The 55410-nt window shown below is 56.6% G+C and carries 62 protein-coding genes, 5 tRNA genes and 1 rRNA gene (1 of these 68 only partly in view); 1 reads left to right on the top strand and 67 read right to left on the bottom strand.

Annotated features, from left to right (window positions below; all coding sequences use genetic code 11):
• The 13 genes from KEHDKFFH_RS13585 to KEHDKFFH_RS13525 form a co-directional block, all read right to left on the bottom strand.
• A protein-coding gene (locus tag KEHDKFFH_RS13585) for a type II secretion system protein (RefSeq protein WP_104322394.1) crosses the window boundary here: on the bottom strand, positions 1-23 show its start. 490 nt of this gene lie to the left of the window's left edge; 23 of the gene's 513 nt are visible here — the first part of the coding sequence; the start codon lies at positions 21-23; the stop codon falls past the left edge of the window.
• Positions 24-59: 36 nt separating this feature from the next.
• Positions 60-641 carry a hypothetical protein gene (locus KEHDKFFH_RS13580; protein ID WP_104322393.1) on the bottom strand — a complete coding sequence of 194 codons (582 nt, stop codon included), beginning with the start codon at positions 639-641 and terminating at the stop codon, positions 60-62.
• Complete coding sequence (locus KEHDKFFH_RS13575; RefSeq protein WP_104322392.1) at positions 642-1871, bottom strand: type II secretion system F family protein; 1230 nt, start codon at positions 1869-1871, stop codon at positions 642-644. It lies immediately after the preceding gene.
• On the bottom strand, positions 1871-3640 hold the full coding sequence (locus KEHDKFFH_RS13570) for a GspE/PulE family protein (protein WP_104322391.1): 1770 nt from the start codon (positions 3638-3640) through the stop codon (positions 1871-1873). Before KEHDKFFH_RS13570 ends, KEHDKFFH_RS13575 begins: the two co-directional genes overlap by 1 nt.
• On the bottom strand, positions 3640-4791 hold the full coding sequence (locus KEHDKFFH_RS13565; protein WP_104322390.1) for an MSHA biogenesis protein MshN: 1152 nt from the start codon (positions 4789-4791) through the stop codon (positions 3640-3642). Before KEHDKFFH_RS13565 ends, KEHDKFFH_RS13570 begins: the two co-directional genes overlap by 1 nt.
• Positions 4788-5627 (bottom strand): ExeA family protein, encoded by an 840-nt coding sequence (locus KEHDKFFH_RS13560; RefSeq protein WP_104322389.1) that lies wholly within the window; start codon positions 5625-5627, stop codon positions 4788-4790. Before KEHDKFFH_RS13560 ends, KEHDKFFH_RS13565 begins: the two co-directional genes overlap by 4 nt.
• Before the next feature lies 1 nt (position 5628).
• Positions 5629-7335, bottom strand: a complete 1707-nt coding sequence (mshL, locus tag KEHDKFFH_RS13555; RefSeq protein ID WP_104322443.1) for a pilus (MSHA type) biogenesis protein MshL — start codon at positions 7333-7335, stop codon at positions 5629-5631.
• 17 nt (positions 7336-7352) lie between these two features.
• Complete coding sequence (locus KEHDKFFH_RS13550) at positions 7353-7658, bottom strand: hypothetical protein (RefSeq protein WP_241956505.1); 306 nt, start codon at positions 7656-7658, stop codon at positions 7353-7355.
• A gap of 43 nt (positions 7659-7701) precedes the next feature.
• The gene (gene gspM / locus KEHDKFFH_RS13545; protein WP_104322387.1) at positions 7702-8391 is read right to left on the bottom strand and encodes a type II secretion system protein GspM; all 690 of its coding nucleotides are present in this window, start codon (positions 8389-8391) and stop codon (positions 7702-7704) included.
• The gene (locus tag KEHDKFFH_RS13540) at positions 8391-8996 is read right to left on the bottom strand and encodes a PilN domain-containing protein (RefSeq protein ID WP_104322386.1); all 606 of its coding nucleotides are present in this window, start codon (positions 8994-8996) and stop codon (positions 8391-8393) included. The genes gspM and KEHDKFFH_RS13540 overlap by 1 nt, the downstream gene beginning before the upstream one ends.
• Positions 8993-9910, bottom strand: a complete 918-nt coding sequence (locus tag KEHDKFFH_RS13535) for a type IV pilus biogenesis protein PilM (RefSeq protein ID WP_104322385.1) — start codon at positions 9908-9910, stop codon at positions 8993-8995. The genes KEHDKFFH_RS13540 and KEHDKFFH_RS13535 overlap by 4 nt, the downstream gene beginning before the upstream one ends.
• A gap of 230 nt (positions 9911-10140) precedes the next feature.
• Complete coding sequence (ssb, locus tag KEHDKFFH_RS13530) at positions 10141-10665, bottom strand: single-stranded DNA-binding protein (protein WP_092034262.1); 525 nt, start codon at positions 10663-10665, stop codon at positions 10141-10143.
• 57 nt (positions 10666-10722) lie between these two features.
• Entirely contained in the window at positions 10723-12093 is a 1371-nt protein-coding gene (locus tag KEHDKFFH_RS13525; protein ID WP_104322384.1) for an MFS transporter, read from the bottom strand.
• 185 nt (positions 12094-12278) lie between these two features.
• Between KEHDKFFH_RS13525 and uvrA the strand changes: the two genes are divergently transcribed.
• Positions 12279-15101: an excinuclease ABC subunit UvrA gene (uvrA, locus tag KEHDKFFH_RS13520; protein ID WP_104322383.1), complete on the top strand. Its 2823-nt coding sequence runs from the start codon at positions 12279-12281 to the stop codon at positions 15099-15101.
• 222 nt (positions 15102-15323) lie between these two features.
• On the opposite strand, the gene rplQ is transcribed toward uvrA, so the two are convergent.
• The 54 genes from rplQ to rrf all read right to left on the bottom strand — a co-directional run.
• Entirely contained in the window at positions 15324-15722 is a 399-nt protein-coding gene (gene rplQ / locus KEHDKFFH_RS13515) for a 50S ribosomal protein L17 (protein WP_064230334.1), read from the bottom strand.
• Between the two features lie 33 nt (positions 15723-15755).
• Positions 15756-16760, bottom strand: a complete 1005-nt coding sequence (locus KEHDKFFH_RS13510; protein WP_008174911.1) for a DNA-directed RNA polymerase subunit alpha — start codon at positions 16758-16760, stop codon at positions 15756-15758.
• A 35-nt stretch (positions 16761-16795) separates the two neighbouring features.
• Entirely contained in the window at positions 16796-17416 is a 621-nt protein-coding gene (gene rpsD, locus KEHDKFFH_RS13505; protein WP_008174909.1) for a 30S ribosomal protein S4, read from the bottom strand.
• An 18-nt stretch (positions 17417-17434) separates the two neighbouring features.
• Positions 17435-17824, bottom strand: a complete 390-nt coding sequence (gene rpsK, locus KEHDKFFH_RS13500) for a 30S ribosomal protein S11 (RefSeq protein WP_007153992.1) — start codon at positions 17822-17824, stop codon at positions 17435-17437.
• A 13-nt stretch (positions 17825-17837) separates the two neighbouring features.
• Positions 17838-18194, bottom strand: a complete 357-nt coding sequence (rpsM, locus tag KEHDKFFH_RS13495) for a 30S ribosomal protein S13 (protein ID WP_008174904.1) — start codon at positions 18192-18194, stop codon at positions 17838-17840.
• A 142-nt stretch (positions 18195-18336) separates the two neighbouring features.
• Complete coding sequence (gene rpmJ, locus KEHDKFFH_RS13490) at positions 18337-18450, bottom strand: 50S ribosomal protein L36 (protein ID WP_008174902.1); 114 nt, start codon at positions 18448-18450, stop codon at positions 18337-18339.
• 30 nt (positions 18451-18480) lie between these two features.
• Complete coding sequence (gene secY / locus KEHDKFFH_RS13485; protein WP_064230335.1) at positions 18481-19803, bottom strand: preprotein translocase subunit SecY; 1323 nt, start codon at positions 19801-19803, stop codon at positions 18481-18483.
• Positions 19804-19820: 17 nt separating this feature from the next.
• A complete protein-coding gene (rplO, locus tag KEHDKFFH_RS13480) occupies positions 19821-20255 on the bottom strand; it encodes a 50S ribosomal protein L15 (RefSeq protein ID WP_088829375.1) in 435 nt (144 codons plus the stop codon).
• 1 nt (position 20256) lies between these two features.
• Positions 20257-20445, bottom strand: coding sequence for a 50S ribosomal protein L30 (rpmD, locus tag KEHDKFFH_RS13475; RefSeq protein ID WP_008174894.1), 189 nt, complete (start codon positions 20443-20445; stop codon positions 20257-20259).
• Positions 20446-20449: 4 nt separating this feature from the next.
• The gene (gene rpsE, locus KEHDKFFH_RS13470) at positions 20450-20950 is read right to left on the bottom strand and encodes a 30S ribosomal protein S5 (protein ID WP_008174892.1); all 501 of its coding nucleotides are present in this window, start codon (positions 20948-20950) and stop codon (positions 20450-20452) included.
• A 12-nt stretch (positions 20951-20962) separates the two neighbouring features.
• Complete coding sequence (rplR, locus tag KEHDKFFH_RS13465) at positions 20963-21310, bottom strand: 50S ribosomal protein L18 (protein WP_008174890.1); 348 nt, start codon at positions 21308-21310, stop codon at positions 20963-20965.
• Positions 21311-21319: 9 nt separating this feature from the next.
• Positions 21320-21853, bottom strand: a complete 534-nt coding sequence (gene rplF / locus KEHDKFFH_RS13460; RefSeq protein WP_104322382.1) for a 50S ribosomal protein L6 — start codon at positions 21851-21853, stop codon at positions 21320-21322.
• 9 nt (positions 21854-21862) lie between these two features.
• A complete protein-coding gene (gene rpsH / locus KEHDKFFH_RS13455) occupies positions 21863-22255 on the bottom strand; it encodes a 30S ribosomal protein S8 (protein WP_008174886.1) in 393 nt (130 codons plus the stop codon).
• An 88-nt stretch (positions 22256-22343) separates the two neighbouring features.
• The gene (gene rpsN / locus KEHDKFFH_RS13450; protein ID WP_008174884.1) at positions 22344-22649 is read right to left on the bottom strand and encodes a 30S ribosomal protein S14; all 306 of its coding nucleotides are present in this window, start codon (positions 22647-22649) and stop codon (positions 22344-22346) included.
• 12 nt (positions 22650-22661) lie between these two features.
• Positions 22662-23201 carry a 50S ribosomal protein L5 gene (rplE, locus tag KEHDKFFH_RS13445; RefSeq protein WP_064230337.1) on the bottom strand — a complete coding sequence of 180 codons (540 nt, stop codon included), beginning with the start codon at positions 23199-23201 and terminating at the stop codon, positions 22662-22664.
• A gap of 15 nt (positions 23202-23216) precedes the next feature.
• Entirely contained in the window at positions 23217-23537 is a 321-nt protein-coding gene (rplX, locus tag KEHDKFFH_RS13440) for a 50S ribosomal protein L24 (protein ID WP_008174881.1), read from the bottom strand.
• Positions 23538-23554: 17 nt separating this feature from the next.
• On the bottom strand, positions 23555-23923 hold the full coding sequence (gene rplN, locus KEHDKFFH_RS13435; RefSeq protein ID WP_007154005.1) for a 50S ribosomal protein L14: 369 nt from the start codon (positions 23921-23923) through the stop codon (positions 23555-23557).
• A 15-nt stretch (positions 23924-23938) separates the two neighbouring features.
• Positions 23939-24205: a 30S ribosomal protein S17 gene (gene rpsQ, locus KEHDKFFH_RS13430; RefSeq protein WP_008174879.1), complete on the bottom strand. Its 267-nt coding sequence runs from the start codon at positions 24203-24205 to the stop codon at positions 23939-23941.
• A 1-nt stretch (position 24206) separates the two neighbouring features.
• Positions 24207-24398 (bottom strand): 50S ribosomal protein L29, encoded by a 192-nt coding sequence (gene rpmC / locus KEHDKFFH_RS13425; RefSeq protein WP_104322381.1) that lies wholly within the window; start codon positions 24396-24398, stop codon positions 24207-24209.
• On the bottom strand, positions 24398-24811 hold the full coding sequence (gene rplP, locus KEHDKFFH_RS13420) for a 50S ribosomal protein L16 (RefSeq protein WP_008174875.1): 414 nt from the start codon (positions 24809-24811) through the stop codon (positions 24398-24400). Before rplP ends, rpmC begins: the two co-directional genes overlap by 1 nt.
• Positions 24812-24823: 12 nt before the next feature.
• Complete coding sequence (gene rpsC / locus KEHDKFFH_RS13415) at positions 24824-25507, bottom strand: 30S ribosomal protein S3 (RefSeq protein WP_064230338.1); 684 nt, start codon at positions 25505-25507, stop codon at positions 24824-24826.
• An 11-nt stretch (positions 25508-25518) separates the two neighbouring features.
• On the bottom strand, positions 25519-25851 hold the full coding sequence (rplV, locus tag KEHDKFFH_RS13410; protein ID WP_048497742.1) for a 50S ribosomal protein L22: 333 nt from the start codon (positions 25849-25851) through the stop codon (positions 25519-25521).
• 16 nt (positions 25852-25867) lie between these two features.
• The gene (rpsS, locus tag KEHDKFFH_RS13405; protein WP_007154011.1) at positions 25868-26143 is read right to left on the bottom strand and encodes a 30S ribosomal protein S19; all 276 of its coding nucleotides are present in this window, start codon (positions 26141-26143) and stop codon (positions 25868-25870) included.
• A gap of 23 nt (positions 26144-26166) precedes the next feature.
• On the bottom strand, positions 26167-26994 hold the full coding sequence (rplB, locus tag KEHDKFFH_RS13400; RefSeq protein WP_008174864.1) for a 50S ribosomal protein L2: 828 nt from the start codon (positions 26992-26994) through the stop codon (positions 26167-26169).
• Positions 26995-27011: 17 nt separating this feature from the next.
• Positions 27012-27305, bottom strand: coding sequence for a 50S ribosomal protein L23 (gene rplW, locus KEHDKFFH_RS13395; RefSeq protein WP_064230339.1), 294 nt, complete (start codon positions 27303-27305; stop codon positions 27012-27014).
• Positions 27302-27907 (bottom strand): 50S ribosomal protein L4, encoded by a 606-nt coding sequence (gene rplD / locus KEHDKFFH_RS13390; RefSeq protein ID WP_064230340.1) that lies wholly within the window; start codon positions 27905-27907, stop codon positions 27302-27304. Before rplD ends, rplW begins: the two co-directional genes overlap by 4 nt.
• 11 nt (positions 27908-27918) lie before the next feature.
• Positions 27919-28557, bottom strand: a complete 639-nt coding sequence (rplC, locus tag KEHDKFFH_RS13385; protein WP_104322380.1) for a 50S ribosomal protein L3 — start codon at positions 28555-28557, stop codon at positions 27919-27921.
• Positions 28558-28633: 76 nt separating this feature from the next.
• The gene (rpsJ, locus tag KEHDKFFH_RS13380) at positions 28634-28945 is read right to left on the bottom strand and encodes a 30S ribosomal protein S10 (protein ID WP_004580743.1); all 312 of its coding nucleotides are present in this window, start codon (positions 28943-28945) and stop codon (positions 28634-28636) included.
• A 185-nt stretch (positions 28946-29130) separates the two neighbouring features.
• A complete protein-coding gene (gene tuf, locus KEHDKFFH_RS13375; RefSeq protein ID WP_104322379.1) occupies positions 29131-30327 on the bottom strand; it encodes an elongation factor Tu in 1197 nt (398 codons plus the stop codon).
• Positions 30328-30362: 35 nt separating this feature from the next.
• On the bottom strand, positions 30363-32468 hold the full coding sequence (fusA, locus tag KEHDKFFH_RS13370; RefSeq protein ID WP_104322378.1) for an elongation factor G: 2106 nt from the start codon (positions 32466-32468) through the stop codon (positions 30363-30365).
• Between the two features lie 18 nt (positions 32469-32486).
• Positions 32487-32957, bottom strand: coding sequence for a 30S ribosomal protein S7 (gene rpsG, locus KEHDKFFH_RS13365; protein WP_008174847.1), 471 nt, complete (start codon positions 32955-32957; stop codon positions 32487-32489).
• A 114-nt stretch (positions 32958-33071) separates the two neighbouring features.
• On the bottom strand, positions 33072-33446 hold the full coding sequence (gene rpsL, locus KEHDKFFH_RS13360) for a 30S ribosomal protein S12 (RefSeq protein WP_091855124.1): 375 nt from the start codon (positions 33444-33446) through the stop codon (positions 33072-33074).
• A gap of 167 nt (positions 33447-33613) precedes the next feature.
• Complete coding sequence (gene rpoC, locus KEHDKFFH_RS13355; protein ID WP_104322377.1) at positions 33614-37828, bottom strand: DNA-directed RNA polymerase subunit beta'; 4215 nt, start codon at positions 37826-37828, stop codon at positions 33614-33616.
• Between the two features lie 76 nt (positions 37829-37904).
• Positions 37905-41984, bottom strand: a complete 4080-nt coding sequence (gene rpoB / locus KEHDKFFH_RS13350; protein WP_104322442.1) for a DNA-directed RNA polymerase subunit beta — start codon at positions 41982-41984, stop codon at positions 37905-37907.
• 241 nt (positions 41985-42225) lie between these two features.
• On the bottom strand, positions 42226-42603 hold the full coding sequence (gene rplL / locus KEHDKFFH_RS13345; protein WP_008174836.1) for a 50S ribosomal protein L7/L12: 378 nt from the start codon (positions 42601-42603) through the stop codon (positions 42226-42228).
• A gap of 40 nt (positions 42604-42643) precedes the next feature.
• Positions 42644-43174 carry a 50S ribosomal protein L10 gene (gene rplJ / locus KEHDKFFH_RS13340; RefSeq protein WP_064228578.1) on the bottom strand — a complete coding sequence of 177 codons (531 nt, stop codon included), beginning with the start codon at positions 43172-43174 and terminating at the stop codon, positions 42644-42646.
• 225 nt (positions 43175-43399) lie between these two features.
• Positions 43400-44098: a 50S ribosomal protein L1 gene (rplA, locus tag KEHDKFFH_RS13335; RefSeq protein WP_064228579.1), complete on the bottom strand. Its 699-nt coding sequence runs from the start codon at positions 44096-44098 to the stop codon at positions 43400-43402.
• Position 44099: 1 nt separating this feature from the next.
• The gene (gene rplK, locus KEHDKFFH_RS13330; protein WP_064228580.1) at positions 44100-44531 is read right to left on the bottom strand and encodes a 50S ribosomal protein L11; all 432 of its coding nucleotides are present in this window, start codon (positions 44529-44531) and stop codon (positions 44100-44102) included.
• A 118-nt stretch (positions 44532-44649) separates the two neighbouring features.
• Positions 44650-45183, bottom strand: coding sequence for a transcription termination/antitermination protein NusG (gene nusG / locus KEHDKFFH_RS13325; protein ID WP_104322376.1), 534 nt, complete (start codon positions 45181-45183; stop codon positions 44650-44652).
• Positions 45184-45195: 12 nt separating this feature from the next.
• Entirely contained in the window at positions 45196-45564 is a 369-nt protein-coding gene (gene secE / locus KEHDKFFH_RS13320) for a preprotein translocase subunit SecE (protein ID WP_064228582.1), read from the bottom strand.
• Positions 45565-45597: 33 nt separating this feature from the next.
• Positions 45598-45673: transfer RNA gene (locus KEHDKFFH_RS13315), tRNA-Trp, on the bottom strand.
• Positions 45674-45710: 37 nt separating this feature from the next.
• Positions 45711-46907, bottom strand: coding sequence for an elongation factor Tu (gene tuf, locus KEHDKFFH_RS13310; protein ID WP_104322375.1), 1197 nt, complete (start codon positions 46905-46907; stop codon positions 45711-45713).
• Positions 46908-46958: 51 nt separating this feature from the next.
• Positions 46959-47034: transfer RNA gene (locus tag KEHDKFFH_RS13305), tRNA-Thr, on the bottom strand.
• Positions 47035-47048: 14 nt separating this feature from the next.
• A tRNA-Gly gene (locus KEHDKFFH_RS13300) sits at positions 47049-47123 on the bottom strand.
• A gap of 11 nt (positions 47124-47134) precedes the next feature.
• A tRNA-Tyr gene (locus KEHDKFFH_RS13295) sits at positions 47135-47219 on the bottom strand.
• A gap of 39 nt (positions 47220-47258) precedes the next feature.
• Positions 47259-47334 (bottom strand) — tRNA-Thr (locus KEHDKFFH_RS13290).
• Between the two features lie 31 nt (positions 47335-47365).
• Positions 47366-48034: a hypothetical protein gene (locus tag KEHDKFFH_RS13285; protein ID WP_241956504.1), complete on the bottom strand. Its 669-nt coding sequence runs from the start codon at positions 48032-48034 to the stop codon at positions 47366-47368.
• A complete protein-coding gene (locus KEHDKFFH_RS13280; RefSeq protein ID WP_104322374.1) occupies positions 48031-48765 on the bottom strand; it encodes a type III pantothenate kinase in 735 nt (244 codons plus the stop codon). Before KEHDKFFH_RS13280 ends, KEHDKFFH_RS13285 begins: the two co-directional genes overlap by 4 nt.
• Positions 48762-49727 (bottom strand): biotin--[acetyl-CoA-carboxylase] ligase, encoded by a 966-nt coding sequence (locus tag KEHDKFFH_RS13275; RefSeq protein ID WP_104322373.1) that lies wholly within the window; start codon positions 49725-49727, stop codon positions 48762-48764. Before KEHDKFFH_RS13275 ends, KEHDKFFH_RS13280 begins: the two co-directional genes overlap by 4 nt.
• Before the next feature lie 102 nt (positions 49728-49829).
• Entirely contained in the window at positions 49830-52232 is a 2403-nt protein-coding gene (locus tag KEHDKFFH_RS13270) for a DUF6160 family protein (protein ID WP_104322441.1), read from the bottom strand.
• A gap of 20 nt (positions 52233-52252) precedes the next feature.
• Positions 52253-52801 carry a hypothetical protein gene (locus KEHDKFFH_RS13265; protein ID WP_104322372.1) on the bottom strand — a complete coding sequence of 183 codons (549 nt, stop codon included), beginning with the start codon at positions 52799-52801 and terminating at the stop codon, positions 52253-52255.
• Positions 52798-53877: a hypothetical protein gene (locus KEHDKFFH_RS13260; protein WP_104322371.1), complete on the bottom strand. Its 1080-nt coding sequence runs from the start codon at positions 53875-53877 to the stop codon at positions 52798-52800. Before KEHDKFFH_RS13260 ends, KEHDKFFH_RS13265 begins: the two co-directional genes overlap by 4 nt.
• 10 nt (positions 53878-53887) lie before the next feature.
• Positions 53888-55087, bottom strand: a complete 1200-nt coding sequence (locus KEHDKFFH_RS13255) for a hypothetical protein (protein ID WP_104322370.1) — start codon at positions 55085-55087, stop codon at positions 53888-53890.
• Positions 55088-55318: 231 nt separating this feature from the next.
• Positions 55319-55410: ribosomal RNA gene (gene rrf / locus KEHDKFFH_RS13250) — 5S ribosomal RNA — on the bottom strand; the annotation flags it as partial.

Raw genomic sequence — 55410 nt, 5'->3', positions numbered from 1 at the left:
TTCGTTCTCGTATCCCGCTTCATAGCATTGGCCTCTTTACGGTTTCTTCATCCGTCTGGTCAGCGTTGCGCATCCTGCGTTTGCGCTGCTTCTTCTGTCAACGACACCGGGGCCAGTTTTAACCCCGTCAGCCGTTCTTCCTGCTCCCGCGCACCATTCCCGTTGCGGTCTGCAAATTCCGTTGTCACTGCCCAGGCCAGAGGCTGCTCTTCATTGGTTTGCCGACTGTCTATGGTTATCGGCTGCCCTGGGTTATAAATTAACCAGCCTTTGGGCCCGTTTTCTGTTTCTTTTTGTTCGCCAACCCGGAAACACCAGGTTGCTGGAGCCAGTTGTTCGGGCTGGCATCGCCCTGCGTAATTGCCCCACTGGTGTTCCACCAGCTCAAACGGGTTGATGCCCCGGTGCTCAGCAAGACGGCCGTCACGGCTCAGCATCACCTCAGCGCCCTTGATCACCAGGGCCGATCTCAGTTGGCTTATCACCATATTTGCGGCCCGCTCTTCGGCATTTCGGGTTTCCCGTTCCAGTACACCGAGCAGGAACCACAACAGAACAGCCAGCGCGATCACCGCTACCGCCAGACGAAACTTGCGGGAAAGCGCGAACCCGCTGACGTCCGACAACCTTGCCGCTGGCACTCAGCCCCGCCCCATGGCGGCGGCCCCCAGGTCCCAGATCGGGAGGAACACGCCCAGTGCCAGAATCAATACCAGGATGCCCATGGCCACAATCAGTATCGGTTCAATCGACTCCGCCAACCTTTTGAGGCCGTAATCCACATCCTCATCGTAAAAATCCGCCACGTTGTTGAGCATGTCGTCCACGGAACCGGTTTCCTCGCCCACGGCAATCATCTGCAGAATCAGCGGGGTGAACATCTCACTATGTCTGGCTGTTCTGAGCAGGCTCTCGCCCCGCTCAATGCCGGCCCGCATATCTTTAATATGAGTCGAGATCCAGGCGTTATCCGTTGTGTCAGCCACCACGGTTAACGCGGTCGTTACGGGCATGCCGGCGGACAACATGGTAGCGAAATTCCTCGCAAACCGACTGAGCGTGATCAATTCCAGCAGCGGTCCGATAATCGGCAACCTGAGTTTGTATCGGTCCCAGGTCAGCCGGCCCTGTTCAGTCTGTTTCCACTGCCGCAGCAACAGCCCACCAGCGGCGACCGCAAACAGCATCACGTACCAGTAGGCCAGGAGGAAATTGGAGGTGCCAACCAATACCTGGGTCAGGAACGGCAGGTCGGCCCCCAGCTTGTTAAACACTGACGCGAATTTCGGGATAACCAGAAAATTCACGACCATCAGGGCCGATAACAGGGCAATGATGACGAAGGTCGGGTAACGCATGGCCTGTTTGAGACGCCGCTTGGTATCCCGCTCCAGCTCCAGGATTTCTGACAGGCGCCGGAAGGCGTCGTCCAGCATCCCGGTGTTCTCACCCACATGGATCATGGCGATGAACAGCTCGGAGAAGACCTTGGGATGTGCCTGCATGGCCGTCGCCATGGTGGTGCCGCCCTCAAGCCGGGTGGTCACATCTTCCAGCACTTCCGCCAGAACCGGTGAGCGGGTGGTTTCCGCCAGGCCGCGCATGGTTCGGATCAGGGGGATGCCGGCCTTGGTCAGCGCATGCATCTGGCGGCAGAAAACAATCAGCTCATCGAGGGTGACCTTCTTGCGGAAGATCGGCAGGCGATTCAATCGATCAATGACCGATTCCGTTTCCTGCACCTCCCGGATGGCAAGCGGGGTAATACCCCGGCGCATCAGTTCAGTGGCCGCGGCATCGGCATTCGGTGCGCCCAGCAAGCCCTGCTGGACACTGCCACGACCATCCTTGCCCCGGTAGCTGAACTGCATCAGGCACCTCCCCCAACAGGTTCATCTGGCATGGGGATCTCATCGTCTGGGGAGAATTCGCCTTCTGAGGTAGCTGCCACCCTCGCCACTTCTTCCAGCGTGGTGGTGCCCTGTAACGCAAAATCCATGGCGCACTGACCCAGCGGCCGATACAGGGGGCTCAGACGGGCCGCTTTGGTGAACTCCGAGACATCCTGACGGCGCAGGGCATCCAGCATGGCCTCGTTCATTTCCAGCATTTCGTAGACGCCAATCCGGCCCTTGTAGCCGGTGTTGCTGCACTGGTAGCAGCCACGGCCATGCACGAACCCGGCTTCCATATCCAGGGGATCCAGATCAAAGCTGCGCAGCCAGACCAGCTCCTGCTCCGTGGGCTCGTAGGCCTCGGCGCAGTTATCACAGACGCGCCTTACCAAACGCTGGGCAACAACGCCGAGAAGGGAGCTGGCCACCAGGAACGGTTCCGCGCCCATATCAATCAGCCGCATCGCACTGCTTATGGAGTCGTTGGTGTGAAGGGTGGAGAGCACCAGGTGGCCGGTCATGGCCGCTCGCAGGCCAATTTCCACGGTCTCGCGGTCCCGCATTTCGCCCACCAGGATCACGTCCGGGTCCTGTCGCAGGGCAGCCCGAAGTACATTGGCAAACTCCAGACCGATTTTCGGGTTCACCTGTACCTGGGTAATCCGGGGCAGACGGTATTCCACCGGGTCCTCGGCGGTGATGATCTTCACTTCAGGGCGATTCAGTTCCGTCAAGGCACCATAGAGCGTGGTGGTTTTACCGCTACCCGTGGGGCCGGTCACCAGGATCATGCCGTGGGGCTTTTTGATCATCCGGCGGAACCGTTCCAGCAACTGGGCCGGCATCCCGGTGCCGTCGAGGTTCAGCATACCCTGGCTCTGGTCCAGCAGACGCATGACCACCGATTCGCCGTATTGAACCGGCATGGTGGACACCCGCACATCGATACTGCGGCCCTTAACCCGAACATTGAAGCGCCCGTCCTGGGGCATTCGCTTCTCGGAGATATTCAGGCCGGCCATCAGCTTCAGGCGCAGGACCAGCGCGGCATTGACCCGCTTCTCCTTCATCACCTGTTCCTGGAGCACGCCATCCACCCGCTGCCGGATGCGGACGACCGTCTCGTCCGGCTCGATGTGAATGTCCGAACTGCGGGCCTGGACGGCGTCCTCGAACAGTGTTTGCAGCAGCTTGACCACCGGCGCCTCAGCGCTTTCGGATTCGGCGGACAGATCCGCCAGGTCGAAGGCATCGTCGCCCAGTTCGTCTTCCAGCTCTTCCGCCAACGACGCGATCTCATCGGTCCGCCGGTATACCAGATCCAGGGTGCTCAGCAGCTCGCTTTCCCGCACCACCGCCTGTTTGATGGGCTGCTTGAGAATGCGGACCAGCTCATCGTAGGCAAAGATGTCGAGAGGGTCGGCCATGCCCACCAGCAATTCGCCGCCATGCTCCGCCAGCACGATGCTGCGGAACCGACGGGCCATGGCTTCCGGGAGTTTTTTCACCAGCTCGTTGTTGAACTGGTAGTGGCGCAACTGCACAAAGGGCACATCCAGCTGGCGGGACAGGATATTGAGCAGACTGTCCTCGTCCACGTAGCCAAGATCGGTCAGTGTCCGACCAAGCTTGCGGCCCGTGCTTTTCTGCTCGCGCAGGGCGGTCATCAACTGTTGCTCAGTAATGACATCATTCTGAACAAGCAGGTCGCCTAACCGGACTTTCTTTTTCGGCTCTGTCGTCATCATCCCGCCTGCAAAGCTTTCAGTCGTTCACGAACATAATCCGCCAGGGACGGCGAAAGCCCGGGTAGCTGGGCAGCCTGGCTGTAGGCCCGGACCGCACTGTTGATCTCGCCCCCCGTCTCCAGAGCAATCGCCAGGCCCACCCACCAAGCAGCGCGGCTGTCGTCCTGTGCAATCAGGGCGGACCAGTGCCTGGCCGCGTCGGTATTGCGGCCCGCCTGCTGCAGCAGAGTCGCCAGGGTTACCCGATACTCGGCGTTCTGGTTTACAGCCGGCACATTGTTCTCAAGGGTGGCGAGTGCTTCCGACAGCCCGCCCTTGGCGTGAAGCGCCCTGGCTCTGAGCAGGCGCAGCCCCGCATCGCTGTCCGTCACCGATACCGGAAGCCACGCCAATGCCCGGTCCGGCATTCCCTGCACCAGCATCTGACGGGCGAAGACTTCCCGGCTGGCTATCGCAGCCTGGGTGGCTGCCAGTTCCTGCAACCTCTGTTCGGCTTCTCGGGTTTCACCGCTTCGGAGTAATGACGACAAATCCCGGCTGACTCGTCGGTCAATAGCTTCCGGCGTCTCTCGAACCTGCTTCACCGTCGGCGTTGGCGCCTCGGCTTCCTGGGCTGGCTTGTTCTCTGCGACCACCGGCTTACTGGCGGCGGTTTCTTGCTCGGCGGCCTCGACTATCACTGGTTCGGGCCTTGGTTCCGGCTCACGCAGCTTGGTCACTTTCTGGGTCACTTCCTGTGCTTTTGGTTCGGGCGGGGCGGCCGCGTCGGGCTCAGGGACTGGTGGCGGTTCGCTGACCGGCTCATTCCCAACCGGGGAAGCCACTGGCTCCGCGACAACTTGCCTGACGTCCGCCGATTGCGAATCAACCGGGGTGTTCCCGCTCCCGGCATTCCCACTAGCGTTCGACTCTGAAACGGTTTCAGACGCGGGCCTGGTGTTTACCTGGGTCGACATTGCTTCACCACTGTCCCGAGTCATGAACCAGAACACTGAGGCGCCAATCAAGACTGCCGCCAGCAGTACCAGTACCCATAATCCATAGCGACGGTGCCCCGCTGGCTGCGAATGCCCTGCATAGGCCACAGCCACTTCCGGCCGATTCTGTCGCTGTTCTGCGGCACGCAGGGCATCGTTCAGGAGGCTCATAACCACCTCCCGATCAGGCCAGGCGAGCGCACGCTCTCGGTATCGCGGATAGCCTGCAGGGCATGGCCTCGCTCAATAAGACGGTCGCCCCTGCCCCATGCCGCCAGCATGGATTTATGGGCAAGAATATTAACCAGCCTGGGGATACCACCGGAGGCCCGGGTAATCAGGCGCAGGGCAGCCGGGGCAAACAGATCTGCGCCGTTATAGCCGGCCCGGGCCAGGCGGTGGCGCAAATACTGGGCCACCGAGTTGCGGTCCAGCGGAGCAAGCCGATAATGGAAAGTGATGCGCTGGTTCAGTTGGCGCAGGCTCTGCTTCCGGAGCAACACATCCAGCTCAGGTTGGCCAAACAGGACCACCTGCAGCAGCCGGACACGCTCGGTCTCGAGGTTCGTCAGCAGGCGTAGCGCCTCAATAGTCTCCTCCGGCATCGCCTGGGCCTCATCAATCACCAGGACAACGGGCTTCTGCTCCATGGCATGGGCGATCAACTTTTCATTGATGGCCTTGAGAACCTGGTGGGCATTGGCGCAGCCAGACATATCGACACCCAGCTCTTCAGCCACGGCTTCGTACAGGGTATCCGGAGTAAGGTGTGGGTTCGGAATATAGGCGGTGTGCGCAATCTGCTCGAGTTCGTTGAGCAAGAGCCGGCACAACAGGGTTTTGCCTGTGCCCACCTCTCCGGAGATCTTGATAAAGCCCTCCCGCTCTTTCAATGCCACCAACAACAGTTCCAGCGCATCGCCATGGCTGGGCGCCCGCAGAAAATAACGGGTGTTGGGCGTCAGTGCGAACGGTGCTTCCTGCAGTCCGAAATGGGCTTCGTACATGCTATCGAACGGCTTTCTCCGGTTCCGGTGTGACCGATTCAGACGATTGCAGCAATTCCCGCAGCACATTCATGCGCTCCCGGCTGGCAGAAACATCCGCGTTCATCTCCGGCGTTCCGGCCACAACCGGTCGCAGAAGTATGACCAGCTCGCTCTTGCGGGACTGGAAACGCCGCTGCTTGAACAGTTCACCGACCAGCGGGATCTCGCTGAAGAAAGGCACCGCGGAATTGTTGTCCTCACTGGAATTCTGGATCAGACCACCGATGACCACGATCTGCCCGCTCTCGGCACGGATCACGCTATCGGTTTCACGAACCGTGCTGCTGGCCAGGGGCAGCGTAACATCCCGCTCTCCAATGGTGATCACCTTTTCCTGATCGCTCACTTCGCTAACCGAGGGGTGCACGTGCAGGGTTATGACACCGCTTTCGGAAATCTGAGGGGTCACATCCAGCGAAATGCCGGAGAAAAACGGGGTGAGCTCCACCGAGGTGGATGTCGAATCCGTCGCTGTTACGGCGGAATTGTTGTCATCAAAATCAATGTCGGTCACGAAGAACTCGTCGGTGCCCACCTTGATCACGGCTTTCTGATTGTTCACCGTTGAGATGCGGGGGCTGGAAAGAATTTGCACGTTGCCCTGTTCGCCAAGCAACTCAATCAGGCCGGTGAAGTCGCCAGCCCGCACGCTGGCAGAAAACAGGCCTCCAATATCGGAGGTCTGAATGACCTGGCCGGCCAAAGCCTGCGCGGTGAAGTCCTCGGGCAGACCGTCCGAGGCGGTAATGCTCGACGCACTCTGGATATCCGACCAGTTGATGCCCTGCTGGTAGCCCTCGTTAAGCGCGATTTCAAGAATCTTGGCTTCCAGGATGACCTGGCGCTGCATAATCAGCTCGGTGCGGCGCAGATACTCCTCAACCATCCGCAAATCCTCGGAACCAGCCCGGACCATCACCAGGCCTGCGCCCGGATTCACGATAACCTGCTGGCCAGCATCGCCACCAATAATCATGCTCAGCGCGCTTTGAATGTCCTGCCAGAAATCCGAAGCCGTTTCCGTGGAAATGGTTGTTCCAACGAGGTTGCGGGTCTCGCCGGAGCCGGTGCCATCTCCGTTGGAACTGCCGGAACTGCCACTGCGAGCACCGGTCACCTGACCGGAGCTTACCCTGGTCTCCGAGCCGCCCTTGCGCTTGAAATGCAGGTAATCAATGGGGAACAGCCGGGTCTGGATCTGGTCGGTTTGCACCCGGAACAATCGGCCATTGCGGCGGATATCCAGGCCGTACAGATCACCGGCAATATCCATCACTTCCGGTACGGTGACATCACCCAGCCGGAGATCGATACTGGTACTGACATCGGGATGAACCACCACGTTGTAGCGGGTTCCCTCCACCAGCGATTCAAAGAAGCTTGCCGCAGGCACGCCCCGGGCATTTACGTCAAAACGTTCGTCCAGATCGGCGCCTCCGGAAAGCGGCGGCAGCAACGCGGCGCTCACGTCCGCAGGCAATGGCGCAGAGGCCTGGCCCGTGGGGGGCGCTGCCGGTTGTGTCTGCGCAGCCTCTTCGAGGCTTCGATCAATTGCGTCTGCAGCGTCGGTTGAGGTAGCCGTTGCCGAGCGCATCAACGGATTGTTGCTGCAGGCCGCCAACACCAGGCTCAGAGCCAGGGCACTGGTTGTTCTGATCGTTGTCATGAGTATCCGATTATCTGTCATTGAGTTCCCCGAACCTGCGGAAGTCTCTCCAGGTACAACACCCGTTCGCGGCCGTTATCCGTTACCAGAACCCGATCGGCAAAAATCCGGATAACCCGCACGTTGTCAACACCCTGGCCTTCCCTGAGGGCCTCACCTTCAATAACGGCGACACGCCTGTCCTTGCTGAAAAGAATGGAATCCAGAGCCAGAGCCCGTTCTGGCGCCGGCTTGGCCACTGTTGCCTGAGTGCCCGGTGGCCGGGTCGGGTCCTGTAGTGCATGGGCCGCGCCCACACAAACAGCAAGCGAGCCGACTGCCATGCAAAACCACCGGGCTGCTAATTTACTCAAGCGTCTGCTCACCTCACACCCCCAACCAGGCCCGATCGAGGCTCAGTGTTTGCACCCTGATGACCGCTTCACCGGAAGGCCAATCTCCTGCGCTGTACTGCAGCCTGATCCACCCCAGTCGTTCATCCATCGCCTCAAGCCGCTCGAGATAGTTCAGCACATCGAGGTAGCTTCCCTTGATCCGAAGCTCGACACCATGGGCGTAGAGCAATGGCTCTTGTGACGCTTGTTTTTCCTGCGACGATTGCTCGGTTCCCCCTGGCGCAAAAACCGGGGTTGGGGTCTGTAGCTCCAGAGCCTGCAACGCCAGTGAATCCTGGGCGGCCAGCATCTCGCGTAACAGGGCCACCATGGCCTTGGGCGCAATCAACTGTCCCGTGGTGTCAGCAATCTGCGCATTGAGCCGCCCCAGCCTTTGCTGTCGGGCGTTTAATTGGTTCAGCAGCTCTCGGGAGGGATCCGTCGCGAGCTGTTCGTTGAGTGTCTGTTGCTGCACTAGCAGGTCGTCGCGGCTGGCGGAAAGCATCTGAATTCGGTTTTCCAGGTTCTGGTGCCGTTGCTGCAGTGGCGTAACCCCAAGCTCCCAGACCAAAACCAGCACGAGCACCAGCGCGGTCAGCAGGATCAAGGCACGCTCACGAATCGGGCGCAGGTTATACCACTGCGCCGCCCGGGTAAGGGGGGTATTGGACGCATTCGCCATCAGCTACCCTCCCCTTCGCGTTTGCTGGAAACGTGGAAATCTATCCAGCGACCTTCCTCTGATCGTGAGAGCCGGAAAACACCAAAGGTTCTTCCGGTAAACGCGGCTTCCTCACCCAGGTTTTCAAGGTACAAAGGCACCAGAGCCCCGTCACGGCTGCGCCCCTCAATGGTGACCCTGTCTGCCCCTGACTCCAGCGTAACGCCTGTTAACCAGACATCTTCAGGAATCTGTCGGGCCAGTGCCGCCAGCTGCGGCGAAAAATGGCGGCCTTCGGAGAACACCAGGCTCTCGACCCTTTCCAGCAACCGCTGGCGACGTGCGAGAGTCTGTGTAACCCGCGCAAGCGCTTCTTCAACCTCCGAGTCCGGCTGGCGGGCCCGAGCCGCCGCTGACAGTTCCGCCACCGCTTGCTCAAGCTGTTGATTCTGGCGATCAAGCCGTGAGGCCTTATTGGCCATCACAGAGTTCTGATAGGCAAAGTAACCAGCCACACAAACGACGAGAACCAAGCCGAAAACAACAATACCAACGGCGGTTCCTGCCTGGAGTCTTTCCTTTCTCGGGCGAAGCTCATCGGTGTACAGGTTGACCTGCTGAATCATGAGCGACCACCCTCCGGCGTCGGTAGCCCTGCACTCCAGGCCGGCAGGCAACGACTGTCCAGATCAGCCTGGAGACCGAGGGAATCCCAATCGAGGGTTTCAATACCAGCGGCCACATAGGAAGACAGCATCGAGGCAAGCGGAAGGACGCTATCACGGGCAACAAGACGGATCATCGCCGGCGGCACCTGGCCCAATTGGCTTTCGTAATAGTCCAGCGAACGCTGCATTTCCAGGGCCAGGGACTGTACCGCCGATTCCTGCCGGGCCGCATCGCGGAGGTCCTCGGAAGTCACATCCAGCCGGCGGGACAGATACAGCGTGTTGTCCTTGCAGATTACCATCTGGCCGTAATTTTCTTTCAGATGCACCAAAGCGGCACCACGCCGGTTTTCATCCAGCCTGCACACCAGATTCCGCAACGCCAGTTCGGCAATATCAATGCGCTTCAGCTCCAGGCCAGCCTCCTGAACCAGCGTAATAAGCTCCGAAACCAGCACTTTCCTGGCAGCAACCACATTGACCAGCTCACCGCGGCCTCGGGAGGCGTCCTTCGGAAATGGGAACACATCGGAGACAGCATCAGACGGACTGAAATCAAGAAAATCCTTCAGCTTCCACTTCAGCGCATCGCCCAGCTCCGACTCCTCGATGCCTTCCGGACGCTCCATCTGGAATACCTGATACTGGTCCAGAGGCAAAACGAGCGTCGTCTCGGCACCAGACCAACCGCTGTTTTCGACCAACCCGGAGAGCACCTCTTGACGTCTTGCAGGCAGACAATCCGTAAAGCCCGACCGACCGGATTCCGACCAGGCGATGCCATCGGGACGAATCTCCAGACAAACCCGCAGGCGTGCCCCGGAGCGCCTGAACAGACCGGTCAGTTTTCTGAGTATTGGTGTCTTTGTCATGGAGTCCGTTGAAAAAGGATCCGAAGGCCACTCGCCGGCCTCAAGTCGTTATTTTGCTGCCTAAAAAACAGGCGCTTTTTACAATGGATTACATGATAGATGAGAAAGTGAACGTAACTCCACGTTTTTTTGAGTGATTTCACACCGTTTTTGCAAGTCCGTAACAATAAAGCCCCCGCAAGGCGGAGGCTTTACTCACTTCGGATGTCCAGATCCCGATGCGATAGGCATCAGAACGGGATGTCATCATCAAAGTCATCAACCGGCTCGGGCATGCTGCCCTGGGAAGGCTGATTGCTGTAGCCTCCAGACTGGGGCGGCGGGTTGTTTTGCTGCCCGGCGGGCGCATTGTAGCCGGACTGCTGAGGCCGTCCTGCCGGTGCGCCCTGATTCATTCCGCCCTCTGCGCCACGGCTGTCGAGCATCTGCATCTGGCCATTGATATCCACCACAACCTCGGTGGTGTACACATCCTGCCCTTCCTTGTTCTGCCATTTGCGGGTCTGCAGCTTGCCCTCGATGTAAACCTTTGAGCCTTTGCGCAGGTACTGGCCGGCCACTTCGGCGATCTTGCCGAACATGACAACCCGGTGCCATTCGGTTTTCGGCACCAGCTGACCGGTCTGACGATCCTTGTAGCTTTCGTCCGTTGCAAGATTCAGGTTCACAACGGCGTTGCCGTTAGGGGTGTAACGGGTATCCGGGTCCTGTCCCAGATTACCGATGAGAATTACCTTGTTTACGCCTCGTGCCATTTTCTGCTCCTGACTCTGTTTTCAGGGACGCCCGCGCTCCGTGCGTGCCTCCGGATTTCAAGAATTGTTAGCCTGCCGGACAAAAGAAAAGTCCGCAAGTAACGCTTCATCAAATTGCTGCCGATCCACCTTAAGATAGGCGGTGGCAGCCTCCTCCACAATCACAACGTCCTGCACGCCCGGGAGGCGGCGTAGATTGTCATCAATGTCGTCGTACTGCTCGCTTATTACTTGCTGCAACTGTACCACGAAACTGATGGTATGACCGGGCGCCGGCATGGTGAACGCCACCAGCAACCAGAGGCCAAGCACCACCACCATAAACCAGAGCACCCCATGGATTCCGCCCCCCTCCAGCAGAAAGCCGCCCAGGGCGCCGCCCAGAAACGCGCCCATGAACTGGGAGGTGGAATAGACACCCATCGCCGTCCCCTTGCTGGCGGCTGGCGCCTCCTTGCTGATCAGCGACGGCAGGCTGGCCTCAAGCAGGTTGAAGGCCATGAAGAAGAAAAACAGGACGACCCAGGCCGCAACCAGACTGCCGGACACCCCGGTAAACCCGGCGGTTGCCAATGTCAGCAGTGCAATTGCCCCAACCAGCACAGGCTTCATCTTGCGCTTTTTCTCACCAATGATGATGAAGGGCACCATGGCAAAGAAAGACATTATCATCACGCTCAGGTAGAACCACCAGTGCGAACTGGTGGCAAGCCCGAACTGATTCTGCAGCATGGAGGGAAACACCAGGAACAGGGCAGTCAGCACCAGATGCAGGGCAAAAATACCGAAATCCAATCTCAGCAGTCGTCCATCTGCAAGCACCCGGCCCAGCATCTCCCTGGCAGGGTGGGTATCGGCACTGACTTTGTGTTGATGGGGAGTCGGCACCAGACGGCTTACGATCAACAGGGCCACCACGGCCAGCCCGGCCGTCGCGTAGAAAATCCCGGACAGTCCCCACCAGGCGCCAAGAAGGGGGCCAAGTACCAGCGAGACCGAAAAGGACATACCAATCGTAATACCCACGGTTGCCATGGCCTTGGTCCGCTCTTCTTCGCGAGTCAGGTCACTGAGCAATGCCATCAGAACGCTTGCAATCGCACCGGCTCCCTGAAGAATCCGACCGGCAATCACAACGTATATGGAGTCCGTGGCCGCCGCCAGAAGACTGCCCGCGGCAAATAATACGAGCCCGATGTAGATCATGCGCTTACGGCCGACCCGGTCAGACAGCATGCCGAAGGGAATCTGCAACAGCGCCTGGCTGAGCCCATATGCGCCTATGGCGAAACCCAGCAAGGCTGGCGTTGCACCTTTGAGGTCTTCGCCAAGCAGCATGAATACCGGCAGCACCATGAACAGTCCGAGCATGCGCATGGCGTAGACAGACGCCAGGGCGAAGACGGAGCGTTTTTCCAGCGCATTCATGGCAATTACGTACCTCAGCCGGGGTTGAAAGCGGTCAGATTGAGGGCAGATACCCTTTTCAGGCGGCGCATTGTAGCAGAAGGCGCCCTTGCGCGGGACAGGTGAAGAGGCCTGGTACCCGTTATCATTTTCGCCGCAGCGGGCCCAACGCGGTATAATTTTCGTTTTTATCCGAGCGAGGTGTTATGGACCATATCCAGATCAAAGGGGCGCGAACCCACAACCTGAAGAACATCGACCTGGATATGCCAAGGGACAAGCTCATCGTGATTACCGGCCTTTCCGGTTCCGGCAAATCTTCCCTTGCCTTCGACACCCTCTATGCCGAGGGTCAGCGCCGCTACGTGGAATCGCTGTCCACCTATGCCCGCCAGTTTCTTTCAATGATGGAAAAGCCCGATGTAGACCATATCGAAGGCCTGTCGCCCGCCATATCCATCGAGCAGAAGTCGACCTCCCACAACCCGCGCTCAACAGTCGGCACCATCACTGAAATATACGATTACCTGCGCCTGCTCTTTGCCCGAGCCGGCGAGCCCCGATGCCCCGACCATGGCCAACCCCTGGAAGCTCAGACCATCAGTCAGATGGTGGACCAGGTGGTTGACATGCCGGAAGACAGCAAACTGATGATCCTGGCACCGGTGATCCGTGACAGGAAGGGTGAGCACCTGCAGGTTATCGAAACCATGCGCAGCCAAGGCTTCATCCGCCTGCGTGTGGACGGCACCGTTTATGACATTGACGATGTCCCGGCCCTGGACAAGAAACGCAAGCACCAGATTGATGTGGTCGTTGATCGGTTCAAGGTCAAGCCGGGGCTTGAGCAGCGACTGGCTGAGAGTTTCGAAACTGCACTGAGCCTGGCAGACGGAATTGCCCTGGTAGCCCCGATGACCGGCGAAGGCGATGAACACACCTTCTCCGCCCGTTATGCCTGCACCCAGTGCGGCTACGCCCTGAGTGAGCTCGAGCCGAAACTGTTTTCCTTTAACAATCCCGCAGGCGCCTGCCCAACCTGCGACGGTCTGGGTGTCAAACAGTTCTTCGATCCGGAGAAAATAGTCCACCACCCTGAGGCGACTCTGGCATCCGGTGCCATCAAAGGCTGGGATCGCCGGGCCGTCTATTACTTCCAGATGCTGGGCAGCGTGGCAGACCACTATGGCATCGACCTGGAAACACCCTGGGCGGACCTACCCGAGGACTTTCGCAACGTACTGCTGTTTGGCTCAGGCGATGAGGACATTCCTTTCCGCTACGTGAACTCCCGTGGTCATATCATGGAGAAGGCTCATCCGTTCGAGGGCATTCTGCCCAACCTTGAGCGGCGCTACCGTGAGACCGACTCGCAGAGCATGCGGGAGGAACTGGCTCGCAACCTCAGCACCCAACCGTGCAAGGAGTGCGGAGGTTCCCGACTGCGCCGAAGCGCCCGCCATGTCTTCATTGAAGAAAACAACATTGCTGATGTTACCCACTTGCCGGTTGGCGAGGCCCACGATTACTTCGAAACCCTGGCTCTGCCGGGACGGAAAGGCGAAATTGCCGAGAAAATTCTGAAGGAAGTACGCCAGAGGCTTCAGTTCCTGGTAAACGTGGGCCTGGAATACCTGACCCTCGAGCGCAGTGCCGACACCCTGTCCGGCGGCGAGGCCCAGCGTATTCGTCTGGCAAGCCAGATTGGCGCCGGGCTAGTGGGCGTCATGTACATTCTCGACGAACCCTCCATCGGATTGCACCAGAGGGACAATGACCGACTGCTGGCAACCCTCACCCACCTGCGGGATCTGGGCAACACCGTAATTGTCGTCGAACACGACGAGGACGCCATCCGCGCCGCCGATCACGTGATCGATATCGGGCCCGGCGCCGGCGTCCATGGCGGCCACGTCATCGGCCAGGGCACACCGCAACAAATCATCGACAATCCCGACTCTCTCACCGGTCAGTATCTGAATGGCACCCGGGAAATAGCCATTCCAAAACAGCGCAATAAGGGCAGCGGAAAGTCGTTAACGCTGGCTGGCGCCACCGGCAACAACCTGAAAGACGTTACCCTGAACCTGCCCCTGGGAATCATGACCTGTATCACCGGCGTGTCCGGATCGGGCAAGTCCACTCTGATCAACAGCACCCTGTATCCGGTGGCCGCCGCCAAACTAAACAAGGCCACCAGCCTGAATCATGCGCCCTACCAGTCGCTCAAGGGGCTGGATAACCTGGACAAGGTCATCGACATTGACCAGAGCCCCATCGGTCGCACACCACGCTCCAACCCGGCCACCTACACCGGCCTGTTCACCCCCATCCGCGAACTTTTCGCCGGAACCCAGGAGGCACGCTCCCGCGGTTACAAGCCCGGGCGCTTTTCCTTCAACGTCAAGGGTGGCCGGTGCGAAGCCTGCCAGGGCGACGGCGTGATCAAGGTGGAAATGCACTTCCTGCCGGATGTCTATGTACCCTGTGATGTCTGCAAGGGCAAACGTTACAACCGTGAAACTCTGGAAGTGCGCTACAAGGGCAAAAACATCAACGAAGTGCTGGAAATGACCGTTGAGGAAGGTCGCGAGTTCTTCGACGCTGTCCCTTTCCTGGCCCGCAAGCTGCAGACCCTGATGGATGTGGGCCTGTCCTACATCCGGCTTGGGCAGAGCGCGGTGACGCTCTCCGGCGGCGAAGCCCAGCGGGTGAAGCTGGCCAAGGAGCTCTCCAAGCGGGATACCGGCAAGACTCTCTACATTCTGGACGAGCCCACCACCGGCCTGCACTTCTATGACATCCAGCAACTGCTGAATGTCCTGGAACGGTTGCGTGACCACGGCAACACCATCGTGGTGATCGAGCACAACCTGGATGTAATCAAAACCGCAGACTGGATTATCGATCTGGGTCCTGAAGGAGGCTCTGGCGGTGGCCAGATCATTGCCGAGGGAACGCCCGAGGAGGTTGCGGAGAACGCCGCTTCCCACACAGGCCGCTATCTGAAGCCAATGCTGACGAAGTAATTGGCGAGCAATGCAAAACTCGGTCGGCCCGGGGGTGAGGGTGTATTTTCTGCCGGGAAAAGATGTCTGAGCGAAGCGAGTTATTTTCCCAAAGAAAATACACCCTCACCCCCGGGCCTGCCACCTAACCTGGAAGGCCACGAATTTCCTGAAATCCAGACACAAAAAAACCGGGAACCTCTCGGAACCCGGTTTTTTCATCGTTGGCCGAAGCCGAGGCAATTAATCCTCGTCTTCGTCCACCTCTTCCGCTTCGATATCCAGCGGACGACCGACCAACTCAACAAATGCCATAGGGGCATTGTCGCCAGCACGGAAGCCACACTTCAGGATACGAAGGTATCCACCCGGACGCTCGCTGTAACGGGGTCCAAGCTCATCAAACAGCTTGGCAACCGCAGCATCGTCACGCAGGCGTGAGAACGCCAGACGACGATTCGCGACCGAATCATTCTTGGAGAGCGTGATCAAAGGCTCAGCTACCCGACGAAGCTCTTTGGCTTTCGGCAGCGTTGTTTTGATCAGCTCGTGTTCAACCAGTGACGCAGTCATGTTACGGAACATGGCCTTGCGATGCGCACTGGTCCTGCTGAACTTACGACCACTCTTACGATGACGCATTGCTCTGATTCCTTACCTTAAACTAATCGGCGATTAACCGCCCAGAACCCGGTCGTCGCCACGAAGGCTAGCCGGCGGCCAGTTATCAAGACGCATGCCCAGTGACAGACCACGGGACGCCAGAACGTCCTTGATCTCGGTCAGCGACTTTTTACCAAGGTTAGGCGTCTTCAACAGCTCAACTTCTGTGCGCTGAATAAGATCGCCGATGTAGTAAATGTTCTCAGCCTTCAAGCAGTTAGCTGAACGCACTGTTAATTCCAGATCATCAACCGGACGCAGCAGGATCGGATCGATTTCTTCCTCTTCCTCAACACGCTCGGGCTCTTTCTCATGATCGAAATCAACAAACACCGCCAGTTGCTGCTGGAGAATGGTCGCCGCCCGGCGAATTGCTTCTTCCGGGTCGATGGTGCCATTGGTCTCCAGGTCGATAACCAGCTTGTCCAGATCGGTCCGTTGCTCTACCCGTGCACTTTCCACGGCGTAAGCCACACGACGAACCGGGCTGAATGTTGCATCCAGCTGCAGGCGTCCGATGGCGCGAGTTTCGTCCTCGTCAAGACCACGCTGGTCCGCCGGCTCATAGCCGCGACCGCGAGCAACACGGAGACGCATGTTCACTTCACCATTCTCGCTAAGGTGACAGATCACGTGCTCCGGGTTGGCAATCTCGACGTCATGATCCAGCTTGATATCACCGGCTGTCACAACGCCCGGGCCTTTCTTGCTGAGCGTGAGCTCGGCATCATCCCGGCCGTTCATTTTTACGGCAACGCCTTTGAGATTCAGCAGAATCTCGATGACGTCTTCCTGGACACCCTCAATGGCGCTGTACTCGTGCAGGACACCGTCAATCTGCGCTTCAGTCACGGCGCAGCCCGGCATCGAAGACAAGAGAATCCGGCGCAGTGCACTACCCAGGGTATGACCAAAGCCCCTTTCCAGAGGCTCAAGCGTAACCTTGGCACGTGTGGCGCTTGATTCCTTCACGTCAATGGTACGAGGTGTCAATAACTCATGTACTGAACGCTGCATAGACGCCCCTATCTGCTATCGTTGCTAACTGGGCTTTACTTGGAGTAAAGCTCGACGATGAGGTTCTCGTTGATGTCGGCCGGCAGCTCAGTACGCTCAGGTACTGACTTGTAAACGCCGGACATCTTGTTGGCGTCGACCTCTACCCAGCTCACCGGTGCACGGCTTGCAGACAGATCCAGTGCGCCTTTAACACGCAGCTGATTCTTCGCCTTTTCACGCAAGCTCACAACATCACCCGGACGTACCTGATAGGACGGAATGTTAACCGGCTTATCATTGACCAGGATCGCCTTGTGAGAGACGAGCTGACGGGCTTCTGCACGGGTAGAACCAAAGCCCATGCGATATACAACGTTATCGAGACGGCCTTCCAGCAGTTGCAGCAGGTTTTCACCAGTTGCACCTTTGCCTCGGGCGGCCTCTTTGTAATAGTTGCGGAACTGCTTCTCGAGAACGCCGTAGATACGACGAACTTTCTGTTTCTCACGAAGCTGTACGCCGTACTCGGACAGACGACCGCGACGCGCGCCGTGCATACCCGGCGGAGTCTCGATGTTGCACTTGGAATCGAGCGCGCGAACACCGCTCTTCAGAAAAAGATCTGTCCCTTCACGACGAGACAGCTTGCACTTCGGGCCTATATAACGAGCCATAATTCACTGTCTCCTGTGTTAGACGCGGCGCTTCTTGGGCGGACGACAGCCGTTGTGGGGAATCGGCGTCACATCTGTGATGTTGGTGATCTTGTAGCCACACGCATTCAGCGCGCGAACTGCAGACTCACGTCCGGGCCCAGGACCCTTAACCTCTACGTCCAGGTTTTTAAGGCCGTATTCAGCAGCCGCATTACCGGCTCTTTCAGCTGCTACCTGCGCAGCAAAAGGTGTACTCTTGCGTGACCCACGGAAACCGGAACCACCAGAGGTGGCCCAGGACAGGACGTTGCCCTGACGGTCAGAAATGGTCACGATAGTGTTGTTGAAGGACGCGTGAATGTGCGCGACGCCATCAACAACCGTCTTTTTCACCTTTTTACGGGTACGTGTACCTGGCTTTGCCATGTTTGCCTACCTGTTACTTACGAATAGGTTTGCGTGGACCTTTACGGGTGCGTGCGTTGGTCTTGGTGCGCTGGCCACGGACCGGAAGGCCATGACGATGACGCAGACCACGGTGACATCCGAGATCCTTCAAACGCTTGATGTTCATCTGTACTTCACGACGCAGATCACCTTCGACAGACACCTTGCCCACTTCAGTACGAAGTGCTTCAAGCTGCTCGTCGCTCAGGTCTTTGACCTTAAGGTCCGGCTTGACACCGGTAGCGTCGCAAAGCTTCTGGGCTGTGGTCTTGCCAACACCAAAGATGTAGGTCAGCGAGACAACAGCATGTTTGTGATCGGGTATATTGACACCGGCTATACGTGCCATCCAAATTACTCCGCGTTCAAAGCTTTGCTGTGTGAATTTTCCGCCACTATAAAAGGGCGCGAAATAATAGCGCCTGACCCCTGCCGGGGTCAAGCGCTATTATTCGTACCCTCTACAATGTCAGTTCTGGATCCCGTAAGGATCAGCCCTGGCGTTGCTTGTGACGAGGCTCCGAGCAAATGACCCGTACCGAGCCATTGCGACGAATTACTTTGCAGTTACGGCAAATTTTCTTTACCGAAGCGCGTACTTTCATTGTCGACTCCAGTTTTCAAGGGGAACGAGATTAACCGTTCCGACCATAGCCCTTGAGATTGGACTTCTTCATCAGCGATTCATACTGATGCGACATCAGGTGCGACTGAACCTGCGCCATGAAATCCATCACCACGACTACAACAATCAGCAGAGAGGTACCGCCCAGATAGAACGGAACATTCCCGGCCACCATCAGGAACTGAGGGAACAGGGAAACTGCTGCAATGTACATTGCACCGAACAGCGTCAGACGGGTCAGAACACCATCGATATACTTGGCAGTCTGATCACCAGGACGAATGCCCGGAATAAACGCTCCAGAGCGCTTGAGGTTATCCGCAACTTCTTTCGGATTGTACATCAGGGCTGTGTAGAAGAAGCAGAAGAAAACCACTGCTGCCGCAAACAGGATAATGTACAACGGCTGGCTTGGCGCCAGGGCCTGGGAGATGTCACTCAACCATTCCATGCCCTCACCCTGACCAAACCACTGACCCAGCGATGCAGGGAAAAGCAGAATGGAAGACGCGAAGATGGGCGGAATAACACCCGCCATGTTCACCTTCAGGGGAAGATGACTGGATTGCTGGGCAAACACCCGGCGACCCTGTTGCCGCTTGGCGTAGTTGATCGTCAACCGGCGCTGGCCGCGCTCCATGAAAACCACGAAGCCGATGACAGCAACCGCAAGAACGCCAATGCCCAGAACCACCAGCAGGCTCATCTCTCCATTACGGGCTTGCTCGAGCGTCTGACCGATAGCGCCGGGCAACCCGGCAACAATACCGGCGAAGATCAACAGGGAGATGCCGTTACCGACACCCCGCTCAGTGATCTGCTCGCCAAGCCACATCATGAACACGGCGCCACTGACGAATGACACAACCGCCACGAAGTGGAAGCTAAAGCTGTCATTGAAGGTGACACCCTGTGATGCCAGGCCGACAGAAATACCAAAACCCTGAACCAGGGCCAGGATAACCGTACCATACCGAGTGTACTGGCTGATCTTTCGACGGCCAGCCTCGCCTTCTTTCTTTAGCTGCTCAAGCTGCGGACTAACCGCAGTCATGAGCTGCATGATGATAGAGGCAGAGATGTACGGCATGATACCGAGAGCGAAGATACTCATGCGCTCAAGCGCACCACCGGAAAACATGTTGAACATGCTCAGGATTGTGCCCTGGTTCTGTTCAAACAGTGCCGCCAGACGGTCGGGGTTGATACCCGGCACCGGAATGTGGGCACCGATCCGGTACACCAGCAATGCCAGGAAGACAAACCAGAGCCGCGATCGCAGCTCAGCCAGTCCTTTACCCGCGCCCGCAGGCAATGATGCGTTCTTGGCCATTTAGTCCTCGACTCGCCTTAGTCTTCGACTTTACCACCCGCGGCAGAAATTGCCTCGCGCGCGCCTTTGGTTACCCGAAGTCCCTTCACAGTTACCGCACGGCTCAGTTCGCCGGACATGATAACCTTGGCTTCGCGAATTTCCCCGCGAATGATGTCTGCCTTTTTCAGGGCTTCCAGATCCACCACATCGCCTTCAACCTTCGCCAGTTCGTTCAGGCGAATTTCAGCGACGTAGCGCTGCTGACGGGACGTGAAGCCAAACTTCGGCAGACGACGGGCCAACGGCTGCTGACCGCCCTCGAAACCGGGCGCTACACTGCCACCGGAGCGTGCCTTCAGACCTTTGTGACCGCGACCACCGGTTTTACCGAGACCGCTACCGATACCACGACCGACGCGCCGTGCGGCGGGACGTGAACCGGGCTCTGGACTAAGTTCGTTCAGACGCATCTTAGTTCTCCTCAACCCGAACCAGGTAGTTAACCCGGTTGATCATGCCGCGGATGGACGGTGTGTCTTCCACTTCCACGGTGTGACCGATTTTACGAAGACCCAGGCCCTTCACACACAACTTGTGCTTGGGCTGACAGCCGATCGGGCTGCGGGTCAGAGTTACTTTGATCGTTTTTGCGTTCGCCATGACTTCAACCCAGAATCTCTTCCACGGTCTTACCGCGCTTGGCTGCAATATCTTCAGGCGCCTGTGTCGCCTGGAGACCCTTGATGGTGGAACGTACAACGTTCACCGGGTTGGTAGACCCGTAACACTTGGACAGTACGTTCTGAACACCCGCCACTTCCAGTACTGCACGCATCGCACCGCCGGCGATGATACCAGTACCTTCGGACGCCGGCTGCATGTAGACCTTGGAGCCGCCATGCTGAGCCTTGACCGGGTATTGCAGGGTAGTGCCGTCAAGCGGAACTTCTACCATGTTCTTGCGTGCAGCTTCCATGGCCTTCTGGATGGCGACCGGCACTTCACGCGCCTTGCCACGACCGAAACCAACGCGACCTTTGCCATCACCCACTACAGTCAGTGCGGTGAAGGCGAAAATACGGCCACCTTTAACAACCTTGGCGACACGATTGACCTGGACCAGCTTCTCCTGGAGCTCAGGCGCCTTCTGTTCGTTAACGCTCATCTTCTCCACCTCTTAGAATTGCAAGCCAGCTTCACGGGCTGCGTCGGCCAGAGCCTGGACACGGCCGTGATAACGGTAACCGGAGCGGTCAAAAGCAACCTGCTCAACACCTGCCGCCTTGGCACGCTCAGCGATCAGCTGACCAACCTTCTTGGCAGCGTCCACGTTACCGGTTGCACCCTGGCGCAGTTCCTTATCCAACGTGGAGGCAGAAGCCAGCACTTTGCTGCCGTCTGCAGTGGTGACCTGGGCATACATATGACGCGGTGTGCGGTGAACGCACAGACGAGTGGTACCCAGTTCACGGATCTTCATGCGCACTTTGCGTGCGCGACGCAATCTTTCGTTATTCGCGCTCATAGTCCCGCCTTATTTCTTCTTGGCTTCTTTGCGTCTGACCTGCTCATCCGCATAACGAACACCCTTGCCCTTATAAGGCTCGGGCGGACGGAACGCGCGGACTTCCGCAGCGACCTGGCCAACCTGTTGCTTGTCGATACCGCGAATCACAACTTCCGTATTGGACGGAGTTTCTGCGGTAATCCCCTCGGGCAGCTCATACTCAACCGGGTGCGAAAAACCCAGCGTCAGGTTGAGCTTCTTACCTTGCGCCTGGGCACGGTAACCTACGCCCGTCAGCTGGAGTTTACGTTCCCAGCCTGTAGTTACACCGGTCACCATGTTGTTGACCAGTGCACGAGTAGTACCAGCAAGAGCGCGGGACTTTGTAGCACCATCGCGGGCCGCAAAGCGCAGAACATTCTCTTCCTGCTTTACTTCAACCGCTTGGTGAATGGTGATTTGAAGCGCTCCCTTGGAACCCTTCACACTAATTTCCTGTCCGTTCAGCTTAACCTCAACACCGGAAGGCAGCACGACAGGATTATTGGCAACCCTGGACATGTGTATCTCCTAGAATACGGTGCAGATGACTTCGCCACCCACGCCAGCAGCTCGTGCGGCGCGGTCTGTCATAACGCCTTTGGACGTTGAGACAATCGCGACTCCCAGACCACCGGATACTTTCGGCAGTTCCCCAGCGCCGTTGTACTGGCGCAGACTCGGACGGCTGACCCGCTTGATCTCCTCAATAACCGGCTTACCACCGAAATATTTCAGAGTAATCGTCAGCTCGGGCTTCGCGTCGGCTGAAACGGAGAAATCGTCGACGTAGCCTTCGTCCTTCAGGACCTGGGCTACGGAGATCTTCATCTTTGAAGACGGCATCGTAACGTCTGCTTTTGATGCCATCTGTGCATTACGGATACGGGTAAACATATCCGCAAGCGTGTCTTGCATACTCATTGGTATGAGGCTCCTGATCTTTTTAGTTGTGCAGCGGCTTGCCGCACCGCTTACCAACAGGCACCTGACCGAAGTCAGGGTACCTATCTTACCAGCTTGCCTTGGTCAGGCCCGGAACGTCACCGCGCATGCCGTATTCACGGAGTTTGATCCGTGACAGCTCAAACTTGCGCAGAACGCCATGGGGACGACCAGTCACCTGGCAACGATTACGAAGACGCGAAGGAGATGCATCGCGAGGAAGCTGCTGAAGCTTCATCTGTGCGTCCCAACGGTCATCATCGCTGGTATTCGGGTTCTTGATAATCGCCTTGAGCTCGGCACGCTTCGCTGCAAACTTCGCAACGGTTTTTTCGCGCTTGAGCTCACGGTTTTTCATGGAAACCTTAGCCATTACACTCGTTCCTTATTTCTTGAACGGAAAGCCGAAGGCTTTCAACAGTTCGCGACCTTCATCGTCGGTACCGGCAGTGGTGGTAATGGTGATGTCCAGACCACGGATCTTGTCGACTCTGTCGTACTCGATCTCAGGGAAAATGATCTGCTCACGCACGCCCATGCTGTAGTTACCGCGACCGTCGAACGACTTGGGATTCAGACCGCGGAAGTCACGAATGCGGGGTACCGCAATGTGAACCAGGCGATCAAAGAAGTCCCACATACGCTCGCCGCGCAGGGTAACCTTACAACCGATCGGCCAACCTTCACGGATCTTGAAACCCGCGACGGATTTACGAGCCAGGGTGACCACTGCTTTCTGACCTGCCAGGCGCTCGAGATCCGCCACGGCATTTTCAATCAGCTTTTTGTCACCGACCGCTTCGCCGACACCCATATTCAGGGTGATCTTTTCGATACGCGGCACCTGCATGACGTTCTTGTAGCTGAACTCCTTCTGCAGGGCGGGTACCACTTCCTTACTGTACTGCTCTTTCATGTTAAGCATCGTAACCACCACCGCTTACTGGTTATCGACAGCTTCGTTCGTGGACTTGAAGATCCGCACTTTCGCGCCGTCTTCCTTGATCTGGAAGCCTACACGATCGGCTTTGCCGGTCTGCGGATTAAAAATAGCCACGTTGGAAGCCTGGATAGGTGCTTCTTTTTCGACGATGCCACCTGGGGAGCCCAGCATCGGGTTAGGCTTGGTGTGTTTCTTGATCATATTGATCCCTGAAACAACCATACGGCCATCGTCCTGAACCTTCAGGACTTTACCACGTTTGCCTTTATCTTTCCCCGTGGTGACGATTACTTCGTCATCTCGTTTGATCTTTTTCATAACCGGCCTCTGGTCCTTTAAAGTACTTCGGGTGCCAGTGAGATAATTTTCATGAACTTCTCATTACGCAGTTCACGGGTAACCGGTCCGAAGATACGGGTACCAATAGGAGCGTCCTGATTGTTCAGAAGTACTGCCGCGTTTCCGTCGAAACGGATCAGCGAACCGTCGGGACGACGAACACCCTTGCGGGTGCGCACCACGACAGCTTTCAGGACCTGGCCTTTCTTCACTTTACCGCGGGGGATGGCTTCCTTGACGGTCACCTTGATGATATCCCCTACGCTGGCATAACGCCGATGTGAACCGCCCAGGACCTTGATGCACATCACCTGACGCGCACCGCTGTTGTCCGCGACTTCAAGCATTGTTTGAGTCTGAATCATGGTTGTTCTCCGGCGTTACACCTTGGATGCACGTTCGGTAACTTCCACCAGGGCCCAGCTCTTGGTCTTGGAGACCGGACGGGTTTCCTGAATGGTCACAGTGTCACCGATGTTGCACTGATTGCTCTCATCGTGAGCGTGGATCTTGGTTGAACGCTTCATGTACTTACCGTACAGCGGGTGTTTCACCTGACGCTCGACCAGCACCACGATGGATTTCTCCATCTTGTTGCTCACGACCTTGCCGCTCAGAGTTCTGGCAGTTTGGGTAGCTTCGGTCATGTCACTGTCCTGCCTTTTCGTTCAATACTGTTTTCACGCGAGCGATGTCGCGCTTCACCTTGCCGAGAAGGTGAGACTGATTCAGCTGACCTGTCGCCTTACGCATGCGCAGGTTGAACTGCTCCTTCAGGAGGTCGATCAGCTCTTTGTTCAGCTCCTCGACTGACTTTTCACGCAGCTCTATTGCTTTCATCACATCACCGTCCTCGTTACAAAGGTGGTCTGTACCGGCAGTTTGGCCGCCGCGAGAGTGAATGCGTCCCGAGCAATTTCCTCAGAAACACCTTCCATCTCGTAGAGCATGCGGCCTGGCTGGATTTCAGCCACCCAATACTCGACAGAACCCTTACCTTTACCCATTCGAACTTCAAGCGGCTTACCGGTGATCGGCTTGTCCGGGAAAACCCGGATCCAGATCTTACCGCCCCGCTTGATGCGACGAGTCATGGTACGACGCGCTGCCTCAATCTGGCGCGCAGTTATACGCCCACGGCTCGTAGCCTTCAATCCGTATTCACCGAAGCTCACCTTGTTGGCGCGGTGAGCAAGACCGGTGTTACGGCCTTTCATTACCTTGCGAAATTTGGTGCGTTTTGGTTGCAGCATAAGAGTGCCCCTTTACTTAGAACCTTTCTTCCCAGAGGCTTTCTTGTCAGCACGGACCTGCTCCATACCACCAAGAATCTCACCTTTGAAGATCCATACCTTGACGCCGATTACGCCGTAAGTGGTATGCGCTTCGTAGGTTGCGTAATCAATATCTGCACGCAGTGTGTGCAGCGGAACACGACCTTCGCGATACCACTCGGAACGCGCGATTTCAGCACCCCCGAGACGACCGCCTACCTGGATCTTGATACCCTTGGCACCCTGGCGCATGGCGTTCTGAACCGCACGCTTCATAGCGCGACGGAACATCACACGACGCTCCAGCTGGCCGGCAACGTTTTGCGCTACCAGGCGGGCATCGAGGTCCGGCTTGCGGACTTCTTCGATGTTGATGTGCACAGGCACACCCATCATGTCGCTGACTTCGCGACGCAGACGATCAACATCTTCACCCTTCTTACCGATAACAATACCGGGACGGGCAGTATGGATCGTGATACGGGCGTTCTGAGCAGGGCGCTCGATCACAATCTTGCTGACAGACGCCTTAACCAGACGCTTGTCGAGGAACTCACGAACCTGAATGTCATTCAGCAGATTCCTGGAGTATTCCTTTTTGTCGGCATACCAGACTGAGTTGTGCTCTTTGATCACACCCAGGCGAATGCCGGTTGGATTTACTTTATGACCCATCTGAGCATCTCCTACTTGTCGGCGACCTTGACGGTGATATGGCAGGTGCGCTTGAAAATACGGTCAGCGCGCCCCTTGGCTCGAGCTTTGATTCGCTTGAGCGTCGGACCCTCATCCACCATCACGGTGGAAACCCGCAGTTCGTCAACGTCCAGACCTTCGTTATGCTCAGCATTGGCGATAGCAGACTCAAGAGCTTTCTTGATGACTGTTGCCGCCTTTTTTGGGCTGAAAGTCAGAATGTTTAGGGCGTCCTCAACAGCCTTGCCGCGTACTTGGTCAGCGACAAGACGTGCTTTCTGAGCTGAGAGGCGAGCGCCCTTATACTTGGCTGCTACTTCCATTTCGATTACCTCAGAATCAGCGTTTAGCTTTCTTGTCGGCCGCATGACCACGATAAGTACGCGTTGCCGCGAACTCACCCAGCTTATGTCCAACCATATCTTCGGTGACATAAACCGGCACGTGCTGCTTGCCGTTGTGGACTGCAATGGTCAGGCCTACCATCTCCGGAAAAACTGTTGACCGACGCGACCAGGTTTTGATCGGCCGCTTGTCGTTAGCTTCCAGAGCTGCCTCGACCTTCTTCAACAGATGCAGGTCTATAAAAGGACCTTTCTTTAAAGAACGTGGCACAGCAATTACCTCTATGTAGTCGTTTACTTGGCCGAACGACGACGTACTATCATCTTGTCAGTACGCTTGTTCTTACGAGTCTTATGCCCTTTGGTCGGAACACCCCACGGAGTAACCGGGTGACGCCCGCCAGAGGTACGCCCTTCACCACCACCATGTGGGTGGTCAACTGGGTTCATAGCAACACCACGTACTGTTGGACGTTTACCGCGCCAACGTGATGCACCCGCTTTACCAAGCTGCTTGAGACTGTGTTCGCTGTTGGATACTTCACCCAGCGTTGCACGACAATCTACAAGCACCTTTCGCATTTCACCTGAGCGCAGGCGGATGGTGGCATAAGCACCTTCCCGGGCAACCAGCTGTACGGATGCGCCCGCAGAGCGAGCCAGCTGTGCACCTTTGCCAGGCTTGAGTTCGACGCAGTGGATCACAGAACCGACCGGAATATTCCGGAGCGGCAACGTGCTGCCCACCTTGATCGGTGCGTCGATACCGGAGCGCACAGGATCACCGATCTGCATACCTTTGGGAGCGATAATGTAACGACGCTCGCCATCGGCATACTTCAGCAGTGCAATGTGCGCAGAGCGGTTCGGATCGTATTCCAGGCGCTCAATAGTCGCCGGGATACCATCTTTGGTCCGCTTGAAATCGATGACACGGTAGTGCTTCTTGTGGCCACCACCCGTGTGACGGGTTGTGATGCGGCCTACATTGTTACGACCACCCGTCTTGTTCTTTCTTTCTACCAACGGCTCGTAAGGGCGCCCAGTGTGCAGATCCGGGTTGTAAAGCTTTACAACGTGACGGCGTCCGGCAGATGTTGGTTTGGTTTTGACGATCGGCATATTACGACCCCTTTACCTTATTCCACATCCAGAAAATCGATGTCCTGACCTTCTGCCAGCTTTACATAAGCCTTACGAATGTCATTACGCTTGCCGAAGCCGCGAACGGTACGCTTAAGCTTACCCTTACGGTTCAGAACCTGAACACCTTCTACGGTGACGTTGAACAGCTGCTCAACGGCTTTCTTGATCTCGGGCTTGGTGGCATCAGGTGCTACACGAAACACAACCTGGCCACGCTCTGCTGCCAGAGACGCTTTTTCCGATACGTGCGGCCCAAGCAGGACCTTGTAAATACGTTCCTGATTCATCCCAGCATCTCCTCGATCTTCTTCAGAGCGGGAACGGTCACAACGACCTTCTCGAAGGCAACCAGGCTAACCGGATCCAGACCGGCAATATCACGCACGTCAACGTGCGGAATGTTGCGCGAGGCCAGATGCAGGTTCTGCTCGACATTGTCGGACAGAATCAGCGCGTTGGTCACACCGATATCCTTCAGCTTGGCGTTGAATGCCTTGGTCTTCGGGCTGTCAACATTCATGTCGTCGACAACAACCAGACGCTCCTGACGAACCAGCTCGGAAAAAATGGAGCGCATCGCTGCGCGGTACATCTTGCGGTTAACCTTCTGCTCGAAGCCACGAGGCTTGGCTGCAAAGGTAACACCACCGGCGCGCCAGATCGGACTACGAATAGTACCGGCACGGGCACGACCGGTGCCCTTCTGGCGCCATGGCTTCTTACCGCCACCGCTTACTTCGGAACGCGTCTTCTGAGCCTTGGTACCCTGGCGGGCGCCTGCCATGTAGGCAGTCACTACCTGGTGAACCAGCGACTCGTTAAAATCTTTGGCGAATGCAGCGTCGGAAACAGAAATTCCCTTGCCGCTACCTGTAATAGTCAATTCCATCGCACCGCTCCTCAGGCTTTAACTGCAGGCTTGATGACAACATCGCCGCCAGTTGCGCCGGGAACGGCACCACTTACCAGCAGCAGGTTGCGCTCGGCGTCGACACGGACAATTTTCAGGTTCTGCACAGTTACCTGAGCATTACCCATCTGGCCCGCCATCTTTTTGCCCTTGAATACCTTGCCCGGAGTCTGGTTCTGACCAATGGAACCCGGAGCACGGTGAGACAGAGAGTTACCGTGGGTGGCATCCTGCATGGAGAAGTTCCAGCGCTTTACACCGCCCTGGAAGCCCTTACCCTTGGACTGACCGATGGCATCAACCACCTGACCGTCTTCGAATACAGAAGCCGTGATCTCGCCACCGGCGGCCAGGTCTTCACCTTCGCCATCAGCAAGACGGAATTCCCACATACCACGACCGGCTTCAACGCCCGCCTTGGCATAGTGGCCCGCTTCGCTCTTGGTAACACGAGAGGAACGACGAGTACCGACAGTCACCTGTACGGCGCGGTAGCCATCGCTTTCAAGAGTTTTCAGTTGGGTAATGCGGTTGGGCTCAACCTCGATTACCGTTACGGGCAGCGCCTGCCCATCTTCCGTAAAAATACGGGTCATACCGGCCTTGCGACCGACAATACCAATTGCCATGTTTCACCTCTTAAGTGTACGGGGCTCTCACCCTCTATGGCCTTATGACAGTTACACAGACTGATACCGGGCGGTATTAGCCGAGGCTGATCTGAACGTCCACACCTGCTGCCAGGTCCAGTTTCATCAGAGCATCTACTGTCTTTTCCGTCGGCTCAACGATGTCGAGCAAACGCTTATGCGTACGAATTTCGTATTGATCGCGCGCGTCTTTGTTGACGTGCGGAGAGATCAATACCGTGTACTTTTCCTTCCGCGTCGGCAGAGGGATAGGGCCACGCACCTGAGCGCCGGTCCGCTTGGCGGTATCGACGATCTCCTGCGTGGACTGGTCGATCAGGCGATAATCAAACGCCTTCAACCGGATTCGAATTTTTTGGCTTTGCATGTTGCACCAAACTCCACTCGTAGCAGCTACTAGTTAGCCGACCTTCAAAAAAAGGAGCCGCATTGTATGCATAATACCCAACCCTGTCAACAGCAATGCTGATTGACCGGGCCAGGCAGGCTTTGCGGCTGAAACAGAAAAAGGGGCTGAAGAATCAGCCCCTTTTTCCTGATCAAACGAGCAGATTACTCGATGATCTTGGAGACTACGCCGGCACCAACGGTACGGCCGCCTTCACGAATCGCGAAGCGCAGGCCATCTTCCATGGCGATCGGAGCAATCAGGGTAACACTCATCTTGACGTTATCACCCGGCATAACCATTTCCACACCTTCCGGCAGTTCGCAAGAACCGGTTACGTCGGTGGTACGGAAGTAGAACTGCGGACGGTAGCCCTTGAAGAACGGAGTATGACGACCACCTTCTTCTTTGGACAGTACGTACACTTCGCACTCGAACTTGGTGTGCGGAGTGATGGAGCCCGGAACCGCCAGAACCTGACCACGCTCAACGTCGTCACGCTTGGTACCACGCAGCAGTGCACCAATGTTCTCACCCGCACGACCTTCGTCGAGCAGCTTGCGGAACATCTCAACACCAGTACAGGTAGTCTTGACGGTGTCTTTCAGACCAACGATCTCAACTTCGTCACCAGTCTTGATAACGCCACGCTCAACACGACCGGTTACTACGGTACCACGGCCAGAGATAGAGAAGACGTCTTCGATCGGCATCAGGAACGGCTGATCGATCGCACGCTCCGGCTCGGGGATGTAGTCATCCAGAGCTTCTACCAGCTTCTTGACAGCGGTAGTGCCCATCTCGTTGTCGTCTTTGCCTTCCAGCGCCATCAGCGCGGAACCGGTGATGATCGGAGTGTCGTCACCCGGGAAGTCGTACTGGCTCAGCAGATCACGAACTTCCATCTCGACCAGCTCGAGCAGCTCTTCATCGTCTACCATGTCCGCCTTGTTCAGGAACACAACGATGTAAGGTACGCCAACCTGACGGGACAGCAGAATGTGCTCACGAGTCTGCGGCATGAGGCCGTCAGCTGCGGAGCAAACCAGGATCGCGCCGTCCATCTGTGCCGCACCAGTGATCATGTTCTTCACATAGTCAGCGTGGCCCGGGCAGTCTACGTGAGCGTAGTGACGGGTCGGAGAATCGTACTCAACGTGGGAGGTGGCGATGGTGATACCACGCGCACGCTCTTCCGGCGCGTTATCGATCTGATCGAATGCGCTTGCAGTTCCTGTACCCCAGACTTCGTGACATACACGGGTCAGGGCGGCAGTCAAAGTGGTTTTACCATGGTCTACGTGACCAATGGTGCCTACGTTCAAGTGCGGCTTACTACGCTCAAATTTTTCTTTAGACACGGTTACACCTCTTCCTGTTTCTTAAGTCCTGGGGATCAACCCTTTTTAATGATCGCTTCGGCAATGTTCGAAGGCGCCTCTGAATAACCAGAGAACTCCATCGCGTAGGACGCCCGGCCTTGCGTTGCAGAACGCAGGTCGGTGGCGTAACCGAACATTTCCGACAACGGAACCTCTGCACGAATGACCTTACCGGCAGGACCTTCGTCCATACCCTGGATGACACCACGACGACGGTTAAGATCGCCAACAACATCACCCATGTAGTCTTCCGGCGTCACAACTTCAACACGCATGATCGGCTCGAGCAGTGCCGGGTTCGCCTCGAGGGCACCCTTCTTCATTGCCATGGAACCGGCGACCTTGAAGGCCATTTCGTTGGAGTCGACGTCGTGATAGGAACCGTCATACAGGGTTGCCTTGATACGCAGCAGCGGATAACCGGCCAGACAGCCGTTCTGCATCTGCTCTTCAATACCCTGTTGAACTGCCGGGATGTATTCCTTGGGAACAACACCACCAACAATCTCATTCACGAAGATAAAGTTTTCGCCATCTTCATCATCCAGCGGCAGCGGCTCAAGCTTGATCTTGACGTGACCGTACTGACCGCGACCACCAGACTGACGAACAAACTTGCCTTCGACGTCTACCGGCTTGCGGATGCACTCACGATAGGCAACCTGCGGCTTGCCGATGTTGGCTTCCACCTTGAACTCGCGACGCATACGGTCAACGATGATATCCAGATGAAGCTCACCCATACCGGAGATGATGGTCTGGCCAGATTCCTCGTCGGTACGAACGCGGAACGACGGGTCTTCCTGAGCCAGCTTGCCCAGAGCAACGCCCATCTTTTCCTGGTCGGCCTTGGACTTCGGCTCAACAGCAACGGAAATTACCGGCTCCGGGAACTCCATGCGCTCGAGAATGATCTTGTGGTTCTCGTCACACAGGGTGTCACCGGTGGTCACGCTCTTGAGACCGATTGCCGCAGCAATATCGCCCGCCAGAACTTCTTTGATCTCCTGACGATCCTTGGAGTGCATCTGAACCATACGGCCGACGCGCTCCTTCTTGCCCTTTACCGAGTTGTAAACGGCATTACCGGACTCAAGCTTGCCCGAGTAAACCCGGAAAAAGGTCAGCGTGCCCACGAACGGGTCGGTGGCGATTTTGAACGCCAGCGCCGCAAACGGAGCATCGTCATCAGCCTGACGGGTCTCTTCAGTACCGTCTTCGTCGACCTCACCACGGATCGCCTTGACTTCGTCCGGTGCCGGCAGGAACTCGATAACAGAGTCCAGAACGGCCTGAACACCCTTGTTCTTGAACGCCGAACCACAGGTGGCAACAACGATTTCGTTGGCCAGGGTGCGCATGCGCAGACCTTTCTTGATATCCTCGATGGAGAGCTCACCCTCTTCGAGGTATCGCTCCATCAACTCTTCATTGGCTTCTGCAGCAGCTTCAACCATCTGCTCGCGGTACATGGCGACTTCTTCTTCCATTTCCGCAGGCACTTCTTTCTGCTCGTAGCTGGCGCCAGCGTCAGCTTCGTTCCAGTAGATGGCCTTGTTACGAATCAGGTCCACAATACCGGCGAAGTTGTCTTCGGCACCGATCGGCAGCTGAATCGGAACGCAGTTCGCGCCCAGGCGCTTCTTGATCTGCTCTACTACGCGCAGGAAGTTGGCACCGGCACGGTCCATCTTGTTGACGAACACCATGCGGGGAACTTCGTACTTATTGGCCTGACGCCATACGGTTTCGGACTGGGGCTCAACACCGGAGGAGCCACAGAACACTACAACCGCACCGTCGAGTACGCGCAAGGAGCGCTCTACTTCGATGGTGAAGTCAACGTGACCCGGGGTGTCGATGATGTTGATCCGGTGCTCCGGGTACTGCTTGTCCATACCCTGCCAGAATGTAGTAGTCGCAGCAGAGGTGATGGTAATACCACGCTCCTGCTCCTGCTCCATCCAGTCCATGGTAGCTGCACCATCATGAACCTCACCGATCTTGTGGGAGATACCTGTGTAGAACAGGACCCGCTCGGTGGTTGTGGTTTTGCCCGCATCAACGTGCGCACAAATACCAATGTTTCTGTAACGCTTGATAGGAGTCTTGCGTGCCACTGTATAAACCTCGGCTGATTAGAAACGGAAGTGAGAGAACGCCTTGTTGGCTTCTGCCATGCGGTGAACGTCTTCACGCTTCTTAACAGCGGAGCCTTTGCTGTCAGCGGCGTCCAGGATTTCACCAGCCAGACGCTGAGCCATGGACTTCTCACCGCGCTTCCGTGAATATTCAACGAGCCAGCGCATAGCCAGCGCGTTCTGACGGGAAGGCCGTACTTCGACAGGCACCTGGTACGTAGCGCCACCCACACGACGGGACTTGACCTCAACCATCGGCTGGATGTTCTCCAGGGCCTTCTCGAACATGTCGATCGGCTCTTCCTTGGATTTCTCGGCAACAATGTCCAGAGCGCCGTAAACAATGCGCTCTGCGGTAGACTTCTTGCCACTTTCCATCACGTGGTTGATGAACTTGGCAAGACGTGCACTGCCGAATTTCGGATCCGGGATAATTTCCCGTTTAGCTGCAACTCTTCTTCTAGGCATCGATAAGCCCTTATATATCTAAAAGGTCTTCAGGAACCCCTGAGATAGCATATGCTACTCAGCCTTACTCTTACCGTTCTGACAAGCAACGATAAAAGACACCCGCTCGGGACATCAGGACTTGGGTCGTTTTGTACCGTACTTGGAGCGACCCTGCTTACGGTTCTGTACACCCTGGGTGTCCAGCGTTCCGCGAACAGTGTGATAGCGCACACCCGGAAGGTCTTTTACTCGACCGCCACGGATCAGCACAACACTGTGCTCCTGAAGGTTGTGACCTTCACCACCAATGTATGAGGAAACCTCGTAGCCGTTGGTCAGACGAACACGGCACACTTTACGCAGTGCTGAGTTCGGCTTCTTCGGCGTTGTAGTGTATACACGAGTGCACACACCACGGCGCTGAGGGCAGGCCTGGAGAGCAGGAACATCGCTCTTGGCTACCTTGCGCTTACGAGGCTTACGCACCAACTGATTAATCGTTGCCATGTAAGCAAACTCCAAAAAACCATATCAATGAAACTTACCCCCTGTGCAGGGGGTAAAATTTAAGGGACGCAAGTGTAAGCCTGCGCCCCCGGACAGTCAAGATGACTGGTCTCTTTTTGACCACCTCGCGGGTAGGTAACTACCCGGAGGCAGCGCGCCGATGCAACTCAGCTTTCGCGGTTAAGCTCAGCACTCAGAGCTTCTTCCACGTCGGCTGCTGTTACGCCCTGCTCTTCCAGATCGCGCTTGCGACGACGCTCATTGTGATACGCCAGACCGGTACCAGCCGGAATCAGTCGACCAACCACAACGTTTTCTTTCAGACCGCGCAGGTAATCACGCTTACCGGTAACCGCACCTTCGGTGAGTACCCGGGTGGTTTCCTGGAACGAAGCCGCAGAAATGAACGACTCGGTGGCCAGGGAAGCCTTGGTGATACCCAGCAGCAGACGTTCGAACCGTGCAGGCTCTTTGTCGGCGGCGTCGGCCTTCTCGTTCTCTTCCAGCACCTGGGTGATTTCCACCTGGTCACCGGACAGCAGAGTCGTATCACCCGGATCGGTGATTTCAACTTTGCGCAGCATCTGACGAACGATAACCTCGATGTGTTTATCGTTGATGACAACGCCCTGCAGACGGTAAACATCCTGGATTTCGTTGGTGATGTACTTGGCCAGCTCGACCACACCCAGCAGACGCAGAATGTCGTGCGGGTTGGACGGACCGTCAGAAATCACCTCACCCTTCTCAACCGTCTCGCCTTCGAAGACGTTCAGCTGACGGTGCTTCGGAATCAGCACTTCGTAAGCATCGCCATCTTTCGGCGTGATCACGAGGCGCTTCTTGCCCTTGGTTTCCTTGCCGAACGAAACCATACCGCTGATTTCAGCCAGGATGGAAGATTCCTTCGGACGACGGGCTTCGAACAGGTCGGCAACCCGCGGCAGACCACCTGTGATATCCCGGGTCTTGGAGCTTTCCTGCGGGATACGTGCTACCACGTCACCCAGCTCGATCCGCGCACCGTTGGCCATGGTCACCAGCGCGTTCGCCGGCAGGAAGAAGATAGCGGTACCGCCACCTGGCAGCTCCACTTCTTCACCCTTTTCGTCAATCAGCTGAATGGCCGGACGAATATCCTTGCCTGCAGCAGGCCGCTCCTTGGAATCGATGACCTCCATGGTGGACAGGCCGGTCAGTTCGTCGGTCTGGGTGCGGACCGTGATGCCCTGGTCCATGTTGACAAATTTCGCGGTACCACCGGCTTCGGCGATGATCGGGTGGGTGTGCGGATCCCACTTGGCGACCACAACGCCCGCTTCAACCGCATCACCGTGTTTGACGGAGAGAACGGCGCCGTACGGCAACTTGTACCACTCACGCTCACGACCTTGATCATCGGCGATGGCCAGCGCGGAGGAACGGGAGATCACTACCAGAGTACCGTCGGCCTTCTCGATCGACTTCATGTTGTGCAGACGGACGGTCCCGCCATGCTTGACCTGGATATTGTCGACCGCGGACGCCCGGCTGGCCGCACCACCAATGTGGAAGGTACGCATGGTCAGCTGGGTACCCGGCTCACCGATGGACTGGGCAGCGATAACGCCCACAGCCTCACCCACGTTGACCTGATGGCCACGGGCCAGATCACGGCCGTAGCACTTGGAACAGATACCGTGGCGAGTTTCACAGGTGATCGCAGAGCGAACCCAGACTTCATCCACGCCGGCCCGCTCGAGGGTCTCAACGGCCTTCTCGTCCAGCAGCGTGCCGGCTTCGATAACGGCGTTGTCCTTGTCGGTCGGAGTAAACGCATCACGGGCGGTCACACGACCCAGAACCCGATCACCCAGCGGTACCACAACGTCGCCACCTTCAATGTGCGGCGTCATCAGCAGACCTTCATCGGTACCACAGTCAGGCTCGGTAACGACCAGATCCTGGGACACGTCCACCAGACGACGGGTCAGATAACCGGAGTTCGCGGTCTTCAGCGCGGTATCCGCCAGACCCTTACGGGCTCCGTGGGTCGAGATGAAGTACTGGAGTACGTTCAGACCTTCACGGAAGTTCGCGGTGATCGGCGTTTCGATGATAGAGCCATCCGGCTTGGCCATCAGGCCACGCATACCGGCAAGCTGACGGATCTGGGCCGCGGAACCCCGGGCGCCGGAATCGGCCATCATGTAAACCGAGTTGAACGACTCCTGCATCAGATATTCGCCGTCCTCACCCTTCACCGGCTGTCCGTCCGGCCCGATAACCTGCTCCTTGGCCAGACGCTCCATCATGGCTTTGGAAACCTTGTCGTTGGCACGGGACCAGATATCGATAACCTTGTTGTACTTCTCGCCCTGGGTCAGCAGACCGGACGCGTACTGGGTCTCGATATCCTTCACCTCAGCAGAGGCGGCATCAACCAGCTCGTACTTCTCCGGCGGAATCTCGAAATCGTTGAAACCGATCGAGATGCCGGACACGGTCGCATAGTGATAGCCCATGTACATCAGCTGGTCCGCAAAGATAACGGTGTCTTTCAGACCGGCATCACGGTAGCAGGTGTTGATCAGGTTGGAGATCGCCTTCTTGACCATCGGCTTGTTGACCAGCTCGTAGGACAGGCCATCCGGCACGATGTCGAACAACAGCGCCCGACCAACCGTGGTATCAACAATCTTGTATTCTTCGGTGCGCGACCCGTCTTCGGCAATCGCAACTTCCTTGACGCGAACCTTGACGATGGCCTGGAGATCAACCTTGCCTGCGCCGTAGGCACGGTGTGCCTCTTTAACGTCGGCAAACACCATACCTTCACCAAGGGCGCTCTTGCGCTCACGGGTCATGTAGTACAGACCGAGTACCACGTCCTGGGACGGTACGATAATCGGCTCGCCGTTGGCCGGCGACAGTACGTTGTTAGTGGACATCATCAACGCACGGGCTTCAAGCTGGGCTTCCAGGGTCAGCGGTACGTGTACCGCCATCTGGTCACCGTCAAAGTCGGCGTTGTAGGCCGCACACACCAGCGGGTGCAGCTGGATCGCCTTGCCTTCGATCAGGACCGGCTCAAACGCCTGGATACCCAGACGGTGCAGAGTCGGCGCACGGTTCAGCATGATTGGATGCTCACGGATGACTTCGTCCAGGATATCCCAGACCACGCCTTCCTCGCGCTCGACCATCTTCTTGGCGGCCTTGATGGTGGTCGCCAGGCCGCGGTGCTCCAGCTTGGAGAAAATAAACGGCTTGAACAGCTCCAGTGCCATCTTCTTGGGCAGACCACACTGGTGCAGGCGCAGGTACGGACCAACCACGATCACCGAACGACCTGAGTAGTCCACCCGCTTACCCAGCAGGTTCTGACGGAAGCGACCCTGCTTACCCTTGATCATGTCTGCCAGAGACTTCAGCGGGCGCTTGTTGGTGCCGGTGATGGCACGGCCACGACGGCCGTTGTCCAGCAGCGCATCAACCGCTTCCTGCAGCATCCGTTTCTCGTTGCGCACGATGATGTCCGGCGCGTTGAGCTCGAGCAGGCGCTTGAGGCGGTTGTTCCGGTTGATTACCCGGCGGTACAGGTCGTTCAGGTCGGAGGTGGCAAACCGACCACCGTCCAGCGGCACCAGCGGGCGCAGATCCGGCGGCAGAACCGGCAGCACGGTCATAACCATGTCACCAGGCTTGTTGCCGGAATACAGGAATGCCTCAAGAATCTTCAGGCGCTTGCTGAACTTCTTGATCTTGGTTTCGGAGTTGGTCTGCGGGATCTCTTCGCGAAGGGCATCAACCTCTTCCTGCAGGTCGATAGCTTCAAGAAGTTCCTTGACCGCTTCAGCACCCATACGGGCGTCAAACTCGTCACCGAATTCTTCCAGGGCTTCGTAATACTGCTCGTCATTCAGCAGCTGGCCCTTCTCCAGGGTAGTCATCCCTGGATCGATCACGATAAAGGATTCGAAGTACAGGACCCGCTCGATATCACGCAGGGTCATGTCCAGCATCAGGCCGATACGGGACGGCAGTGACTTCAGGAACCAGATGTGCGCGACCGGGCTGGCCAGCTCGATGTGACCCATGCGCTCACGACGCACGCTGGCCAGTGCAACCTCAACGCCACACTTCTCGCAGATGACACCGCGGTGCTTGAGGCGCTTGTATTTACCGCACAGACACTCGTAGTCCTTGATCGGGCCGAAGATCTTGGCACAGAAAAGACCATCGCGCTCCGGCTTGAAGGTACGGTAGTTAATGGTCTCAGGCTTCTTCACTTCGCCAAAGGACCAGGAACGGATCATGTCAGGCGACGCCAGGCCAATGCGGATGGCGTCGAATTCCTTGCTTTGGTTCTGGCTCTTGAGAAGATTCAGCAAATCTTTCATCAGTAAAAGCTCCGGATGGCGTTAATCTCGGGCGGGCACTGGTCGTGCCCGCTCACGCTGCCAAAAACAATTCGGCTCACTCGGATTCCAGCTCGATGTCGATACCCAGCGAGCGGATTTCCTTGACAAGAACGTTGAAGGATTCGGGCATGCCCGGCTCCATCCGATGATCGCCATCGACAATGTTCTTGTACATCTTGGTCCGACCGTTCACATCATCAGACTTGACGGTGAGCATCTCCTGCAGCGTGTAAGCTGCACCGTAGGCCTCAAGGGCCCACACTTCCATCTCACCGAAGCGCTGGCCACCGAACTGCGCCTTACCACCCAGCGGCTGCTGGGTAACCAGGCTGTAGGAGCCGGTGGAACGAGCGTGCATCTTGTCGTCGATCAGGTGGTTCAGCTTCAGGATGTACATGTAGCCAACCGTCACCGGGCGGTCGAACATGTCACCGGTACGACCGTCGTACAGCATGGTCTGACCCGTGGTGCTCAGCCCCGCCAGCTCAAGCATACGCTTGACCTCGGCTTCCTTGGCACCGTCGAATACCGGCGTTGCCATGGGCACACCGCCACGAAGGTTGTGGCACATCTCCAGGATTTCCTTGTCGGACAGGGAATCCAGGTCCACCTTGAACACTTCGTCTGAGTGATTGTAGATCTCATCCAGCAGCTTGCGTAATTCAACCACCTTCCGCTGTTCGTCCAGCATCTGGCTGATACGCTCACCCAGACCCTTGGCCGCAGCACCCAGGTGAGTCTCAAGCACCTGACCTACGTTCATCCGCGAGGGAACACCCAGCGGGTTCAGAACCACGTCAACCGTGTTGCCGTGCTCGTCGTAAGGCATGTCTTCGATCGGCATAACCGAGGAAATAACACCCTTGTTACCGTGACGACCGGCCATCTTGTCACCCGGCTGGATACGACGCTTGATAGCCAGGTATACCTTGACGATCTTCAGCACGCCCGGTGCAAGGTCGTCGCCCTGCTGAAGCTTGCCTTTCTTGTCGTCAAAGCGTGCTTCGTGTTCCTTCTTGCGGTCTTCCAGGCCCTGCTCGGATTTCTCCAGCAGCTCGTTCAGGCTCTCGTCTTTCATCCGGAGCTTGAACCAGTCGGAACGCGGCAGCTCGGCCAGGTAGCTTTCTTCAAGGGTGGCACCTTTCTTCAGGCCCGGCCCACTGATCACTTCCTGCCCTTTCAACGCACTGTTCAGACGCTCGAAAGTCGCACCTTCAACAATCCGGTACTCGTCCTTCAGGTCTTTGCGATACTGGTCCAGCTGCTCTTTCTCGATGGACTGGGCACGCTGATCCTTCTCGATACCGTCGCGGGTAAAGACCTGCACGTCGATAACGGTGCCGCGGGTGCCAGTCGGCACACGGGAGGAGGTGTCCTTCACATCAGACGCCTTCTCACCAAAGATGGCACGCAGCAGTTTCTCTTCCGGTGTCAGCTGGGTTTCACCTTTCGGTGTTACCTTGCCTACCAGAATGTCGCCGGGGCCCACTTCCGCACCGATGTAAACAATCCCGGACTCATCCAGCTTGGACAGCGCACTTTCACCAACGTTCGGAATATCCGCGGTAATTTCTTCGCTACCCAGTTTGGTATCCCGAGCCACACAGGTCAGTTCCTGAATGTGGATCGTGGTCAGGCGGTCTTCCTGAACCACTTTCTCGGAGATGAGGATGGAGTCCTCAAAGTTGTAACCGTTCCAGGGCATGAACGCGATGCGCATGTTCTGCCCCAGGGCCAGTTCACCCAGATCCACGGACGGGCCGTCGGCCAGCACGTCGCCACGGGCAATGACGTCGCCCTGACGCACGATGGAGCGCTGGTTGATACAGGTGTTCTGGTTCGAACGGGTGTATTTGGTCAGGTTGTAGATATCCACACCTGCATCACCCGCTTCGGTTTCCTCATTGTTGACACGAACCACGATACGGGCCGCGTCGACACTCTCGATCACACCGCCACGACGGGCCGTTACACAGACACCGGAGTCCTGTGCCACCGTGCGCTCAACGCCGGTACCTACCAGAGGCACCTGGGAACGCAGGGTCGGAACCGCCTGACGCTGCATGTTCGCGCCCATCAGTGCCCGGTTGGCGTCGTCGTGCTCAAGGAACGGAATCAGAGATGCAGCGACCGACACCACCTGGCGCGGAGAAACGTCCATGAAGTTCACGCTTTCCGGCGGGGTAACGGTAAATTCGTTCTGGTGCCGAACCGTAACCAGTTCATCAGTCAGACGCTTGGTCTTCTCGTCCATGGCTGCGCTGGCCTGGGCGATGACGTAGTTGCTCTCCTCGATAGCGGACAGGTAAACCACTTCATCGGTTACCACGCCGTTCTCAACCTTCCGGTACGGGCTCTCAAGGAAGCCGTAGGAGTTGGAGCGGGCGTAAGTCGCCAGCGAGTTGATCAGACCGATGTTCGGACCTTCCGGCGTCTCGATCGGGCACACACGGCCGTAATGGGTCGGGTGTACGTCACGTACCTCAAAGCCGGCGCGCTCGCGGGTCAGACCACCTGGGCCCAACGCAGAGATACGACGCTTGTGCGTGACCTCGGACAGCGGGTTGTTCTGGTCCATGAACTGGGACAGCTGGCTGGAGCCAAAGAATTCTTTAACCGCGGCAGCCACCGGCTTGGCGTTGATCAGATCCTGTGGCATCAGGCCTTCGCTTTCAGCAAGACTCAGACGCTCACGAACCGCACGCTCGACCCGCACCAGACCAACGCGGAACTGGTTTTCGGCCATTTCGCCAACGCAGCGAACACGGCGGTTACCCAGGTTATCAATGTCATCGACATTGCCCTGGCCGTTACGGATATCGATCAGGGTCTTGAGGACATCGATAATGTCTTCGTGGGTCAGCGTGCCTTCGCCGGTGCTTTCTTCACGGCGCAGGCGACGGTTCAGTTTCATCCGGCCAACCGCAGACAGGTCGTACCGCTCTTCGGAGAAGAACAGATTATTGAACAGATTCTCAGCCGACTCCTTGGTGGGCGGCTCACCCGGGCGCATCATTCGGTAGATCTCAACCAGCGCTTCCAGCGGCGTGCGGGTCGGATCGATGCGCAGGGTATCGGACATGAACGGACCACAGTCCAGATCGTTGGTGTAAAGGGTCTCAATTTCCTTCACGCCAGCGTCCAGGATCTTGGTAACCAGCTCTTCCGTCAGCTCGGAGTTACACTCAACCAGAACCTCACCGGAAGCCTGATCGATCATGTCCTTGGCCAGAACGCGGCCGTACAGGTACTCCGTTGGCACCTCAAGCTCGTTGATACCGGCTTTTTCAAGCTGCTTGATGTGACGGGCGGTAATACGGCGGCCTTCCTCGACAATCACGTTACCGTCATTGTCCTTGATATCGAAGGTCGCGATGTCGCCACGCAGACGGCTCGGTACCAGCTCCAGCTTGCACACTTCCGCGCCCAGGCTGAACTTACTGGTTTCGAAGAACATCTCGAGCATCTGCTCAGAGGTGTAGCCCAGAGAACGCAGGAGAATCGAGGCCGGCAGTTTCCGACGACGGTCGATACGAACGAACACGGAGTCCTTCGGATCAAACTCGAAGTCCAGCCATGAACCACGGTAAGGAATCACCCGGGCAGAATAAAGCAGCTTGCCTGAGGAGTGGGTCTTGCCCTTGTCGTGATCGAAGAACACACCCGGAGACCGGTGGAGCTGGGAAACAATAACGCGCTCGGTACCGTTGATAACGAAGGTACCGTTCTCGGTCATCAGGGGCATTTCGCCCATGTAGACTTCCTGCTCTTTAATGTCCTTGATCGCCTTGTTGGACGATTCCTTATCGTAAATGATAAGGCGGACCTTCACCCGCAGCGGCGCTGCATAGGTTACGCCCCTAAGCTGGCATTCCTTGACATCAAAAACCGGCTCGCCAATACGGTAACTAACGTATTCGAGCGCGGCATTGCCAGAGTAACTGACAATCGGGAATACGGATTTGAATGCTGCGTGAAGACCGGTTTCCCGGCGGTCTTCAGGAGCGGCTTCCATTTGGAGGAAGTCCCGGAACGAATCCAGCTGAATAGACAGCAAATAGGGGACGTCCATCACGGAAGGCAATTTACTAAAATCTTTGCGAATCCGCTTTTTCTCAGTGTAGGAGTAAGTCATCTGCATTCCCCAGCTTTAGACCTGATACCTGGTATCAAGAAGCAACCATTGTTCTGCTTCGGGGCCGAATTGCTCGGCTTATCGCGCCGTCTTGAACAAGACTCTGGCTGTAGGTTATAGATCTGACATCAACCTGCAATTGCTCACCAGACTCTATAGCATATACAACAGAAAAAGGCCGGTGGCCCAAAGCCACCAGCCTGTCCATGCTTATCGCACGGTTTCGATCAACAGCCGACTCTTACTTGAGCTCAACAGAAGCGCCTGCTTCCTCGAGCTTCTTCTTGGCTTCTTCAGCGTCGTCTTTGCTAGCTGCTTCCTTGATAACGGAAGGAGCGCTGTCGACCATTTCCTTGGCTTCTTTCAGACCCAGGCCGGTCAGTTCACGAACGGCCTTGATTACGTTTACTTTCTTCTCACCAGGACCGGTAAGTACAACGTCAAACTCGGTCTGCTCTTCAGCAGCGGCTTCGCCACCACCAGCAGCAGCCGGAGCAGCAGCAACGGCTGCAGCGGCAGAAACACCGAATTTCTCTTCCATTGCTTCAACCAGCGCAACAACGTCCATTACGCTCATTTCAGCAATTGCGTTCAAAATGTCTTCGTTAGACAGAGCCATGACTTTCTCCCAAAAATATAAAAAATGGTGTTCAACAGAATCAAGCAGCTTCTTGCTTCTGGTCGCGAACTGCCGCTACAGCACGAGTCACTTTCGAAGGAACTTCGTTCAGTGTCCGTGCCAGCTTGGTGATCGGTGCCTGTGTTACAGCGGCCAGCATCGTCAGTGCTTCATGACGTGTTGGCAGCTTGGCAAGACGGTCGATCTGGTCTGCACCCATCAGCTCTCCGCCGACGGCCAGGCCTTTAATCTCGAACGCTTCTTTCTCTTTGGCAAAATCCTTCAGCAGACGCGCTGCCGCGCCCGGATCTTCCATAGAGAATGCCAGAATGGTAGGACCAACCAGAGCTTCGTCAATACACTCAAACTCGGTACCGCGAATCGCGATCTTCGCCAGGTTGTTACGAACAACCTTCAGACGCACGTTTTCGGCACGAGCTTTGGCACGAAGCGCCGTCATGTCACCAGAGGTAACACCACGGTAGTCAGCCATAACCACAGACAGAGCACCACCGGCAGTCTCGTTGACTTCAGCGACGATCGCTTTCTTGTCTTCGAGTCTAATTGCCACTGGATTTCTCCTCGATTTCGCCGGGTCTTCCCGGCAAACCCACATATACCCCTCGCGGGGCTCCTAACGGTGTTTGGGTTCAGAGAGAACGTCTTCACACCGTCTGCGCAGGCGTTGCTTTAACCCTTGCAGCACTTCCGGTCAGACCGGAAGTGCTTCGGGGGCCTGCGGTCTTTGACAGCCTTGGCTTCCGCCCAGACTACAAAGTAACCACCAATCAAAGGATCAAATAGCGAGACCGCTCTGATCGATAGTCAGGCCAGGACCCATAGTCGAGGAAATGGTGATCTTCTTGAGATACACACCTTTCGCCGACGACGGCTTGGCCTTTTTCAGATCTGCTACCAGAGCCTCAAGGTTTTCCTTGATGTTCTGGGCAGAGAATTCAACGTTACCCAGCGGAGCGTGGATAATGCCGTTCTTGTCGGTGCGGTAACGAACCTGACCAGCCTTGGCGTTTTTGACCGCAGTCTCAACGTCAGGAGTCACAGTACCCACCTTCGGGTTCGGCATCAGACCACGGGGACCAAGAATCTGGCCCAACTGGCCAACAACACGCATGGCATCCGGAGTAGCAATAACTACGTCGAAATCCATGTTGCCTTTCTTAACTTCGTCCGCCAGATCGTCCATACCTACAATATCTGCACCAGCGGCCGTTGCTTTCTCAGCATTGGCACCCTGGGTAAACACAGCAACGCGAACGGTTTTGCCGGTGCCGTGAGGCAGAACAGTGCTGCTACGAACAACCTGGTCGGATTTACGTGCGTCAACGCCAAGGTTAACGGCAACGTCGACAGACTCTTTGAACTTCACGTTCTGGCCCAGCTCAACCAGCAGTGCAACTGCCTCGTCTACAGAGTAGGAACGGGTAGAGTCTACCTTTTCACGAATAAGCTTCTGACGCTTGCTCAGCTTTGCCATGTTACAGGCCCTCCACGTTCAGGCCCATACTGCGGGCTGTTCCTGCAATGGTACGTACCGCTGCGTCCATATCGGCTGCAGTCAGATCCGGCTCTTTGGTCTTGGCAATTTCTTCGAGCTGCTCGCGGGTCACGGTACCGACTTTATCGGTATTCGGACGACCAGAGCCGCTCTTGATGCCAGCAGCCTTCAACAGAAGAACCGGTGCAGGCGGAGTCTTGGTAATAAAGGTAAAGCTGCGATCACTGTAAACGGTGATCACTGTAGGAATCGGCAGACCAGGCTCCATGTCCTGGGTCTGGGCGTTGAACGCCTTACAGAATTCCATGATGTTCACGCCACGCTGACCCAGTGCAGGACCGACGGGGGGACTCGGGTTGGCCTTACCGGCAGCAACCTGAAGCTTGATGTACGCTTCGATTTTCTTTGCCATGATAGCTCTCCTATGGGTTCAAACGCCTTTCGGCTCCCCGGTTTTTACAACTGCTAACAGCAGACACAAAAAGCCCGCGTCGCTTTAGCGCGCGAGCTTTCAGATTTCTCGTTGCCGATCAGTCTTTTTCGACCTGCCCAAACTCTAGCTCTACCGGAGTTGAACGCCCGAAAATGAGAACAGCAACCTTGACCCGACTCTTGTCGTAGTCGACTTCTTCAACCACACCATTGAAGTCCGCAAAGGGACCTTCAACAACGCGAACAACCTCACCCGGCTCGAACAGAGTCTTCGGCTTGGGCTTATCTGCACCGCTTTCCACCCGACGCAGGATCGCTTCCGCTTCCTTCTCGGTGATCGGCGCCGGCTTATCCTTGGTACCACCAATAAAGCCAAGGACTCGCGGAGTATTCTTCACAAGGTGCCACGTCGCATCGTCCATTTCCATCTGGACCAGTACGTACCCGGGATAGAACTTGCGCTCACTCTTGCGCTTCTTCCCTTCTCGCATCTCGACGACTTCCTCGGTCGGAACCAGGATTTCGCCGAAACGGCCTTCCATCTCGTGCAGCGCAACGCGCTCCTTGAGAGTGCGCATTACCTGCTTTTCAAAGCCAGAATACGCATGAACGACGTACCAGCGCTTAGCCATTGCCCACTCCTGTTAACCGATAAACCCGGCGACCAGCCAACTGATCAGCGAGTCCATACCCCACAACAACAGAGCCACAACCAGCACAAACACCACAACGATAGCTGTCGTCTGCACGAGCTCGGGCCTGGTGGGCCATACCACTTTCCGGATCTCTACTCTCGCCTCCTTCAACAGCGTCGCGAAACGACGGCCGCGGTCGGTTTGGAGAGCAACAAGCGCCGCCACAATGGCGAGACCTACAAGAGCCAGAACCCGATACAGCAGAGACTCGGCACTAAAATACTGATTCCCCACCACACCGATGGCGATCAGAACGAAAACAACCAGCCACTTCAGGAAATCGAAACGGCTGGCTGACTGAACGGCTTTTGACTCCATAGGAATCAACTTATGTATCCGGATGTTAAAAAATGGCAGGCCAGGAGGGAATCGAACCCCCAACCTGCGGTTTTGGAGACCGCTGCTCTGCCAATTGAGCTACTGGCCTGCACCGAAACAACTCAGCGCACTTACTCTCGAGTCTATTACTCGATGATCTTGGAGACTACGCCGGCACCAACGGTACGGCCGCCTTCACGAATCGCGAAGCGCAGGCCATCTTCCATGGCGATCGGAGCAATCAGGGTAACACTCATCTTGACGTTGTCACCCGGCATAACCATTTCCACACCTTCCGGCAGTTCGCAAGAACCAGTTACGTCGGTGGTACGGAAGTAAAACTGCGGACGGTAACCCTTAAAGAACGGGGTATGACGACCACCTTCTTCCTTGCTCAGCACGTACACTTCGCACTCGAACTTGGTGTGCGGAGTAATGGTGCCCGGCTTACACAACACCTGACCACGCTCAACGTCGTCACGCTTGGTACCACGCAGCAGAACACCAACGTTTTCACCCGCACGACCTTCGTCCAGCAGCTTGCGAAACATCTCAACGCCGGTACAGGTGGTCTTGACGGTATCTTTGATACCGACAATCTCGATTTCTTCACCAACTTTGATGACGCCACGCTCAACACGACCGGTTACTACGGTACCACGGCCAGAGATAGAGAAGACGTCCTCGATCGGCATCAGGAACGGCTGATCGACCGCACGCTCCGGCTCGGGGATGTAAGCATCGAGAGCTTCCACCAGCTTCTTGACAGCGGTAGTGCCCATCTCGTTGTCGTCTTTGCCTTCCAGCGCCATCAACGCGGAACCGGTGATGATCGGAGTGTCGTCACCCGGGAAGTCGTACTGCTCCAACAGCTCACGAATTTCCATCTCAACCAGCTCGAGCAGCTCTTCATCGTCAACCATGTCCGCCTTGTTCAGGAACACAACGATGAAAGGCACACCAACCTGACGGGACAGCAGGATATGCTCACGCGTCTGCGGCATGGGGCCGTCAGCTGCGGAACAAACCAGGATCGCGCCGTCCATCTGTGCCGCACCAGTGATCATGTTCTTCACATAGTCAGCGTGGCCCGGACAGTCTACGTGAGCGTAGTGACGGGTCGGAGAATCGTACTCAACGTGGGAGGTGGCGATGGTGATACCACGCGCACGCTCTTCCGGAGCGTTATCGATCTGATCGAAGGCGCTCGCCGACCCTGTACCCCAAACTTCGTGGCATACACGAGTCAGAGCTGCGGTCAGAGTGGTCTTACCATGGTCTACGTGACCAATGGTGCCCACGTTCAAGTGCGGCTTATTGCGTTCAAACTTTGACTTAGACATTCGACCAATCTCCCTAATCAACCAGGATCGTAACGTTGACCGGATAAATAATGGAGCTCATGGGCGGATTTGAACCGCCGACCTCACCCTTACCAAGGGTGTGCTCTACCAACTGAGCTACATGAGCATTGCAAAACAAATTGGAGCGGGCAGCGGGAATCGAACCCGCGTCATCAGCTTGGAAGGCTGAGGTAATAGCCACTATACGATGCCCGCGAGCAATTTAGTGGTGGAGGGGGCAGGATTCGAACCTGCGAAGGCGATGCCGTCAGATTTACAGTCTGATCCCTTTGGCCACTCGGGAACCCCTCCGAGTCGGATTCGCTTACGCAAATCCGTCAAAACTTAAAGTGGAGCTGGCGGACGGAATCGAACCCCCGACCTGCTGATTACAAGTCAGCTGCTCTACCAACTGAGCTACGCCAGCTCACATTCGCCTCGTCAGCGAGGGCGGTATACTACGGATTTTTTTCTGGCGTTGCAACACCTTCACAAGGCCTGATTTCAACGAAATCAAAATTGCTACCGTAATCCGCTTTCACCGCCTGAACCAGTTCCTCAGCGAGTTCCGGTTCAGCCTCAAAAGAGAGCGCGTAGCTTATCTGATTTCGGGGGAAGTTGACCAGTACTGCATTAAGATTCTGACGTTTTTTTTCTTCCAGCACGGAAATTGCAGATTCCCGGGACTCGAACAGGCCCAGGGAAATGGCATTGCGATTCTCGCCCTCAGTAACCAGATAGGAATCGATGCCCTGACGCTGAATGTCGCGGAACTGCCGCAACGCCACGTCTTCAGGCTGGGGCGGGATAAGGACCCAGTGCAAGGGCGGCAACTCTCTCTCGACCTCCTCAACCGTAAAACCTGCCTCTTCAGCAAGGGGCTGATTATCCACGAGCCTGCGAGCGCGCTCCGCGCTTTCTATCCAGCCAAGGCGCGCACAGGAGGGCCCAGACTGCACCGTCGCCGCCCCAACCTCTTCATTCATGGGCTCTGGTGATTTCAGGCTGGCCACCCTCGGCAAACTGCCACTGGCGACTTTGGCCATTCCGCTCGGGGGCCCGACAAAGTCTGGCAGGTAATAAATACCAACACTCACCAGGACCAGCACAAGCGCCACCCACCTCATTCGGACGTTTCCTCGGCATGAATCGCACGCAAGCCAGACAACACGAGGTCAGGTCGATGTATACCAGACAGGCCAAGACCGATCAGCCGATTCGCGTCGCCGCCAGTCACCAACACATCAGCCAGGCTGTGCTCACGCGCGTCAGCGATAACGCGCTCGACCATGGCCCCCGAAAGCCAGGCAAGACCGTGGTTCACGCATTCACCGGTACTGCTGCCGGGGTCTGTTGCCAGCCCCTGCTCAGGGTCGAACCAGATTCGTGCTGCGTCGGTCCTGAGACTCCGCAACATCATCTGCAGGCCCGGAAGGATATAACCGCCCAGATGCTGGCCACGGGAATCCACATAATCGACGGTGACGGCACTGCCGGCATCCACCACCACGAAGCCCTGTTTGTGATCGAGCCAGGCGCCGTACATGGCATGCCATCGATCTGCCCCCATTCTCGCGACATCCTGGTAGGCATTTACCAGGCCGTTACGGGTCTGCTCGGACCAGTAAAACTGCACCGGCACTGGACAGAGCTTTGCGAGCGAATCCAGCAAATGAGCGCGTCTTTCTTCGGAAGCAACGGTGGATATGGCAACACTTCTGACCTGGCTGATGAGCTCACCCGCTGAGCTCACAGGATTCTCTTCTTCAAGTAAACCTGTGCCCGATGCCAGAGTGCGGCCCTGGTCATCGAGACACCATTTCAATCGGGTATTGCCTGCATCAATAAAAAGCTTCATAGCACCACTCGCAGACTGATTTCCCCTGCGCGTACCGGAACAATCCCGGTTTGGGTCCGGATTTGATAGTTCCCAGCATTATCAATGCCGCAGCCAACACCCTCCACATCACCGCCTCGAGCCTGGAGTGGTTTTCCCATAAAAATGTCTCGGCGCTGCCAGGGCTCCCTGAAATCCGCGAAACCGACATCTGAAAACAGGGGTACCGCATCCAGAACGGCATCGATAATGGCGCTGGCGACCTGGTTCCGCGTCCAGTCCGTTTCGGGGCAAACCCTGGCAAGGCTGCTCCAGGGCTGATCGACACCGTCGGCCCGGGACATGTGGACATTCAGGCCAATGCCGGCAATCACTTGCACAACCCCTTCCTCCAGCTCGCCCTGCAGTTCCACCAGAATGCCGCCAAGCTTTCCGTCGGGCAGAAAAATATCATTCGGCCATTTGAGCCCAACCTCTGGTACTCCGAGCCGCTCAAGTGCATTGGCCACTGCAACACCCAGCACCAGGCTCAATCCATCCAGTACCCCGAAACCACCGTGGAAAGTCAGCCCCATACTGAGGTACAGGTTCTCGCCCCGAGGGCTTTGCCATACCCGCCCTCGTCGCCCGCGCCCCGAGGTCTGGCAGTCGGCCATAACCACCGGAATACCTTTGGTCCCGGCCGTGATCTGCCGGACCACCTCAGCATTGGTTGAATCCACTTCATCGAGCACGGTCAGCGCCAGTTCCTCTTCCCGGCCGGCAGCAATTCCATCAAGCACCGCCCCACGGTCGAGCAGGTCAACCCGCGATACCAGCTGATACCCGCGCCCACGGATCGTGGCAATATCAGCACCTTCGTCCATTGCGCGACGGATCTGTTTCCAGATCGCCGTGCGACTGACTCCGAGTTTTTCGGCCAACGCAGCCCCCGAGTGGACCTGTCCGTCACTGAGCAACTCTATAAGTGCTTTGGATTTCATAACACGCATCCAGCCATGAGAGTGAGTAAGGCCGGATTAAACACCAGGGGAAGGAAAAAGACAAAGTCGGCAGCCGACCTTTGCGAAATGGCTGCCGACAAATCAGGGAATCGGTGTTGCGGTGAGGTTCGCCTTGATATCAAAGTTCTGCATTTTCACTCCATATACGGCAGTCTGTGCACCACCAACCGGATGGACCAGATCGATATTATTGATGGAGAGTTCCTTGAACTGGCTCCTCGCTTTCACCGCAAAACCGAGTGGTCGATTTTCGGTTTCCAGGAGGGTCGGATTGGCGACATAGCGGTAACCGGCCGCTGATGAGCCATCCATGATTTTCTCGTCACCCCGATTGCCAACCACGCCCATAGCGTCCGGACCGCCTGCCTTTTTCACGACCCGGGTCTGGTATACATCCACGGAAAGATCGGTGCGCACGCCAAACGAGTTGTCGTCGACACCGTCACCATCGAAGTCGCCGCCGTCGCTGGTGTGGATATCATTCAGAACCAGATGCGTGCCCGTTCCGTTCATGGCTTCGCCAACGCCATTGGTTTGCCGATTGGTTTCCCACGTCAGCGCATTTTTTCGGGACTCTCCGGCAGCCTTGGCAAATACCTGCTTCAGGCGGACAGTCAGCCCTTCCTCACCCCGGGTTTCCCACACGCCTCCAGAGTCGGCGCAGGCCGATGGGCTATCGCCCATGCCACCGGCACAGACATCACCGGCACCTCCCGGAACGACCGTCATACTGCTGCCGGTCTCGTATTTCTGAACCACGAAACGACCGAAACTCCGGCCTGATTCCTTGTCGCCGACCCTCAGGTTGCCGATGTCCATGGTGCTCCAGGCTTCGCCTTTGATAATCGCAAGCCCCTCCTGAGTGACATCGACCGTCATGTCCCGAACGTGAGAGTCATAATCCAGCTCGGTAATCCAGAGGCCCTTCTGGGGGACCTCACCGTTACCCTCATCATAGGGCACTGCGATAATTGCGGCCTTGCCATCCCGAATCCGGACGTCGGAATTGATGGTAATACCCTCACCCGATGCACCACCCGCCCCAAGCGTCATATGGCCATCCAGCTCGAACTCATAGGCGGGATAGAAGCCCAGCGCGAGCAGCAGTTCCGTGCCCCCCTGCAAGGGAGCATCTTCACTGCCCACCCGCAGGCCATTGATCCGGTAACCCGCACGGATGTTCTCAAAGCCGATGCGCAGACCATCGAAGAACTCGGTGCCGTTGATTACGCCATCGCGAGTCACGTTGACCGTTACATCGCCCTGCCCCCACGACTGCAGGCCGCTGAAGATCACCCTGTTTCCGTCTTCGGTGTAGCTGAAATCGGCCAGGCGCAGACTCCATTTCGTCGCAAGCCGCAAGCCCTGGGGGCCGGCATCAGGGTGGCCACCCCCCTGCAGATAGATCGCATTGGAGTAATTGCGGCCGTTGAACACCTGGTCCTCAAGCAGAAAGCTGACATTCACCTCTCCGATACTTTGTCCATTGCCGCCCATCTCAATGGCGCCAATGTTGAACTGGCCATCCATGGAACCAAGGGTCAGGGCAAGAGCCGGCCGATTCTGCCAGTCGGGCGCCACATCAAGCCTGAGGTCATTGATACGATAGGCGCCGGTGATGTCTCGAAGGGCAAGGGCCTTCCCGTCATCCTTATAGAGAAAGGAGGCCGAATGAATAACGGTCTCATTATCGATTCGAAGGCCCTCACCGGAGCGCCCGCCGGCCGTAATTCCCGTGTTGGATGACAGGTCATAGCTTCCACTCAGACTGCCATAACTGGGTAGCGGCTGACCGGTGCCGGAATCGACGGATACTCCATGGTTCAAAGGGTTGCTGCTGTAACGAATTGCACCGACAGCCCAGTCTCCGGTAATCCTGGGCGCATTCAAGGCCAGAGTGTCGCCAACCACATCCAGCGTTATCCCCAGCGCCTCCACGTTCATGGTGATATCGTCCAGGAAAACTTCATTGCCGTTGGTGCGGTATCCCAGACGACCACCGGTCATGGTGTAGGCAGAATCAAAGGTATAACCCCCGCCTCCAACGGAGCCACCCTGGCTGATATTCAGATAACCCGCCAGGGAATGGTCGAAGAAGACACCTCCCATGCTGACTCCCGGCGCACCGGCGAGGCGGATATCGCCGAACTCGATTCTCCGGTCCTCAACCAGGTAGTCGAGGTTGAGGGACGCATCTTCCTCAATATCGACTCGAACCAGATGAAATGCCTGCCCTGAAGAATCGATTGCTGAACCGACCCGGAACCCTTCCAGATGAATGCCCTTGCCATCATCAAAGTACGATAACCGATCTGCGGTCAGACCAAGTTCCAGCTCCATGGTCAAGCCACTCTGGCCACTGATGTTTGCCAGCGCAGAATCGTCGAGGCTTTTCATGTCGGCGACCACCCACGGGGTGATGATCACCCAGACCAGCCCGCTGGCTATCAAGGCAACTGGCTTGATTCTGTTTGAAGCACTCACAGCCCTCACCTCCTCCATGATTACGGATTACCTGCCGGAAACACGAGCAGGTTGCCTTCCATCACAACCTCCCCCCGCATATCTACAGAAAATATGTCGGTCTGCTGAAAACCCGGATCGGTGGGGCGAGCCGTGCTGCTTGCGGATATCTTGAATTGAACATCGTTAAACCGGACGGTATTGGGCAACCCCAGCTCCAGGACATCCCGATTGAACAGCTCCCCATCGCCGCCAAACCCCGAATCAACTTTCCGTACCCTCAGTGTCAGCCCCTCAAACGCGAAATTGCCGCGGATATCATCAAGAACCATCCATCCCCCGTTTTCTTTCAACCGGTAGGCAAAGCGGGCGCCACACTTTTTGTCGGCATCGTCACAGCGTCCGAAATAGCTGTTCTCAACCGGACCACCCAGTTCATTGATGCTGATGTCGCCTGACAGGTAGATCCCTCCCTGGCCCGAGATCCCTGAAAGCGCTTCATCACCGAGACGGGAGAGTTCCGCAAGGGTCGGCAGTGGAAGCAGCAAAACAATGAGAGCGAGTGACGTTCTGTGCAGCATGGCTATCATTGGCTCAGATCCCTCGTTTTGATGTTCAGATGCTGGATGAGCATTCCCTGTACACGGGCAGAGCCAAAATCACGGTCGCCAACACTGAAATTCCCGATCTTCAGATTGCTGCGGAATTCCGGATTGGTGTAATAGGACTCGTAGAAATCCCAGGCTTCCGCATCGCTACTGGCCCTGAGACCGTCGGCGCCAATTTCGCCCGGTTGGGGACGCCGGATCGCAGCCACCTCCACCACAAAGTTTCCACTGCCATCAACGTCGAAGAATACCGGCTGAAGCTGGTTGCCAATCGCTAGCTCAAGCGCAAAATTGCTCATCCGGATTCGTGAGCCACAGCTGGAGCCGTCCTGGGCGCAGGCGTTTATCGAGAGCTCCGGAGAATAGAAATTGAGTTTGAACTGTCCCACCATCTGACGCCGATCGTTGTCGCCCCAGAGACGCAGATAGCTACCGTCGATGACAGCACTCTTTGCGTGAATGTTGATATTGGCAGACCGGTCGTCACCAACCGCTACGTTCATCTGCATGCCAACATCCGCACGTTCTCCCATATAAACCGCCGTCGCCGGGCGACTCGAACAGGCACCAGTTCCGGGACCGGCGCCAGAATCCATGCAATCGTAACCCTGTCCGGCAGTAACTTTCGTACTGGCAGCAAACTCCAGAACCGCCTTGTTGGCGATTCCAATATCATTGCCATCCACTACATCAATTCGCCAGGGGTTGAGAAGCCTCCCCAGATTGACCGGACCTAAGGTCTCGCCGTAGTTGCTATTGGCCCCGGAGATGTAAAGGTGGTTCACCGTAATGTCGACATCACGTCCATCTGTACTCTTGATTCCCCCGATTCGAAAAATCCGTGCCTGCTCTCCGGAGGCATCCGGCTCATCCGTTCCATGGGAGAACTTGAAATTTTCCAACACCAGGCCGATGCCGGCTCCGTCAATCGCGGACATTTCAGTTTCCGAAAGGCCCTGAAGCTCTGCCTCAACATGCACGGGCACAGTCAGAACGGCCGCCATCATGAAAAGGACTCGCGCAGAAACGAGAAGCTGACTGAAAGCGGAACATTTCATAAGAAACTCCTTAGAACAGCCCCTTGCCACGGTCGATGTATTCGGTGCGGTAACGCTGGGTACCATAGAGTGCTTCATTGAGATTCACTTCAGTCGCTCCGTTCGGGATATTGAAGAACGCACCTGATGTTGCCCTGATGAAATCCTCCGGCGTGAAGTCTGTTTTCTTTACATCTTTCAGCCAGTCCAGATCCTTGGTCTGGAACGAAATAAAAGCACCATCGGCCGGCCCCGTGATTCGTCGCTCGCCGTTGACCTCACCGACTTCGCCTACCGGGAAGCTGTTGTAGATATCCAGGTCGAAGCAGGAGTCGATTCCCAGAACAAGACAGTCCTGGGCATAGACGTATATGTCACCGCCGGAACAGCTGAAAAAGGAACAATCGGGAACTTCAATGCGGGAACTTGATCCCCAGCCGATCAGGTTCTTTACCGACCATCGGGTAAAACCGCTAGCGCCCTCAAGAATGAAGCGCTCGCCATTTGGAATACCAATGTATTCGGCTCTTATGGGATCCAGCTCGCCAATGTTTGGATCACCCTCCGCGCCATAGACCAACTCAGCTTTGGTAGATAAGGGACTTCCACCCTCAAGGAGAGGCGTCAATAGAACAATCAGTTGATCAAACAGGTTACCGGAGGAGTTTGCCTGGGAGAGCCCCTCACCACGATCAATGATATCCACGTTTACATTGCCGGTCAGGGTTTCAATCTTGCCAGAGAGGACACCCATGGATTCGCCGAAGCCCAGACGGAAACCGACAACTTCTTCGGTCTCTTCGTCGAAGGCAAATTCCAGAAACGGATTCTGGATAGTAAAAGGGACTATCTCACCCTCGGCATAGGTGCTGCCATCTGGCTTGCGCTGTCTCGGGGCTTTGGGGTTGGCGTCAAAGTAGGCCTGATTGTTGATGTAGCCTAGGGCGAAATCCTCGATATAGACATCCGAAGTGCCCGGCTTTTCTCCCTCCCGTTCGTAACGGCCCATCTCCAGGACATCCACATTGGTCTGGATGTCGATATCCATTCCAAGAGTGACCCGGGTATAGGCAGTATTGTCGTTGGCATCAGGATGGTACTGGCGGTCAACCGAGACAAAGGCCTGGCCCGTGACTTCAGACATCTGCTGATCTGAAATCGGGCGCAGTTCGGCGCTGACCCCCGAGGCCAGTAAAGGCAGGAGGAGAAGCGAAGAAATTGTTTTACTCATAGTCACATCTCACCGCTGCCGCTTTTTATTGTTGGCGGCTGATTTAAAGATGACTGATGAGCGTCTCTGAGGCTGGCTTCGATTATTGATGTTGTTTTAGCCAGTTCTTTTACAGAAGTGTAACCCTGGTTACATGTTGTCACTGTGCGCAGCGTCATGGTTTTGGGATTTGCCGAATTTCAGGCAATAAAAAACCCCAGCATCGAGGATGCTGGGGTTTCGGTATTAAGAGCCTGACGATGACCTACTCTCACATGGGCAACGCCACACTACCATCGGCGCTGGTCTGTTTCACTTCTGAGTTCGGGATGGGATCAGGTGGT

This window comes from Marinobacter maroccanus (genome assembly GCF_002933275.1).
Classification (GTDB): Bacteria; Pseudomonadota; Gammaproteobacteria; order Pseudomonadales; family Oleiphilaceae; genus Marinobacter; species Marinobacter maroccanus.
This window is presented reverse-complemented; position numbering and strand designations above follow the sequence as displayed.

What these genes read in the sequence shown, in the direction of transcription:
- rpsH (WP_008174886.1), bottom strand. Translation starts at nt 22,255, where the DNA reads ATGAGTATGCAAGACACGCTTGCGGATATGTTTACCCGTATCCGTAAT.
- rplF (WP_104322382.1), bottom strand. Translation starts at nt 21,853, where the DNA reads ATGTCCAGGGTTGCCAATAATCCTGTCGTGCTGCCTTCCGGTGTTGAG.
- rplV (WP_048497742.1), bottom strand. Translation starts at nt 25,851, where the DNA reads ATGGAAGTAGCAGCCAAGTATAAGGGCGCTCGCCTCTCAGCTCAGAAA.
- KEHDKFFH_RS13510 (WP_008174911.1), bottom strand. Translation starts at nt 16,760, where the DNA reads ATGCAGCGTTCAGTACATGAGTTATTGACACCTCGTACCATTGACGTG.
- rpsJ (WP_004580743.1), bottom strand. Translation starts at nt 28,945, where the DNA reads ATGCAAAGCCAAAAAATTCGAATCCGGTTGAAGGCGTTTGATTATCGC.
- KEHDKFFH_RS13550 (WP_241956505.1), bottom strand. Translation starts at nt 7,658, where the DNA reads ATGGCAGTCGGCTCGCTTGCTGTTTGTGTGGGCGCGGCCCATGCACTA.
- gspM (WP_104322387.1), bottom strand. Translation starts at nt 8,391, where the DNA reads ATGGCGAATGCGTCCAATACCCCCCTTACCCGGGCGGCGCAGTGGTAT.
- mshL (WP_104322443.1), bottom strand. Translation starts at nt 7,335, where the DNA reads ATGACAACGATCAGAACAACCAGTGCCCTGGCTCTGAGCCTGGTGTTG.
- rplD (WP_064230340.1), bottom strand. Translation starts at nt 27,907, where the DNA reads ATGGAATTGACTATTACAGGTAGCGGCAAGGGAATTTCTGTTTCCGAC.
- rplP (WP_008174875.1), bottom strand. Translation starts at nt 24,811, where the DNA reads ATGCTGCAACCAAAACGCACCAAATTTCGCAAGGTAATGAAAGGCCGT.
- rpsC (WP_064230338.1), bottom strand. Translation starts at nt 25,507, where the DNA reads ATGGGTCATAAAGTAAATCCAACCGGCATTCGCCTGGGTGTGATCAAA.
- rplC (WP_104322380.1), bottom strand. Translation starts at nt 28,557, where the DNA reads ATGGCAATTGGTATTGTCGGTCGCAAGGCCGGTATGACCCGTATTTTT.
- KEHDKFFH_RS13575 (WP_104322392.1), bottom strand. Translation starts at nt 1,871, where the DNA reads ATGCAGTTCAGCTACCGGGGCAAGGATGGTCGTGGCAGTGTCCAGCAG.
- KEHDKFFH_RS13570 (WP_104322391.1), bottom strand. Translation starts at nt 3,640, where the DNA reads ATGACGACAGAGCCGAAAAAGAAAGTCCGGTTAGGCGACCTGCTTGTT.
- rpmD (WP_008174894.1), bottom strand. Translation starts at nt 20,445, where the DNA reads ATGGCGAACGCAAAAACGATCAAAGTAACTCTGACCCGCAGCCCGATC.
- uvrA (WP_104322383.1), top strand. Translation starts at nt 12,279, where the DNA reads ATGGACCATATCCAGATCAAAGGGGCGCGAACCCACAACCTGAAGAAC.
- rplL (WP_008174836.1), bottom strand. Translation starts at nt 42,603, where the DNA reads ATGGCTCTGTCTAACGAAGACATTTTGAACGCAATTGCTGAAATGAGC.
- rplX (WP_008174881.1), bottom strand. Translation starts at nt 23,537, where the DNA reads ATGAAAAAGATCAAACGAGATGACGAAGTAATCGTCACCACGGGGAAA.
- rpsN (WP_008174884.1), bottom strand. Translation starts at nt 22,649, where the DNA reads ATGGCTAAGGTTTCCATGAAAAACCGTGAGCTCAAGCGCGAAAAAACC.
- KEHDKFFH_RS13540 (WP_104322386.1), bottom strand. Translation starts at nt 8,996, where the DNA reads ATGATTCAGCAGGTCAACCTGTACACCGATGAGCTTCGCCCGAGAAAG.
- rplK (WP_064228580.1), bottom strand. Translation starts at nt 44,531, where the DNA reads ATGGCAAAGAAAATCGAAGCGTACATCAAGCTTCAGGTTGCTGCCGGT.
- rpoB (WP_104322442.1), bottom strand. Translation starts at nt 41,984, where the DNA reads ATGACTTACTCCTACACTGAGAAAAAGCGGATTCGCAAAGATTTTAGT.
- KEHDKFFH_RS13255 (WP_104322370.1), bottom strand. Translation starts at nt 55,087, where the DNA reads ATGAGTAAAACAATTTCTTCGCTTCTCCTCCTGCCTTTACTGGCCTCG.
- rpsQ (WP_008174879.1), bottom strand. Translation starts at nt 24,205, where the DNA reads ATGACCGAAGCTACCCAAACTGCCAGAACTCTGAGCGGCAAGGTCGTG.
- KEHDKFFH_RS13535 (WP_104322385.1), bottom strand. Translation starts at nt 9,910, where the DNA reads ATGACAAAGACACCAATACTCAGAAAACTGACCGGTCTGTTCAGGCGC.
- KEHDKFFH_RS13260 (WP_104322371.1), bottom strand. Translation starts at nt 53,877, where the DNA reads ATGAAATGTTCCGCTTTCAGTCAGCTTCTCGTTTCTGCGCGAGTCCTT.
- KEHDKFFH_RS13565 (WP_104322390.1), bottom strand. Translation starts at nt 4,791, where the DNA reads ATGAGCCTCCTGAACGATGCCCTGCGTGCCGCAGAACAGCGACAGAAT.
- KEHDKFFH_RS13560 (WP_104322389.1), bottom strand. Translation starts at nt 5,627, where the DNA reads ATGTACGAAGCCCATTTCGGACTGCAGGAAGCACCGTTCGCACTGACG.
- nusG (WP_104322376.1), bottom strand. Translation starts at nt 45,183, where the DNA reads ATGGCTAAGCGCTGGTACGTCGTTCATGCGTATTCTGGCTTTGAAAAG.
- rplW (WP_064230339.1), bottom strand. Translation starts at nt 27,305, where the DNA reads ATGAATCAGGAACGTATTTACAAGGTCCTGCTTGGGCCGCACGTATCG.
- rpsM (WP_008174904.1), bottom strand. Translation starts at nt 18,194, where the DNA reads ATGGCACGTATAGCCGGTGTCAATATACCCGATCACAAACATGCTGTT.
- rpsE (WP_008174892.1), bottom strand. Translation starts at nt 20,950, where the DNA reads ATGAGCGTTAACGAACAGAAGGCGCCTGAGCTCCAGGAGAAGCTGGTC.
- rpmJ (WP_008174902.1), bottom strand. Translation starts at nt 18,450, where the DNA reads ATGAAAGTACGCGCTTCGGTAAAGAAAATTTGCCGTAACTGCAAAGTA.
- rplR (WP_008174890.1), bottom strand. Translation starts at nt 21,310, where the DNA reads ATGAGCGCGAATAACGAAAGATTGCGTCGCGCACGCAAAGTGCGCATG.
- rplN (WP_007154005.1), bottom strand. Translation starts at nt 23,923, where the DNA reads ATGATTCAGACTCAAACAATGCTTGAAGTCGCGGACAACAGCGGTGCG.
- rpsD (WP_008174909.1), bottom strand. Translation starts at nt 17,416, where the DNA reads ATGGCTCGTTATATAGGCCCGAAGTGCAAGCTGTCTCGTCGTGAAGGG.
- rplE (WP_064230337.1), bottom strand. Translation starts at nt 23,201, where the DNA reads ATGCTTAACATGAAAGAGCAGTACAGTAAGGAAGTGGTACCCGCCCTG.
- ssb (WP_092034262.1), bottom strand. Translation starts at nt 10,665, where the DNA reads ATGGCACGAGGCGTAAACAAGGTAATTCTCATCGGTAATCTGGGACAG.
- tuf (WP_104322375.1), bottom strand. Translation starts at nt 46,907, where the DNA reads ATGTCTAAGTCAAAGTTTGAACGCAATAAGCCGCACTTGAACGTGGGC.
- rplO (WP_088829375.1), bottom strand. Translation starts at nt 20,255, where the DNA reads ATGCGTCTGAACGAACTTAGTCCAGAGCCCGGTTCACGTCCCGCCGCA.
- KEHDKFFH_RS13280 (WP_104322374.1), bottom strand. Translation starts at nt 48,765, where the DNA reads ATGAAGCTTTTTATTGATGCAGGCAATACCCGATTGAAATGGTGTCTC.
- KEHDKFFH_RS13525 (WP_104322384.1), bottom strand. Translation starts at nt 12,093, where the DNA reads ATGAATGCGCTGGAAAAACGCTCCGTCTTCGCCCTGGCGTCTGTCTAC.
- KEHDKFFH_RS13285 (WP_241956504.1), bottom strand. Translation starts at nt 48,034, where the DNA reads ATGAGGTGGGTGGCGCTTGTGCTGGTCCTGGTGAGTGTTGGTATTTAT.
- rplQ (WP_064230334.1), bottom strand. Translation starts at nt 15,722, where the DNA reads ATGCGTCATCGTAAGAGTGGTCGTAAGTTCAGCAGGACCAGTGCGCAT.
- rpmC (WP_104322381.1), bottom strand. Translation starts at nt 24,398, where the DNA reads ATGAAAGCAATAGAGCTGCGTGAAAAGTCAGTCGAGGAGCTGAACAAA.
- rpsL (WP_091855124.1), bottom strand. Translation starts at nt 33,446, where the DNA reads ATGGCAACGATTAATCAGTTGGTGCGTAAGCCTCGTAAGCGCAAGGTA.
- rpsK (WP_007153992.1), bottom strand. Translation starts at nt 17,824, where the DNA reads ATGGCAAAGCCAGGTACACGTACCCGTAAAAAGGTGAAAAAGACGGTT.
- secY (WP_064230335.1), bottom strand. Translation starts at nt 19,803, where the DNA reads ATGGCCAAGAACGCATCATTGCCTGCGGGCGCGGGTAAAGGACTGGCT.
- rpsG (WP_008174847.1), bottom strand. Translation starts at nt 32,957, where the DNA reads ATGCCTAGAAGAAGAGTTGCAGCTAAACGGGAAATTATCCCGGATCCG.
- KEHDKFFH_RS13275 (WP_104322373.1), bottom strand. Translation starts at nt 49,727, where the DNA reads ATGAAATCCAAAGCACTTATAGAGTTGCTCAGTGACGGACAGGTCCAC.
- rplB (WP_008174864.1), bottom strand. Translation starts at nt 26,994, where the DNA reads ATGCCGATCGTCAAAACCAAACCAACATCTGCCGGACGCCGTCACGTT.
- KEHDKFFH_RS13265 (WP_104322372.1), bottom strand. Translation starts at nt 52,801, where the DNA reads ATGATAGCCATGCTGCACAGAACGTCACTCGCTCTCATTGTTTTGCTG.
- secE (WP_064228582.1), bottom strand. Translation starts at nt 45,564, where the DNA reads ATGGAGTCAAAAGCCGTTCAGTCAGCCAGCCGTTTCGATTTCCTGAAG.
- rpoC (WP_104322377.1), bottom strand. Translation starts at nt 37,828, where the DNA reads ATGAAAGATTTGCTGAATCTTCTCAAGAGCCAGAACCAAAGCAAGGAA.
- rplA (WP_064228579.1), bottom strand. Translation starts at nt 44,098, where the DNA reads ATGGCAAAGCTGAGCAAGCGTCAGAAGCTTATTCGTGAAAAGGTAGAC.